General features: G+C 64.8%; 48 protein-coding genes and 2 pseudogenes. 19 read left to right on the top strand and 31 right to left on the bottom strand.

The window, feature by feature from the left end; translation table 11 throughout:
* Together F0Q45_RS04085 and F0Q45_RS04080 are read right to left on the bottom strand one after the other, a co-directional pair.
* Positions 1–809 (bottom strand): enoyl-CoA hydratase/isomerase family protein (locus tag F0Q45_RS04085; protein WP_149652706.1); only part of this gene is annotated, 809 nt, incomplete at its 3' end.
* 4 nt (positions 810–813) lie between these two features.
* Entirely contained in the window at positions 814–2,025 is a 1,212-nt protein-coding gene (locus F0Q45_RS04080) for an acetyl-CoA C-acetyltransferase (RefSeq protein WP_149652705.1), read from the bottom strand.
* A gap of 217 nt (positions 2,026–2,242) precedes the next feature.
* On the opposite strand from F0Q45_RS04080, the gene F0Q45_RS04075 reads away from it, so the two are divergent.
* Positions 2,243–3,436, top strand: a complete 1,194-nt coding sequence (locus F0Q45_RS04075) for a pyridoxal phosphate-dependent aminotransferase (protein WP_149652704.1) — start codon at positions 2,243–2,245, stop codon at positions 3,434–3,436.
* Positions 3,437–3,453: 17 nt separating this feature from the next.
* Here F0Q45_RS04075 and F0Q45_RS04070 read toward each other — a convergent pair whose 3' ends face one another.
* The 4 genes from F0Q45_RS04070 to F0Q45_RS04055 all read right to left on the bottom strand — a co-directional run bounded on the left by F0Q45_RS04070 (position 3,454) and on the right by F0Q45_RS04055 (position 5,995).
* Positions 3,454–3,894, bottom strand: coding sequence for an SRPBCC family protein (locus F0Q45_RS04070; protein ID WP_188112777.1), 441 nt, complete (start codon positions 3,892–3,894; stop codon positions 3,454–3,456).
* A 51-nt stretch (positions 3,895–3,945) separates the two neighbouring features.
* A complete protein-coding gene (locus tag F0Q45_RS04065) occupies positions 3,946–4,401 on the bottom strand; it encodes an SRPBCC family protein (RefSeq protein ID WP_149652702.1) in 456 nt (151 codons plus the stop codon).
* Positions 4,402–4,466: 65 nt separating this feature from the next.
* On the bottom strand, positions 4,467–5,546 hold the full coding sequence (locus F0Q45_RS04060; protein ID WP_149652701.1) for a CaiB/BaiF CoA transferase family protein: 1,080 nt from the start codon (positions 5,544–5,546) through the stop codon (positions 4,467–4,469).
* Between the two features lie 5 nt (positions 5,547–5,551).
* Positions 5,552–5,995: an SRPBCC family protein gene (locus tag F0Q45_RS04055; RefSeq protein WP_149652700.1), complete on the bottom strand. Its 444-nt coding sequence runs from the start codon at positions 5,993–5,995 to the stop codon at positions 5,552–5,554.
* Here F0Q45_RS04055 and F0Q45_RS04050 point away from each other — a divergent pair.
* Positions 5,994–7,745, top strand: coding sequence for an alpha-keto acid decarboxylase family protein (locus F0Q45_RS04050; RefSeq protein ID WP_149652714.1), 1,752 nt, complete (start codon positions 5,994–5,996; stop codon positions 7,743–7,745). The two genes, F0Q45_RS04055 and F0Q45_RS04050, sit on opposite strands and share 2 nt — an antisense overlap.
* Positions 7,746–7,834: 89 nt before the next feature.
* Here the strand turns inward: F0Q45_RS04050 and F0Q45_RS04045 are convergent, their stop codons facing one another.
* Positions 7,835–8,458: a fatty-acid--CoA ligase gene (locus tag F0Q45_RS04045; RefSeq protein WP_149652699.1), complete on the bottom strand. Its 624-nt coding sequence runs from the start codon at positions 8,456–8,458 to the stop codon at positions 7,835–7,837.
* The gene (locus tag F0Q45_RS04040; RefSeq protein WP_149652698.1) at positions 8,455–8,745 is read right to left on the bottom strand and encodes a hypothetical protein; all 291 of its coding nucleotides are present in this window, start codon (positions 8,743–8,745) and stop codon (positions 8,455–8,457) included. The genes F0Q45_RS04045 and F0Q45_RS04040 overlap by 4 nt, the downstream gene beginning before the upstream one ends.
* Before the next feature lie 33 nt (positions 8,746–8,778).
* Here F0Q45_RS04040 and F0Q45_RS29010 point away from each other — a divergent pair.
* Positions 8,779–9,182: pseudogene (locus F0Q45_RS29010) on the top strand (cytochrome P450); the annotation flags it as partial.
* A 423-nt stretch (positions 9,183–9,605) separates the two neighbouring features.
* Positions 9,606–11,249 (top strand): PE family protein, encoded by a 1,644-nt coding sequence (locus F0Q45_RS04035; RefSeq protein ID WP_149652697.1) that lies wholly within the window; start codon positions 9,606–9,608, stop codon positions 11,247–11,249.
* 265 nt (positions 11,250–11,514) lie between these two features.
* Here F0Q45_RS04035 and F0Q45_RS04030 read toward each other — a convergent pair whose 3' ends face one another.
* On the bottom strand, positions 11,515–12,672 hold the full coding sequence (locus F0Q45_RS04030) for a thiolase family protein (RefSeq protein WP_149652696.1): 1,158 nt from the start codon (positions 12,670–12,672) through the stop codon (positions 11,515–11,517).
* 232 nt (positions 12,673–12,904) lie between these two features.
* Between F0Q45_RS04030 and F0Q45_RS04025 the strand changes: the two genes are divergently transcribed.
* Positions 12,905–13,735, top strand: coding sequence for an SDR family NAD(P)-dependent oxidoreductase (locus F0Q45_RS04025; protein ID WP_149652695.1), 831 nt, complete (start codon positions 12,905–12,907; stop codon positions 13,733–13,735).
* 55 nt (positions 13,736–13,790) lie between these two features.
* Here the strand turns inward: F0Q45_RS04025 and F0Q45_RS04020 are convergent, their stop codons facing one another.
* Positions 13,791–14,237: a DUF5994 family protein gene (locus tag F0Q45_RS04020; RefSeq protein WP_188112779.1), complete on the bottom strand. Its 447-nt coding sequence runs from the start codon at positions 14,235–14,237 to the stop codon at positions 13,791–13,793.
* 621 nt (positions 14,238–14,858) lie between these two features.
* Between F0Q45_RS04020 and F0Q45_RS04015 the strand changes: the two genes are divergently transcribed.
* Positions 14,859–15,092 carry a hypothetical protein gene (locus F0Q45_RS04015; RefSeq protein WP_149652694.1) on the top strand — a complete coding sequence of 78 codons (234 nt, stop codon included), beginning with the start codon at positions 14,859–14,861 and terminating at the stop codon, positions 15,090–15,092.
* A 125-nt stretch (positions 15,093–15,217) separates the two neighbouring features.
* On the opposite strand, the gene F0Q45_RS04010 is transcribed toward F0Q45_RS04015, so the two are convergent.
* The 3 genes from F0Q45_RS04010 to F0Q45_RS04000 all read right to left on the bottom strand — a co-directional run bounded on the left by F0Q45_RS04010 (position 15,218) and on the right by F0Q45_RS04000 (position 18,154).
* Positions 15,218–16,474, bottom strand: coding sequence for an MFS transporter (locus tag F0Q45_RS04010; protein WP_149652693.1), 1,257 nt, complete (start codon positions 16,472–16,474; stop codon positions 15,218–15,220).
* Positions 16,474–17,616 (bottom strand): PLP-dependent cysteine synthase family protein, encoded by a 1,143-nt coding sequence (locus tag F0Q45_RS04005; protein ID WP_149652712.1) that lies wholly within the window; start codon positions 17,614–17,616, stop codon positions 16,474–16,476. Before F0Q45_RS04005 ends, F0Q45_RS04010 begins: the two co-directional genes overlap by 1 nt.
* 130 nt (positions 17,617–17,746) lie before the next feature.
* The gene (locus F0Q45_RS04000) at positions 17,747–18,154 is read right to left on the bottom strand and encodes a hypothetical protein (protein WP_262490859.1); all 408 of its coding nucleotides are present in this window, start codon (positions 18,152–18,154) and stop codon (positions 17,747–17,749) included.
* 121 nt (positions 18,155–18,275) lie between these two features.
* Between F0Q45_RS04000 and F0Q45_RS03995 the strand changes: the two genes are divergently transcribed.
* Positions 18,276–19,868, top strand: coding sequence for a multicopper oxidase family protein (locus tag F0Q45_RS03995; RefSeq protein WP_149652692.1), 1,593 nt, complete (start codon positions 18,276–18,278; stop codon positions 19,866–19,868).
* Positions 19,869–19,902: 34 nt separating this feature from the next.
* On the opposite strand, the gene F0Q45_RS03990 is transcribed toward F0Q45_RS03995, so the two are convergent.
* Entirely contained in the window at positions 19,903–21,126 is a 1,224-nt protein-coding gene (locus F0Q45_RS03990) for a sensor histidine kinase (protein ID WP_149652691.1), read from the bottom strand.
* Between the two features lie 146 nt (positions 21,127–21,272).
* On the opposite strand from F0Q45_RS03990, the gene narL reads away from it, so the two are divergent.
* Positions 21,273–21,926, top strand: coding sequence for a two-component system response regulator NarL (gene narL / locus F0Q45_RS03985; protein ID WP_149652690.1), 654 nt, complete (start codon positions 21,273–21,275; stop codon positions 21,924–21,926).
* A gap of 19 nt (positions 21,927–21,945) precedes the next feature.
* Here the strand turns inward: narL and F0Q45_RS03980 are convergent, their stop codons facing one another.
* The 7 genes and pseudogenes from F0Q45_RS03980 to F0Q45_RS03950 form a co-directional block, all read right to left on the bottom strand.
* Positions 21,946–23,166 carry a sensor histidine kinase gene (locus F0Q45_RS03980; RefSeq protein WP_149652689.1) on the bottom strand — a complete coding sequence of 407 codons (1,221 nt, stop codon included), beginning with the start codon at positions 23,164–23,166 and terminating at the stop codon, positions 21,946–21,948.
* Positions 23,167–23,274: 108 nt separating this feature from the next.
* Positions 23,275–24,264, bottom strand: coding sequence for a thiamine pyrophosphate-dependent dehydrogenase E1 component subunit alpha (locus tag F0Q45_RS03975; protein ID WP_149652688.1), 990 nt, complete (start codon positions 24,262–24,264; stop codon positions 23,275–23,277).
* Positions 24,257–24,751 (bottom strand): MFS transporter, encoded by a 495-nt coding sequence (locus tag F0Q45_RS30090; protein ID WP_149652687.1) that lies wholly within the window; start codon positions 24,749–24,751, stop codon positions 24,257–24,259. Before F0Q45_RS30090 ends, F0Q45_RS03975 begins: the two co-directional genes overlap by 8 nt.
* 149 nt (positions 24,752–24,900) lie before the next feature.
* Positions 24,901–25,140, bottom strand: a complete 240-nt coding sequence (locus tag F0Q45_RS03965) for a hypothetical protein (protein ID WP_149652686.1) — start codon at positions 25,138–25,140, stop codon at positions 24,901–24,903.
* Between the two features lie 800 nt (positions 25,141–25,940).
* A complete protein-coding gene (locus F0Q45_RS03960) occupies positions 25,941–27,323 on the bottom strand; it encodes an MFS transporter (protein WP_262490858.1) in 1,383 nt (460 codons plus the stop codon).
* Positions 27,324–27,501: 178 nt separating this feature from the next.
* A pseudogene (locus F0Q45_RS03955) lies at positions 27,502–27,609 on the bottom strand (PPE domain-containing protein); the annotation flags it as partial.
* 18 nt (positions 27,610–27,627) lie between these two features.
* On the bottom strand, positions 27,628–27,927 hold the full coding sequence (locus F0Q45_RS03950) for a PE family protein (RefSeq protein WP_149652684.1): 300 nt from the start codon (positions 27,925–27,927) through the stop codon (positions 27,628–27,630).
* 185 nt (positions 27,928–28,112) lie between these two features.
* Between F0Q45_RS03950 and F0Q45_RS03945 the strand changes: the two genes are divergently transcribed.
* Positions 28,113–28,979 carry a proline iminopeptidase-family hydrolase gene (locus tag F0Q45_RS03945; protein WP_149652683.1) on the top strand — a complete coding sequence of 289 codons (867 nt, stop codon included), beginning with the start codon at positions 28,113–28,115 and terminating at the stop codon, positions 28,977–28,979.
* A 58-nt stretch (positions 28,980–29,037) separates the two neighbouring features.
* On the opposite strand, the gene F0Q45_RS03940 is transcribed toward F0Q45_RS03945, so the two are convergent.
* Both F0Q45_RS03940 and F0Q45_RS03935 read right to left on the bottom strand, forming a co-directional pair.
* The gene (locus F0Q45_RS03940; protein WP_149652709.1) at positions 29,038–29,790 is read right to left on the bottom strand and encodes a M15 family metallopeptidase; all 753 of its coding nucleotides are present in this window, start codon (positions 29,788–29,790) and stop codon (positions 29,038–29,040) included.
* A 56-nt stretch (positions 29,791–29,846) separates the two neighbouring features.
* Positions 29,847–30,446, bottom strand: a complete 600-nt coding sequence (locus tag F0Q45_RS03935) for a TetR/AcrR family transcriptional regulator (RefSeq protein ID WP_149652682.1) — start codon at positions 30,444–30,446, stop codon at positions 29,847–29,849.
* A gap of 61 nt (positions 30,447–30,507) precedes the next feature.
* On the opposite strand from F0Q45_RS03935, the gene F0Q45_RS03930 reads away from it, so the two are divergent.
* The 10 genes from F0Q45_RS03930 to F0Q45_RS03890 all read left to right on the top strand — a co-directional run bounded on the left by F0Q45_RS03930 (position 30,508) and on the right by F0Q45_RS03890 (position 40,238).
* A complete protein-coding gene (locus F0Q45_RS03930; protein WP_149652681.1) occupies positions 30,508–32,226 on the top strand; it encodes a CocE/NonD family hydrolase in 1,719 nt (572 codons plus the stop codon).
* Between the two features lie 135 nt (positions 32,227–32,361).
* Positions 32,362–32,571 (top strand): cellulose binding domain-containing protein, encoded by a 210-nt coding sequence (locus F0Q45_RS30085; protein ID WP_373424917.1) that lies wholly within the window; start codon positions 32,362–32,364, stop codon positions 32,569–32,571.
* Complete coding sequence (locus F0Q45_RS30080) at positions 32,493–32,783, top strand: GH12 family glycosyl hydrolase domain-containing protein (protein WP_373424916.1); 291 nt, start codon at positions 32,493–32,495, stop codon at positions 32,781–32,783. Before F0Q45_RS30085 ends, F0Q45_RS30080 begins: the two co-directional genes overlap by 79 nt.
* A 211-nt stretch (positions 32,784–32,994) precedes the next feature.
* Positions 32,995–34,140, top strand: a complete 1,146-nt coding sequence (locus tag F0Q45_RS03920; RefSeq protein WP_149652708.1) for a polyprenyl synthetase family protein — start codon at positions 32,995–32,997, stop codon at positions 34,138–34,140.
* Positions 34,141–34,153: 13 nt separating this feature from the next.
* Entirely contained in the window at positions 34,154–35,683 is a 1,530-nt protein-coding gene (crtI, locus tag F0Q45_RS03915) for a phytoene desaturase family protein (RefSeq protein ID WP_188112774.1), read from the top strand.
* Complete coding sequence (locus F0Q45_RS03910) at positions 35,680–36,639, top strand: phytoene/squalene synthase family protein (RefSeq protein WP_149652679.1); 960 nt, start codon at positions 35,680–35,682, stop codon at positions 36,637–36,639. Before crtI ends, F0Q45_RS03910 begins: the two co-directional genes overlap by 4 nt.
* Positions 36,636–36,959, top strand: a complete 324-nt coding sequence (locus tag F0Q45_RS03905; RefSeq protein ID WP_149652678.1) for a lycopene cyclase domain-containing protein — start codon at positions 36,636–36,638, stop codon at positions 36,957–36,959. Before F0Q45_RS03910 ends, F0Q45_RS03905 begins: the two co-directional genes overlap by 4 nt.
* Entirely contained in the window at positions 36,956–37,318 is a 363-nt protein-coding gene (locus F0Q45_RS03900) for a lycopene cyclase domain-containing protein (RefSeq protein ID WP_149652677.1), read from the top strand. Before F0Q45_RS03905 ends, F0Q45_RS03900 begins: the two co-directional genes overlap by 4 nt.
* 27 nt (positions 37,319–37,345) lie before the next feature.
* Positions 37,346–39,619 carry an MMPL family transporter gene (locus F0Q45_RS03895; protein WP_149652676.1) on the top strand — a complete coding sequence of 758 codons (2,274 nt, stop codon included), beginning with the start codon at positions 37,346–37,348 and terminating at the stop codon, positions 39,617–39,619.
* 34 nt (positions 39,620–39,653) lie between these two features.
* Positions 39,654–40,238: a MarR family winged helix-turn-helix transcriptional regulator gene (locus tag F0Q45_RS03890; protein WP_149652675.1), complete on the top strand. Its 585-nt coding sequence runs from the start codon at positions 39,654–39,656 to the stop codon at positions 40,236–40,238.
* A gap of 9 nt (positions 40,239–40,247) precedes the next feature.
* On the opposite strand, the gene fni is transcribed toward F0Q45_RS03890, so the two are convergent.
* From fni to F0Q45_RS29005, 8 genes are all read right to left on the bottom strand, one after another.
* Positions 40,248–41,285 carry a type 2 isopentenyl-diphosphate Delta-isomerase gene (gene fni / locus F0Q45_RS03885; RefSeq protein ID WP_149652674.1) on the bottom strand — a complete coding sequence of 346 codons (1,038 nt, stop codon included), beginning with the start codon at positions 41,283–41,285 and terminating at the stop codon, positions 40,248–40,250.
* Positions 41,286–41,551: 266 nt separating this feature from the next.
* Positions 41,552–42,523, bottom strand: coding sequence for a hypothetical protein (locus F0Q45_RS03880; protein ID WP_149652673.1), 972 nt, complete (start codon positions 42,521–42,523; stop codon positions 41,552–41,554).
* 141 nt (positions 42,524–42,664) lie between these two features.
* Positions 42,665–44,146, bottom strand: coding sequence for a long-chain-fatty-acid--CoA ligase (locus F0Q45_RS03875; protein ID WP_149652672.1), 1,482 nt, complete (start codon positions 44,144–44,146; stop codon positions 42,665–42,667).
* Positions 44,147–44,183: 37 nt separating this feature from the next.
* A complete protein-coding gene (locus F0Q45_RS03870) occupies positions 44,184–44,420 on the bottom strand; it encodes a hypothetical protein (RefSeq protein ID WP_223163869.1) in 237 nt (78 codons plus the stop codon).
* A 2-nt stretch (positions 44,421–44,422) separates the two neighbouring features.
* Entirely contained in the window at positions 44,423–46,693 is a 2,271-nt protein-coding gene (locus F0Q45_RS03865) for a molybdopterin-containing oxidoreductase family protein (RefSeq protein ID WP_149652671.1), read from the bottom strand.
* Between the two features lie 163 nt (positions 46,694–46,856).
* Positions 46,857–48,350 (bottom strand): aldehyde dehydrogenase family protein, encoded by a 1,494-nt coding sequence (locus tag F0Q45_RS03860; protein ID WP_149652670.1) that lies wholly within the window; start codon positions 48,348–48,350, stop codon positions 46,857–46,859.
* Positions 48,351–48,483: 133 nt separating this feature from the next.
* On the bottom strand, positions 48,484–49,677 hold the full coding sequence (locus F0Q45_RS03855; RefSeq protein WP_149652669.1) for a transcriptional regulator: 1,194 nt from the start codon (positions 49,675–49,677) through the stop codon (positions 48,484–48,486).
* A gap of 326 nt (positions 49,678–50,003) precedes the next feature.
* A partial coding sequence (locus F0Q45_RS29005; RefSeq protein WP_262490861.1) for a hypothetical protein occupies positions 50,004–50,093 on the bottom strand: 90 nt, incomplete at its 5' end.

Raw genomic sequence — 50,093 nt, 5'->3', positions numbered from 1 at the left:
TCGACCTGCGCGCCCTCGACCGCGGCAGCCAGGATGGCCCGCGGCGCCGGCATCGGCGCGCCCTTGAGCTGCTTGCGCAGGTTCGACGGGAACGACGGCAGTATGGCCGCCAACCCGGGCGACGACGGGGTACCGCCGGGCATCTTGTAACCCTTCTTGTCCCACGGCTGCTCGTGCGCATCCGGGTTCGCCTTGATCCACGCCTTGGCGGTCGGGACCAGCTCCTCCACCGTGGGCACCACCTCGTCGACCAGCCCGATCTCCTTGGCCTTGGCCGGCTTGAACCGGGTGCCTTGCGCCAGCACGGACACAAACGCGTTCTGAATGCCCAGCATCCGCACCGTGCGGGTCACCCCGCCGCCACCGGGCAGCAGCCCCAACGTCACTTCGGGCAGCCCGATCTGGCTGCCCTTGACGTCGGCCGCGATGCGGTGATGACAGGCCAGCGCGATCTCCAGACCACCGCCCAGCGCTGCCCCATTGATGGCGGCGGCCACCGGCTTGCCCAGCGTCTCCAGCGCGCGCAGCTGCCTCTTGACCGTCTCGACAGTGTCGAACACGTCGCCGGCATCCTCCGGCTTGGCTTGGATCATGGTCTTCACGTCGCCACCGGCGAAGAAGGTCTTCTTGCCACTGGTGATCACCACACCGGTGATCGAATCCTTTTCGGCGACCAGTCGATCCACGGCCTTGCCCATCGACTCGATGTAGGCCTCGTTCATGACGTTGGCCGAACCCGACGGGTCGTCCATGGTCAGCGTGACAATGCCGTCGGCATCCTTGTCCCACTGAATTGTGTTGTCGGGCATACTGTTAGACCCTCTCGATAACCGTAGCGACACCCATGCCGCCGCCAATACATAGCGTGACGAGCGCCCGCCGGGCGTTGCGGCGCTCCAGTTCGTCGACCATAGTGCCTAAGATCATCGCGCCGGTAGCGCCCAGCGGGTGGCCCATCGCGATGGCGCCGCCGTTGACGTTGAGCTTCTCGTCGGGGATGTTCAGGTCCTTCTGGAACTTGAGTACCACCGACGCGAACGCCTCGTTGAGCTCGAAGAGGTCGATGTCGTCGACGGTTAACCCGGCCCGGTCGAGCACCTTAAGCGTGGCCGGAGTGGGGCCGGTCAGCATGATCACCGGGTCGGCGCCGCTGGTGGCGGTGGCCAGAATGCGGGCCCGCGGGGTCAAATTGGCGGCCTGCCCCGCCTTTTCTGAGCCGATCATCACCAGCGCGGCACCGTCGACAATCCCGGAGCTGTTGCCGCCAGTGTGGACGTGGTTGATCTTCTCGATCCAGTGGTACTTCTGCAGCGCGACATCGTCGAAGCCGCCCAACGCCGCAAGCCCCTCGAAGGCCGGCTTCAACTTGGCCAGACCTTCCATGGTGGTGTCGGGCCGCATGTGCTCGTCGTGGTCGAGAATCAGCAGGCCATTCTGGTCACGGACCGGTACCACCGACTTGGCGAAGTAGCCGCCCGACCACGCGTCGGCGGCTCTCTCCTGGCTGCGCAACGCGTAAGCGTCGACGTCTTCGCGGGAGAAGCCCTCGATGGTGGCGATCAAGTCGGCGCCGATGCCCTGCGGAACAAACATCACGTCGTAGTTGGTGGCAGGGTCCAGCCCCAGGGCGCCGCCGTCGGATCCCATCGGCACGCGGCTCATCGACTCCACACCACCGGCCAGCACCAGGTCGTCCCAGCCGGAACGTACCTTCTGCGCGGCGGTGTTGACAGCCTCCAGGCCCGATGCGCAGAACCGGTTGAGCTGCACGCCGCCCGAGGTGACCGGCATGCCCGCGGCCAGCACCGCGGCGCGGGCGATATCGCCGCCCTGGTCACCCACGGGTGAGACACAACCCAGAATGACGTCGCTGATCAGGTTCTCGTCCAGGTCGGGGTGACGCTTGCGCAGCTCCTCGATCAGGCCGACGACCAGGCTCACTGGCTTGACTTCGTGCAACGATCCGTTTTTTTGCTTGCCGCGCGGGGTGCGGATGGCCTCGTAGATGAAGGCTTCTTCGGACATGTCGACTTCCTGTTCGCGAAAAGGGGGTTTGGGATGGTTCTTGCCGGCACTTCAAGACTAGGTCCAGTAGACGCACACTAACAGGGCCGTCGGCCAACCTGTTGGTTGGGACGGCGTTGCTGGCCGCCATGGAACGTGAAGCTGGCTTCACGTTCGAGACCGAGCGTGAAGCTGGGCTCACGCTCGGCTCAGGCCAGGCGCCCTAAGCTCGTCTGCCATGACAGTGTCGCGACTGCAGCCCTATGCGACGACGGTGTTCGCCGAGATGTCGGCGCTGGCCGCGCGGATTGGCGCGGTCAACCTTGGGCAGGGCTTTCCTGACGAGGACGGGCCGTCGGCGATGCTGAGGGCTGCGCAAGACGCCATCGCGTCGGGAGCCAACCAATATCCGCCGGGGATAGGCGTCGCGGCCCTGCGGCAGGCTGTCGCCGCCCAACGCCGGCGACATTTCGGGGTCCAGTACAACCCCGACACCGAAATACTGGTGACCGTCGGTGCCACCGAGGCGATCGCGGCGGCGGTGTTGGGCCTGGTCGAACCCGGATCGGAAGTGCTTCTGATCGAGCCGTTCTACGACTCCTATTCGCCGGTGGTGGCGATGGCCGGCGCCCGCCGGGTGACCGTGCCGCTGGTGCCCGATGGCGGCGGGTTTGCGCTAGACGTCGACGCATTGCAGCGTGCCGTGACATCCCACACGCGGGCGCTGATCGTCAACTCGCCGCACAATCCGACCGGAACAGTGCTCAATGCAGACGAACTGGCAGCTATTGCGGAGATCGCGGTAGCTGCGGACCTGTTGGTGATCACCGACGAGGTCTACGAGCACCTGGTGTACCCCTCCCCCGACGGCCACGCGCACATGCCGCTGGCCGGCTTCGACGGCATGGCCGAGCGCACGGTGACGATCTCCAGCGCGGCCAAGATGTTCAACTGCACCGGCTGGAAGATCGGATGGGCTTGCGGCCCAGCCCAACTCATCTCAGGGGTGCGCGCGGCCAAACAGTATCTGAGCTACGTCGGCGGCGCGCCCTTCCAGCCCGCGGTGGCCCTTGCCCTGGACACCGAGGACGCCTGGGTAGCGGCGCTGCGGAGGTCTTTGCAGACCAGACGCGATCGGTTGGCCGCTGGACTGCGCGAGATCGGCTTTGCCGTGCATGACAGTCATGGGACCTATTTCTTGTGCGCCGATCCGCGTCCACTCGGCTACCAGGACAGCACGGCGTTCTGCGCGGCCCTGCCGGAAAAGGTCGGGGTGGCCGCTATCCCCATGTCGGCGTTCTGCGACCGGGCGGCCCAGCACGCCGACCTGTGGAATCACCTGGTGCGTTTCGCCTTCTGCAAACGCGAGGACACCCTGGCCGATGCGATCCGGCGACTGGCCGTGCTGCGCGACGGGGCTATTTTGGGCTAGCTGCCGGGCTAGCTGGCCTAATCGGCGGCGCGCATAACGCGCTCGCGCAGACCCTCCAGGGCGGCATTGAGGATCTTCTTGCGGGCACGTTTGATTAAGAACTCCGGCAGCGGCGCCGAGGGTTCGACGGTCAAAGTGAAGTGAACCCGTGTCTTGTCTTCGCCCTCACGACGCAGGTTGTACTCCCCGTGCTGGCCGTGTTGCTGGGCGGTTTTGCGCGCATCCCAGACCATCCAGTCTGGCCCCCAATGGTATTCGAGCAGTTGGGTGTCCACGAACCCCACCACTTTGACGGTGACTTTCACGTGGTGCGGTCGACCGTCGGGATGAGTGTCGACAACTTCAACCCGTTTATGAACCGACGACCAGGACGGCACCGCATCCATGTCAGCGAGCGCCCCCATGATCACGTCAGGGGGCGCGCTAATGACAATTTCCTGCGACGCTTGGACAGCCACCGACACCAAACTAGCAACCACGAACCACGGTACGGAGCCCAGAAAATCGAACTACGTCGGCTGGTCCACGCCGCCGCGACCCATGATAAGTTCTTTGAGCCCCTTGGCCGCGGCATCAAGTACCTGCTCGCTGGCTCGCTTGACGACGAAACCGGGAATCGGCCCGGCCGGCTCCACGGTGATGTCGAACCGCACGCGTGACGTATCGACCCCTTCAGGTTTGACGGTGGTCTCAATGTGCTGCCCGTGCTGCTGGTAGGTCTGGTTCGCGTCCCAGCACATCCAGTCCGGGCCCCAGTGGTATTCCAGGATCTCCTTATCCACCAAGCCCAGAATCTTGACGGTGGCTTTCACATGGTGGGGACGACCGTCCGGGTAGTAGTCGATCACTTCCACCCGCTTGTGCAGTGGTGACCAGGAAGTTAGAACACTTACGTCGGCCAGCACCTCCATGACCACGTCCGGAGGCGCATCGATGACTATTTCCCGTGATGCTTTGACGGCCACTAAGTTCACGCTAGCAACGCAGCCGCGGCGGCGGACCGACTTCGGCGCAAATATCCCAAAGATCGTCACCAATTGATTTCGTCAATCGGGGTGGTCACCGCCGGCGGCGGCCCGACCGATCCGGCCGACGTTCGGGAGAAGCGCGGTGCGGGCGCGGCCTGGTCCACGCCGTGGGCGGTGATCAGCGTCGACCGTGCTCGCAAATGATCGTTGCCGGCCGCCTCGCTCCACGTCAGCACCGGGGTCACGCAGGCATCGGTGCCGGCGAAAACATCAGTCCATTCGTCGCGGGTTCGGCCGGCGAATCGTGCGGCGAAGATCTCCCCCATCTGCGGATACGAGCCGATATCGAGCTGGTTCGGCACGTCATTCGCCGTCAGGCCGAGCCCGGCCAGCAGCGCCGCGAAAAACTGCGGCTCGATAGCGCCCACCGCCATGTACTTGCCGTCAGCGGTTTCGTAACAACGGTAGAACGGGGCGCCGCCGTCGAGCAGAAACGATTCGCGCCGGTCGCGCAAGCTGCCGATAGCCTTCATGGTCCACATCATCTGCGCGAGCACGCTGACGCCGTCGACCATCGCGGCGTCGATAACCTGCCCCTGGCCGGAGCGTTCCCGCTCATAGAGTGCGGCCACAATGCCGAGCAGCACCAGCATGGAGCCCCCGCCGAAGTCGGCAACCAGGTTCAACGGTGGCATCGGCGGGCGGTCGGCGTAACCCAACGCCGACAGCGCTCCGGTCTGCGACAAATAGTTGATGTCATGGCCTGCCGTGGCGGCCAATGGCCCGTCCTGTCCCCACCCGGTGATGCGGGCAAAGATCAGCCGTGAGTTCACCGCTGCACAGTCCGCGGGCCCGATGCCCAGTCGCTCGCAGGTTCCCGGCCGAAAGCAGTCCAGCAGCACATCAGCCTTGGCGACCAGCTCGAGCAATACACCCGGCTGCGTCTTGACGTCCAGGTCGACGATCCGCTTACCCCGGTGCAGCAGATCGCGATCTTCGGACGGCATGGTCAAGCCGCCAGGGCGACGCACCCGTACCACGTCGGCCCCTAAGTCGGCGAGCACCATCCCCGCATGCGGGCCTGGTCCGATGCCGCCGAGCTCGATGACCTTCACTCCGGCCAGCGGCCCCCCGCCAATCACAGTGATTATTTGCCTTTCTTCACCTTGAGCACCTGATCGCGTAGCGCTTTTGTCGCACTGTCGATCGTCCCTTTGACGGCGCGCTTGAGCACAAAGCCCGGCAACGGCACGTTCGGGTCGAGGGCGATCTCAAACTTCACCAACGTGTTGTCACCCTGGGGAACCAAGGTGTATTTACCGTCCTGCGACTTCTGCTGAGGGGAGCTGACCAGCGTCCAGCTCACCTCGTTATCGGCCCAGGTGTAGGCCACCACCTGCTCGTCGGTAACGCCCGCCGTCTTGACCCTCATCTTCACTTGGCTGGGCCGCCCGTCATCTCCGGTCTCGAGGACTTCAGCGCTCTGATGGGGTTCCGACCACTCAGGCAGCGCTTCGAAGTCGGCGATGACGTCCAGAATCTCCTCCGGGCTAGCTTCGATGACGATGTCGCGGAACTCTTTGATTGCCATGGCCCGCACCTTAGCGAAGCGCCGTCCGAGCGGGAAGAACTTCGTCCAGCGTACCGTCGTGTTCGTGACTGATCGCGCGAATGACGCCGGGTACACCGTCGGTGACTATCTGCTTGACCGCCTCGCCGAACTCGGGGTCTCGGAGATCTTCGGTGTTCCGGGGGACTACAACCTGGAATTTCTCGACCACATCGTGGCCCATCCGGCCATACGGTGGGTGGGCAACGCCAACGAGCTCAACGCCGGATATGCCGCCGACGGTTACGGACGGCTGCGTGGAATGGCAGCGGTGGTAACGACATTCGGGGTGGGCGAACTCTCGGCGACCAACGCGATTGCAGGTAGCTACGCCGAGCACGTGCCGGTAGTTCATGTCGTCGGTGGCCCCTCCAAAGATGCCCAGGGCACCCGGCGCGCGCTGCACCATTCGCTTGGCGATGGCGACTTCGAGCACTTCTTCCGAATCAGCCGTGAAATCACCTGCGCCCAAGCCAGTCTCATGCCGGCAACGGCTTGCCGAGAGATCGACCGGGTGCTGTGTGAGGTGCGGGAACACAAGCGACCCGGATACATTTTGCTGTCCACTGACGTGGCGCGGTTCCCCACCGAACCACCCGGTGCCCCGCTGCCCCCCGTTGGCGGCGGCACCAGCCCCCGCGCGCTGTCGCTGTTCATCGAAACCGCCCGTTCACTGATCGGCGAACATCAGCTGACCGTTCTCGCTGACTTGCTGGTTCACCGCTTGCGGGCTGTCGATGCGCTGGAGAAATTGCTGGCCGCCGACGTCGTGCCGCATGCCACGTTGATGTGGGGAAAAAGTCTGCTCGACGAGAGTTCACCCAATTTTATGGGCATCTACGCCGGAGCGGCCAGCGCAGAACGGGTACGCGCCGCGATCGAAGACGCACCCGTGCTGGTGACGGCCGGAGTGGTGTTCACTGACATGGTCAGCGGATTCTTCAGTCAGCGCATTGACCCGGCGCGCACCATCGACGTCGGGCAATATCAAAGCACGGTGGCGGGGCAGGTATTCGCGCCGCTGGAAATGAATGCCGCATTGAATGCGCTGGCGCAAATCCTGGCCGAGCGCGGGATAAACTCACCACCCGTGCCGGCCCCGGCCAACCACCCACCAACGCCTACACCAACGCACGACGAGCCGCTGACCCAAAAGGTGCTGTGGGACCGGCTCAACGACGCGCTCACGCCCGGCAACGTAGTACTGGCCGAGCAGGGCACCTCGTTCTACGGCATGGCCGACCACCGGTTGCCACATGGCGTCACCTTCATCGGTCAACCCCTTTGGGGCTCAATCGGTTACACGTTACCTGCGGCGCTCGGGGCCGCGGTGGCACATCGTGACCGCAGGACGGTGTTGCTGATCGGAGATGGGGCCGCCCAACTGACCGTGCAGGAGCTCGGCACCTTCTCCCGCGAGGGCCTGTGCCCGGTCATCGTGGTGGTCAACAACGACGGTTACACCATCGAACGCGCGATTCACGGACCAACGGCTCCCTACAACGACATTGTCAGCTGGAGCTGGCCTGACATCCCGGATGCGCTGGGAGTGAAGAACCACTTGGTGTTTCGGGCGCACACGTATGGCGAACTCGATCATGCGCTGACCGCGGCTGCACAGCAACAGGATCGCATGGTGCTCGTGGAAGCGGTGCTGCCGCGGCTAGAAATCCCACACCTGCTGCACGAACTGGTTCGGCCGGTGTCGCCCGACGGCAGTGTGCGACGCTGAGGGACCGGGTGCGGGTGTTGGCCCGTGGCTCGATGCGGTGCGGATCGCCCGAACGGTGTGGCGCACGCACAGAGACATCGTTTGACTGCTCACTGCGTCTCGATCCGCATCACCTCGAAGAGCCGGCCCACGAACAGCGGCGGGTAGGCACCCACTCCGGCTCTATCCATCCACTGGGCCACGGCGTCAGGATGGCCGATCCACTCCAGGGCAGCGGCCTCGTGGGGGAACTCCTGCAAGATCAGTACCTCGTGATCGTCGTCGAACGCCTGAAAAACCCATGTCTTTCGCACCCCGGCCGCGGTAAATCGATCCTTGGCAAGGCCGATCTCGGCGGTTAACGTCACCAGGTTGTCCACCGAGGCAATCGCGGCCACCACAACACCGGGCGCTTTCGGGCGATCCCGCGGCGCGGCAACAATTCTGTCGACAATTTCGCCGGCGAATACCGCGGGGATGTCCTGGACGCCCGCCGCCTCGAACCAGTCGAAAAAGACCTGCGAGCGTAGTAATTCCACGACGGGTTCGCGGCTGTGCACGCCGATCAGCACCAAAACGCGGCCGTAGTCGTGCGTTGACGCGTAGACGAGAACGTGATGGGCGCCGATGTCAGCCAGTGCCGACTTGTTGCGCTCAAGTAGTGCGCACACCGTTTTCGGATCCGGGACGCGATAGTCGGAGGCGATCACCATCGAATGGATGTCATTCGTCATCGTCGGACTCCGGTCGCCGGCAGCCGCCGAGTGAGCTGGTCAACGGTTACGCCGACCACCAGGATGGTTCGGAACGCTTTGGTGCACAATTCAATTGCCGTGTCCTTTGCCGCTACTGCCCGATTGCGGTCGATGAGCGGCTCGACCTCCCGACCGAGGGCTTTCTCAACCATGTCGGGGCTCATTTCGTCAACTGACCCGATGAGAGCAGCCATGCCCTCACGTAGCCGCGAAAAGGAACGCACACCCGTCGGGTCGACCTTGACCCGCAGCACCGCAGCCCGCATGCGGGCAAGCGTAACTCCGACGATGGCGGGCTGAGGGCCGGCAGCCAAGTGCGGCACTGGATCGACGAGTCATTTCATCGCGAACCCGGGCAGGTCGAGCCTGGCGAGCATGCCGGGCAAGCCAACACCGACACCGCGATGCTGTAGTACGACCTGGTCAGACAACGCCGCGTGCACCATGTTGTTGAAAGCCGCGGTCGGAGGTGAGGACGGAGCTAAGACCAAGCTCGACGACATCGAAATCGTCTCATTTGCAACACTATTAGGCGGTGCCGGAGCTGAGACAGTGGCGAAGCGCGTCAGCAACGCACCGGTGGTGTTCGCCGGGTTTTCCCGAGCAATGGCAGCAGTTGCTCGACGATCCCGGGAAAATCCCCGCCGCGGTAGAAGAACTACTGCGCTACGTGCAGCCGTCGCGGTATCAGATCCGGCGTTCGTGGAGGATATCGAACTGCACACAGTGGAATGCGCGCTCGCGCTGGAGCAGCTGCTCGATTTCATGTCGCGCTATGACGCTATGCTGGCGGTCCCACTGCCAGAGGTCACATCCCAAACGACGAGGCGGTGCGGCAGTGACCTCGCCAGACGTTGTCGGTCACCAAGTACCGATCTATATTGCTGCCCGCAGCTTACGTCGCGATAGGGCCGACGGCTGTCGGCCCGCACTGGCTGGCTTAAGTGGTGACGAGGCAGCACGGTACGTCCGTGGCGATGACCTATCTGAGCGAGCTGAGCGAGCTGAGCCGCTGCGCCACCGGCGCGGCAAAGGCAGGCCGCAAGTACTGCCAAATACGCTCAATACCGATTCCGATTGCGATAGGCTCTGGCGATAGTCGGCTTGTCAGGTAAGGACGCAGCTCATGGCGTTTGTCACCGCAATACCCGAAGTGTTAGCTGCGGCGGCAGCGGATTTGACGGGTATCGGATCGACCATTAGCGCGGCTAATGCCGCGGCGGCGGCACAAACCACGACGGTGCTGGCCGCCGGCGCAGATGAGGTCTCGGCGGCGATCGCAGCGCTATTTTCCGGGCACGCCCAGGCCTACCAAGCAATCAGCACCCAAGCTGCGGCTTTTCAGGACCAGTTCGTGCGCGCCGTATCGGCGGCCGCGGGCTCGTACGCGGTCGCCGAGGCTGCCAGCGCCTCGCCGTTGCAGGCGCTAGAACAAGGTTTGCTCGGCGTGATCAATGCGCCAACGCAGGCGCTGCTGGGCCGCCCGTTGATCGGCAACGGCGCCGACGGTGCGCCCGGGACCGGACAAAACGGCGGGGCCGGCGGGCTGTTGCTTGGAAATGGCGGCAACGGCGGCTCAGGCGGGGTTGCCAATCCTCGCGGCGGCAATGGCGGGGCTGCCGGGCTGTTCGGCACCGGCGGCGCCGGCGGGCTCGGCGCGCCTGGTGCCCCCGGCGGTAACGGTGGTGGCGGTGGGCTGATCTACGGCCCCGGTGGGGCCGGCGGCAACGGCGGCAACGGCGTCCTGCCGGGCGGCAACGGCGGCAGCGGCGGCAACGGCGGAGCCGCCGGTCTCATCGGCCAGGGCGGAGCCGGCGGCATCGGGGGCCTCGGGGCACATGGGGCCACCGGCGTCAACCCCACCCCTCTGCCGCCAGGAGCCCCGGCGAATCCCGGGTCCGCCGCGGGCCCCGGAAACCCCGCCGGCTTTACCGGCTTCCCCGGCGACAACGGAGTCAGTACCTCTACCACCGGCCAGCAGGGCGGAACCGGCGGTCAAGGCGGCGACGGCGCCTTACAGGGAGGCACGGGTGGCACGGGAGGTATCGGCGGCGTCGGTGCCCCAGGCGGCGCCGGTGGTCAGGGCGGCAGCTCGGATGGATTGGATAGCATCGGCGGGGTCGGCGGCACAGGCGGCGTGGGCGGACCTGGCGCCCCCGGGGGAACCGGCGGTACCGGCGGCACTGGCACATCAGGTGCCCTGGGCGGCGCCGGCGGTACCGGCGGTACCGGCGGACTCGGCGCCGCGGGCGGCACCGGCGGCGACGGCGGCGACAGCAGCACCGGCCTCGGGGGCGCTGGTGGTGCCGGCGGGTCGGGTGGCGTAGGCGCCGCTGGCGGCGCCGGAGGGAGCGGCGGCGCTGGGGGTGCGGGCGGTAACGGCGGTTTGCTATTTGGAAACGGCGGGTTAGGCGGCATCGGGGGTAACGCTGGGATGGGCGGCGCCGGCGCTAGCGGCGGTCCCGGCGGCAACGGCGGCAATGGCGGGCCGGGTGTCGTCGGCCAAGGTGTCGGTGGCACCGGAGGCGCGGGCGGCAACGGCGGAGACGGCGGCGACGGCGGCAATGGCGGCAACGGCGGCAGCGGCGGCAGCGGCGGACTGTTCGGTGTTGCCGGCGGCGCTGGCCTCGGCGGCATAGGCGCAGCGGGCGGGGCCGGCGGCAGCGCCGGGACCGGTGGCTTTGCCGGAGGATCGCCGATCGGCCTCCCCGGTGGCCCCGGACAACCTGGCGCCGTCGGGGCGGCCGGCCTCAACGGTCTGCCTGGCTAAACCGGTCAGGTCTGCCGAATCGCTTGCTCAGCTGGGCATTCGACAGTCCGCTCACCTTCGCGTCCGTTGCGACGTGATGAAAGTGGTTTGGTGCCAACGCGTTGTCGTCGTCGGTCTGGCTGAATAGTTCCAGCCACAGCGTCAATATCACCATGACCACGACGACCGCTAACGCCAGTAGTCCCTAATCGGCGTCGCCAGATTCGCGGTCGGCGTATCTTGCAATGCTTGGCGACGCTGTCAATTGCCTCTCGCCGGCCACTACTTAGCCCACCAGTTCCACCAAGGTCGCGTTGGCCGTGCCACCGCCTTCGCACATGGTCTGCAAACCGTAGCGAATTCCTCTGTCGCGCATGTGATGGACCATGCGCGTCATCAGCACGGCGCCGGAGGCACCCAGCGGGTGGCCCAGCGCGATGGCGCCACCGAGCGGATTCAGCCGATTTGGGTCGGCACCGGTTTCGGCGAGCCAGGCCAGCGGCACCGGCGCAAAGGCCTCGTTGACTTCGAAGACGCCGACCTCCGACAATGCAACGCCGGCCTTGCGCAGTACCTTTTCGGTCGCCGGAATCGGGCCGGTGAGCATCAGCACCGGGTCAGCTCCGGTGACCGCGCCGGCGCGGTATCGCACGATCGGTGTCAAGCCCAGCTCCAACGCCATCTGCGACGTCGTCACCAGCAATGCCGCTGCCCCATCGGATATCTGAGAGGAGTTGCCGGCGTGAATCAGTCCGTCTTCGACGAACGCGGGTTTGAGCGCGGCGAGCTTCTCCACGGTGGTTTCCCGGCGTACACCCTCATCGGCGTTGACCACGGTTGCCTTGTCGCCCTGGTCCGGGAACACCGGGACAATTTGATCGATGAAGGCGCCACCGTCCTGGGCCGCGGCCGCGCGCTCATGCGACAACGCAGCATATTCGTCCAGTCCGCGGCGGGTGAACCCCCACTTCTTGGCGATCATTTCGGCCGACAAACCTTGGTTGAACGAGAAATTGTTATACCGGGCAAGCACTTTCGGGCCGTATGGCATCCCCGTTGCCCTGGCCGCGCCGAGCGGAACCCGGCTCATCATCTCGACGCCGCCGGCTACTACGACATCCTGCTGGCCTGACATCACTGCCTGCACCGCGAAGTCCAGGGCCTGCTGGCTGGATCCGCATGCCCGGTTGACGGTGGTTCCCGGGATGCTTTCCGGCCAACCGGCGGCGAGCGCCGCGTAGCGGCCGATATTGCTGGACTGGTCCCCAACCTGGGACACGCAGCCCCAGATCACATCGTCGATAACTTCCGGCCTGAGCGCGGTGCGTTGCAGCAACTCGTTGAGGACAAGCGCAGACAGGTCGACCGGATGCGTACCGGATAACCCGCCGTTGCGCTTGCCCACCGCGGTACGAACAGCCTCGACGATGACTATTTCACGCATACTGTGCTCTCCGATCGCTTCGGCATTCGCTACCGCCCACCATTAGTAAACGACGTCGCCCGCCGCGGCCTGGAGTCGCATCGGTTATGCAACCAAAGTCGCATCTTTGTCGGCAGCACAATGCGATTCTGCGGCTGCTCGCCGGGCATTGTGCCGCCGCAGCCGGCCCCAGGGCTTCACCTTGTGCGCCACCCGTCGACGCAGCAGGCCGCCTGCAATAGGGTTTCGTCCTATGGACGGGTTTGGCGGGCGCGGGGCGGTCATCACTGGCGGTGCGAATGGGATAGGCCTGGCCACTGCAACGGAATTCGCCCGCCGCGGGGCCGGTGTCGTGCTTGCCGACGTCGACCAGCCGGGGCTCGAGCAGGCCGTCGCACACTTGCGCGCGAACGGGTTCGAGGCGCACGGCGTGCCGTGCGATGTCCGCCATCTACGCGAGGTCACCCATCTCGCCACGCAAGCGTCCCGACTGCTGGGCCGAATCGACATCGTCTTCAGCAACGCCGGCATTGTTGTGGCCGGTCCGATCGCGGACATGACGCACGACGACTGGCGCTGGGTGATCGATATCGACCTGTGGGGATCGATTCATGCCGTCGAAGCGTTCCTGCCCAAGTTGCTTGAGCGAGGCGGCCACATCGCCTTCACCGCATCTTTTGCCGGACTGGTACCCAATGCCGGCCTCGGAGCATATGGCGTTGCCAAATACGGCGTTGTCGGCCTGGCAGAAACCCTGGCGCGCGAAGTCAAGGACCGCGGCATCGGAGTTTCGGTGCTGTGTCCAATGGTTGTTGAGACCAAGCTGGTTTCCAACTCCGAACGAATCCGAGGCGCGGACTACGGACTGGCTTCCTCACCCGATGTGGCGGGATCGGTTGGGCCACTTCCGGCACAGGACGCCGGCCTTAGTGTCGACGACGTGGCACGGCTAACGGCGGACGCGATCGTCGCCAACCGCCTCTACGTCCTTCCGCACCAAGCTTCCCGCGCCTCTATCCGGCGCAGGTTCGAGCGCATCGATCGCAGCTTCGACGAGCAGGCCGCCGACGGCTGGCCCCATTGACGACCTATCGAACTCTCGCGTTGACCGTTCGACACCGCTGCGCTGACTCCCCCCGTCAACAGCTACCAGCCGCCTGCTGTTGCTGTTGGGCCGCTCGCACAATCGATCCCGCGGTCAAAAACGCGGATTTTCCATGGTGCGCAACGTCCACGGGCAAATCGGCAGCGCAGCGCAGCACCATCCGTGCCAGAGCACTGTAGGTCGAGTAAGGAATGATCAGTAGGTTGGCGCGAGCATCACCGCCAGTGACGGTAATGATGTGCTGGCGTTTTCGTTCCCACCCTGGCCAGTTGAAGTCGGGTGGTCGTTGCAAAACAGGCCAGTTGACGTTAATGGACGTGATGTCTCCCAGCGCAGGAGTCAGCACCGCAACAAGCTCCGGCAATTCACGCGTGATGCGGTCCGCACGCGGCCACCACGCACCATCGATATCGCGGCCAAACTCGCGGGCCAACGACACCCGGATGGGATTCGGCCGGCGCCAACCGCCAGTAGGATAGATCACCGGAAGTGTCGCTGTTTGCGGCCGAGGCAACCGATGCTCGCGGTCACCGGCCTGTCTTGCGCGCAGGCTCGACCTGAGAGGTCGAGTGGTTGCGCCACCGTTTCGGTTGCACTGTGCACGGGCAGTTCCTTCTCTTGGGCATCGGCTGCCCCACACGCCTGGGACAACCGGAGAATCACACTGCCTGTGGGTATCATCCGCGCCGAGGAGCAGACCATCGCTGACAATGAAACTAGCTCACCTCTACGCTACGCCAACAACAGCGCTTTGGCGGCACGATGTGCCGCGTCAGGTGCTCCCTGACAGGTGCAACAGTTCACGGCAGTCTGTAGCCCGGACTGCCATGGCATCGGCGCGACCCACTTACCACCAGATCGAGTCTCCCTGCTTTCGGCGACACGTTGGCGATAGTTTCCTAACGGACACTCATGCCGGTAGCACTAGTGGGTATTGCGTTGTGCCACAAAGGTGAACGGTGTTCCCAGACATGGCAGCCTTGACCCGCCGGGCGGTTGAACGCCCTGGTCTACTGGCGCCTTTCGTCGGATCGATAAGGCGTATCCAACGTCCGCACGAATTCGGGGTAGTGTGGCGGTAACCGAATCGAGGATGGATAGTATGGAGATACACGACTGGCGCGACGCGCCTCAGATACATCCCGCTGAGATCCGGGTTGGTGACGTCATCGGCACCGTGGATCCCACCCATCGGCGTTACACGGTCAAGCTGATCAGCGGTCCGCAGAAAAGCCCAAAGCTGTGGACATTTTTCGGGCGCGACGACGAGGGTCTGCAGCATTCGAGCACCTTCCAAGAGGATCAATTGGTCCGCCGGTACGCCAAGGCGGGGTAACGGGCCTAGTGGCCCAATGGTCGCCGGTAGCCGACACCCGCTATCGGATAGTACATTCAATCATGTTGGCGCCCTTTGCATCCGCACGCTGCCCGGTGCGGGGCGCCGCAACGCAGACGACGTCGTCAGCTGGCCAATGCCGCAGATCTGGGCTCCGACGGGAGCAGGGCCAATCCGAGCACTGCGACAAGTCCCACCAGAATCAGAGCAACCCACACCAATTCTTCGGCATTCAACCGGTGCGCCACACCCCATAGCGACCCCACTCCGAGGTTTCCAACCAGTATTCCGACTCCCGCAATGGAGCTGTAGAAACCGTAATGCGTCGCCACCAAGCGGTCGCCGGATAGTGTGGCCACGGTGCGCATTTCGAACGGAAACAAGGCCGCCGAAGCAACGGCGACCAGACTAGCCGACAGCAGCAATGCGCCCATCGCTATGCCAGTGCCGAACCGCTGGTTGTTTGGCGCCAACGCCACTGGCACGAACGATGCAGCCAGGATGGCGGCGCCGACGACCAGACTGCGGCTCGTCGGCCAGCGCGCAGCAAACCAACGGGTGATGCGCAGCTGGCCAGCGATCGTGACCAAAGCCGAAACCGCGAAGAGGGCCGCCACCAAGACAGATCGGCGCCGTGGCGCCAGGACTGATGCCTGCATGGGAAGGGCCAGATAGATCTGGAATGACAGTACGTAGCATCCGGTCATGGCGGCGGCGAACCACAGGAAGGATCGGTTGCGAATAATCGTCCACCAGCCGCACAGGATCGAGGTCGCGTCCGGCCCGAGCCGCCCTTGCATACCGTGATCGTGTCGGTGCTCTGGTAGCGCAAACAGCTGCGTGACGGTCAATGCCGCGAAGACAAAGGCTGCGCCCAGGGCGGTGGTCCGCAAGTCCAGCGCCAACAGCGCCAGGCCCACCAACGGTCCCAGCAGGATCCCCGCCTGGTAGCAGATGTTAAACATCGCAAATGCTTCGATCTTGCGGTCACCGGATTCCGCCGCGAGGTAGGCGCGCACCGCGGGATTGAACAGTGCGCCGGCGAAACCTGTTGCAGCAGCAGCTATCAGCAGACTCGGCAGCGAATTCGCGACCACCAGCAGCCCGAACCCGGCGGTGCGAATTAGGCATCCGGTTACGATCATCGGCTTGTAACCGAACCGATCGGCAAGCGTGCCGCCGATGAAGAACATGCCCTGCTGAGAAAAGTTGCGCACGCCCAGCACCAGACCTACGGCCCAGGTGGCCAGTCCGAGTGGACCGGCCAGGTAGTCGGCCAGGTACGGCATCAGCATGTAGAAGCCGACGTTGATGCCGAATTGGTTGATCATCAGCACGCGACTGGAACGGTTGAAGGCACGAAACTGAGCCAGGACCCCCATCACGCCACCACCTGGGACAGGTCAAGCACCGTCGTGGTGCGCGTCCATCGAGTGACGACGGCGGCCGCCGGCGAGGCGATTTCTTCGGGCTGGGTAGGAGGCTCGCCGCCGAGCAGCCCGTGCCGGTTGCAGAACTCGTCGTTGTAGATGGTATCGAAATAGCGTTGCGGGCCATCGGGAAATACCGCGGCGATGGTGGTCCCCGCAGGCAGAGTGCGTGCGGCCCATTCGGCGACCAGAGCAACCGCGCCCACGCTCCATCCGCCGCTGGCGTAGTGCGTGGCGGCCAGGTTGCGGCAGGCCCAGACGGCTTCTGCCGGCGCGACCCAGTGCACCTCGTTGAACGCGGCGTAGTCGACATTGGCCGGATAGATGCTAGAACCCAGACCGCGCATCAGCCTGCTGGTGGCAGGCTGGCCGAAGATCGTCGACCCCACAGTGTCGACGCCGATCAACTGCATGCCCGGGTTGAACTCCCGCAGTACCTTCGCCGTGCCGGCTGAATGGCCCCCGGTTCCGACCGAGCAGACCAGCACATCAACGCGCCCGAGCTGGGCAATCAACTCCCGCGCCAGTGACCGGTAGGCATCGACGTTGTCGGGGTTGCCGTACTGGTTGGGATTCCATGCGGTGAGGTCAGCGGCCAGCAACTGGGCGACGCGGTCTTTACGCGCCTGCTGCCACCCGCCGAGCGGATGGGGCGCGGCGACCATGTCGACGCGCGCACCATAGGCGACCAGCATGCGGGCGACGATGGGTTCCAGGCCGGGGTCAGTGACCAGGGTGACTGGGTGGCGGTACACATTGCCCGCCAGCGCAAGTCCCAGTCCCATTGTGCCGCTGGTTGATTCGATGATGGGCGCAGCAGGCACGAGGTCGCCCCGGGCGCGAGCCCGCGCGACCATGTGCATTGCGGGGCGGTCTTTCATGCCGCCGGGATTGAATCCTTCAAGCTTGGCCCAAAATCCACGATCGCCCGGCTTTGCGGTTGCCGGTATCCAGAGCACCGGCGTGTTGCCAATTATGTTGCCGGGTTGACGGTTTGGGACGGGAGCCAGATGATAGTTCTGGAGGACCCGACGGTGACGATCCCCCTTATGCCGCAGGCGCAACGAGGTTACGGGTGAGCGGTTGGCAAGCATTGTGCGCGGGTTGTGCTTGTTCATGGTGTCATCGCTTCTGCATCAGGGCCGCAGATCACCGGCGGCACAGTGATTAAGGGTCAGCGGTCACCGGCCATGGGAATAGTCGCCCCGGCCTGGCGCTGACCAATCAGCGGCGAACCAGGCGGAACCGAATCACCAGATCTGTCGCACAACCACCAGCAACCGGCCCGGGCGGCGGGCCGCGGCCCTCCGGTACGGCCATACAGCTCGGCACAGCGGCGGTGCCCGCACTCGACGCCACCGCGGCCACTTCCAACAATGGGGTGTCCGTCCGCGGCAACACCGCGTCCGCGTGCTGCGGTGGGCACGGTAGTGTCGAATCGTCGGCGAGGTGCGAGTGGCCGCTATTCACCGCAAATTCACTACCCACAACCGACAACAGCGGATGGCTGGGATGCGCCGCCTGACGATCAACCCGTGGGAGCCAGCATTGAGCAACCACCGCGGCGATCATCCCGACCACGCCGACGGCGACCACCGCGGACCGACTCCACACCACGCGTCGAGCATTCACGATCGTCACTATATACCCCCTCTGGGTATATAGTGACCGAGTGCGCACTGGGTTGCGCAACTCCCCGCGTCCTAGCAGGGTTAGTGCGCAGGGCCGCATGAACCAAGACGAGGAGCAACCGATGCCGCAACTGCCAACGAGCGGTCATCCCTTGGTCGGAGTACAGCTCAGCAGGCGCGGCTTTATCGGTGCCGGAATCTCCAGTGGATTAGCGCTGGCGGGTTGCAGCCAGTCGACCACTCAGCCAGCTGGCGATGCCGCCATGGCCGCCGCGATTGCTGCGGCCGAGCAGGTCCGGCCGCACAGCGGGAGAACCGTCACTGTCAGCTTGACCCCGCAACAGGCAGAGGTCGACCTGGGCGGGCCGGTTGTTCAGACGCTGGCCTACGGCAACACGGTCCCGGGACCGCTGATTCGCGCCACAGTCGGTGATGAGCTTGTCGTGGCGGTGACGAACCGGCTCGACCACGCCACGTCGGTGCACTGGCACGGCATCGCCCTGCGCAACGATATGGACGGGGCCGCCCCTGCCACCCCCAACATCGCGGCCGGCCAGGACTTCACCTACCGGTTCTCCGTCCCCGATCCCGGCACCTACTGGGCCCATCCGCATACCGGCCTTGACGCCGATAAAGGGCTTTACCTGCCGCTCATCGTCGACGATCCGACCGAGGCAGCCAGCTACGACGCCGAATGGATTGTCGTTATTGATGATTGGACTGACGGTGCCGGGAAGAGCCCGCAACAGCTCTACGACGCGCTGGTTGACCCGAACAAGAACCCAACACCACCTATGCCGACCACGCCCACGACAACTAGCCCCAGTCCGCCAACAACGTCAGCGACCGAGACAACGACGACAACAACGACCGCCGAGATGCCCAGCCGTGGAGTCGGCGACAGTGATCTGCTCGGCGGGGACGCCGGCGATATCGATTACCCCTACTATCTGATCAACGGGCGCATCCCCGCAGCCCCTGTGTCCTTCAACGCAAAACCGGGTCAGCGTATCCGGATAAGGATCATCAATGCCGCCGCCGACACCGCGTTCCGTGTCGCGCTGGCAGGCCATTCGATGACGGTCACCCACACCGACGGGTACCCGGTGCTTCCCATCCCAGTCGACGCAGTGTTGGTGGGCATGGGCGAACGCTACGACGTCATGGTCACCGCGGCATCCGGCGTCTTCCCGCTGGTCGCCCTCGCTGAAGGCAAGAACGCTGTGGCTCGCGCACTGCTATCCACCGGGACGGGCAGCCCGCCCGACGCGCAGTTCCGGCCCAGCGAACTCAACAAGATGGTGGGCACCATCGAGATGTTCACTGCCACAACACCAGTCAATCTGGGCCGACCGGAACCCGGCCTTGAACTCCCGGTTGTCCTGGGGGGCAGCATGGCGAAATACGACTGGACTATCAACGGCGAGCCGTACAGCAAGACCAATCCGCTGCATATCCGCCAAGGCCAACGCCCGACTCTCTTATTCGACAACACCACCATGATGTGGCACCCCATGCACCTACACGGCCACACCTATCAGGTAATCAAGTCCGACGGTACCCTCGGCGCCCGCAAGGACACCGTGATCGTGCTGCCGAGGCGAAAAGTCCGGGCGGTACTTGTCGCCGAAAACCCTGGTACGTGGGTTATGCACTGCCACAACGCTTATCATCTAGCCGCCGGAATGATGACGCGCCTGGACTACATCTTTTGACGGCGGCACCACCGGTCCGGCTGGAAGATGAGGTTCAGAATTTCAGCGGAACTTCCACGCAGACGTGGGTGCCGATCGGGGTGTCCAAGAAGACGAACGTCCCCCCAGCGGCGTCGACTCGGGCCCGATGCGACGCCAATCCGATGTGGCCCTCACCGAGGCTGCGCTCCATCGTGGCACCGGTAACGCCCACACCGTCGTCGGCGACGTCCAACACACAGGTGCCGTCGGTGATCCCCAGTCTTACCGAAGCGGTGGTGGCTCGCGCATGTCGCACCACGTTGGAGAGCAGCTCGCGAGCCACACCGAACACGATGGGGTCGATCTCGCTGCGGATCGGGTAGTCGATGTCGGTACTTATCGTGATGCCCGAACGCTGTGCGGTAAAAGCGGCAAGCTGGCCGACGGCCGCGCCTAACCCCACCTGCTCGAGAACTGCCGGATGCAGCTCGAAGGTGGCCTGTCGCAAGAGTTCTGATGCGCTCTGCAGACCCGCCAAAGCCCGGTTGACGTGCTCGTCGTCAGGTGCCGCCATCCGTAACTCGATGAGCTCCTGGCGGGCGGCCAGCACGTCCTGGAGCGGCCCATCATGTATGGATTCCGAAATCCGGCGCTGCAGCACTTCCGAGGCCGTCATCGTCTGGGCCAACAACTCCTCCCGCAGCGCGCTCAAACCGGCGACCGAATGGGTGTGCCGTTCCTCGATGCGCACCACCACCAACGCAGTACCGCACAAGAACGCATAGAGCACGAAGCGGAAGACCGCTTCCGGCCATCCGATGGCATCCACCATCACCGGGTCTTGGATCACCGCAAGGGCGAATCCGACGAGCGTAAACGCCAGCACCACCGCCGCCCGTCGGGACGACACATCCAGGCCCACCAGCACCGGCAACAGCGTCATGATCAGCAAGGGGTAAATTCCGTCGGTGGACAGCAACTGAAAGCCGGTCAACGCGCATACATCGATGGCGGTAAAGACAAACGGCTCGTATCTGGCGATGCTCGCCAATCGGGGCAACAAAATGAACCGCCGTCGGGACGGCGAGTACGCCAGTACCAGGGCCCACAGCGCAGCGAACGCATAGACGGTGATCAATACGATCTGCTGGGGCCATTCCGACCTTCGCGTGCCGACCAGCATGGCAGCAACCATGAACCCGACTACTCCGACCCGAAGGACCGCACCGATCCGGTATGAGCGCAATTGGTGCAGTCGGCGTACCCGAATAAGTTCCGCGTCGCTGGTCATCGCCACAGGAACACCGTACTCATGCCGGGCATGCGACGACTCGTCGTATGTCGCCGGCCGGAGCGATCATGCGGAGCAAACTGTTGGTACCACGTTCAGATGGTCCGGCGTCGGTGAGTGGATATCGCGGAAGACCAGCTAGACTCATCGCCATGGCCGGCGCTACGACCCCGGAAAAGGTACGTGTAGTGGTCGGCGATGATCACCCGCTATTTCGCGAAGGCGTCGTGCGAGCGCTTTCGTTGAGTGGCTCGGTGAACGTTGTCGGGGAGGCAGATGATGGGCCAACGGCGTTGGAGTTGATCAAAGCTCACCTGCCTGACGTTGCGTTGCTTGACTACCGGATGCCGGGTATGGACGGCGCGCAGGTGGCGGCGGCGGTGCGCAGCTACGATTTGCCTACTCGAGTGCTGCTGATTTCGGCCCACGACGAATCGGCGATCGTATACCAGGCCCTGCAGCAAGGAGCCGCCGGATTTCTGCTGAAGGATTCGACCCGCACCGAGATCGTGAAGGCCGTCCTCGATTGCGCAAAGGGTCGCGACGTGGTCGCACCCTCCCTGGTTGGCGGCCTTGCCGGCCAGATTCGCCAGCGAGCGGCACCGATGGCTCCGGTGCTCAGCGCCCGGGAGCGTGAGGTCCTCAATCGCATTGCCCGCGGCCAAAGCATTCCGGCGATCGCAGGTGAACTCTACGTGGCACCGTCGACGGTCAAGACTCATGTGCAACGGCTATACGAGAAGCTCGGCGTCAGTGACCGCGCGGCCGCCGTCGCCGAAGCGATGCGCCAGGGACTGCTTGACTGAGCAGTCGTTCAGCTCCGCTCTAGCGCTGCAACGGTAGTTTCACCCGAACGTGCGTGCCGGCTGGGGTGTCCAGAAAGACGAACGTTCCGCCGGCAGCGTCGACCCGCGCCCGGTGCGAAGCCAAGCCGATGTGTCCCTCCCCCAGGCGGCGCGCCATGGTGTCACCGGTAATCCCCAGGCCGTCGTCGGAAACCTCCAATACGCACACCTGATCGGTGATTCGCAGTGTGACCGACGCATGCCGCGCCCGCGAATGTTGCGCCACGTTGGACAGCAGTTCACGGGCCACACCAAAGACGATCGGGTCGATCTCACTACGGATGGGGTAGTCGATGTCGGTGCTGATCTCGATGCCGGACCGGCGCGCGGTGAGAGCAGCCAGTTGTTCAACGGCAGCACCCAAGCCGACCTGCTCGAGGACGGCCGGATGCAGCTCAAAGGTGGCCTGCCGCAGACGTTCCGAGGCAGTGTGCAAACCGGCCAACGCGCGCTGCACCCGGTCATCTTCCGGCCAAGCGGTTTTCAGCTCGACGACTTCCTGGCGGGCGGCCAGCACGTCTTGCAACGGCCCATCGTGAATCGCCTCTGCGATCCGGCGCTGCAGCACCTCTGAGGCCGTCATTGTCTGAGCCAGCAGTTCCTCGCGCAACGCGCTCAACCCGGCGACCGAGCGAACGTGCCGCTCTTCGGTGCGGACCACCACCAACGCGGTAGCGCACAGGAACGCGTAGAGCGAGAAGAGAAAAACGGTGTCATCCCATCCCGACGCGCCGAGGAGGACGCCGTCGTGAACACCGGCGATGGCGAACCCTGCGAGTGCGAAGATCAGCACCACCACTGCCCGTCGCGATGAAACGTCGATACCCGCCAGCAGCGGCAGCAATGTCATGATCAGCAGCGGGTAGAACCCGTGGGCGGACAGCAGCTGCAATCCGGTCAGCGCCACCAGGTCGATGGCGGTGAATGTCAGGGGTTCACATCGTCCCACGCCGACTGTTTCTCTTGCCCCGAGCCGTCGCGGAGCCGGAGAGAAAGCCAGTGCCAGGGCCAACAACGAGGCAAGTGCGTACCCAGCGACCAAGACGGTTTGCTGCGTCCATTCGTGCTGGGGAGTGCCGACAATCATCGCGGCGACTACGAATGCCAGCACACCGATGCGAAGCACCGACACGATTCGGTAGGAGCGCAACTGGTGCAGTTTGCGCACTCGCTGCAGTTCCACATCGCTGGTGATCGCCACCGGGACACCGTACTAACAGCGACGTCTGACCGCCGGAGCCGGAGTCGGTTGGCGACTCAGGGCGGTGGGCCGGTGGTGCTCGCAACCAACCAGCGCTGGCAGCTGGGTCTAGCCGCGGCTTTCACTGGGCCCGTCCGGTCTGCTGGCCGCGCGGCCCAGCCCGCGATTCCCGAGCCGCGGCCCGGCCTTGACGACTGCCACCGCGTCGCCGACCAGATGGCGCGCCGCCCGCTCCAGGTCGTCGAGCTGCGTACGTCGAGCGCCGCAGGCAAGTAAACGCTTCCTGGCGAAGATGAGCGGATCCAGAAACTGTTCCGAGCCGACCAGGTCGCGGTATCCACCACGGTCCGATCCCGAAAAATCGGTGGTCCGGTAGGTGATGGCCTGGACTAGTGTGGGACCACCGCCGTCGCGTGCGCGCGCCAACGCTTTGCCGACCGCGTCTCGAACCGCTGCGACGTCGTTGCCGTCGACCGAAACCCCGGGCATCCCGTAGGCCGCAGCTTTGCGATATAGCTGAGTATCTCGCGCCTGATTGCGCAGGCACACGCTGAGCGCGCAACGAATGTTCTCGACCAGAATCACCACCGGAAGCTGCCACACCACGGCTAGATTCGCGGTCTCGTTGAAGGCACCGGTATCCACATCGCCGTCTTCGGTGATGCACAGGGTGGCTTGATCGCTGTCCTCTACCCACTGCCGATAGGCGTGCCCTATCGCCAGCAACGGCGACTGCTCCACCACGCACGAGGGGGCCGACATCCCTGCGATGGGATGGGCAACCAGCGGAGGTTCGTCAGCGGCGATGAGCTCGTTACCGGCGCGCGCCAGCAACGCCGCAATGATCGAGCCAACTGGACCGCCGACGCCGACATGTTGCGCATGCGCACGGTGGGTGGTAATCACGATGTCGCCTTCGCACAACGCCCCTGCCGCACCGATGCCGACGGCTTCTTGCCCGAACGCGGCTGTCACCGGGGTTTTCATCAGGCCCTCGATACGCAGTTCTTGTAATGCCATGTCGAGCAGCCGCAACACCCACATTCGGCGGTACAGTTCCAGGTGATCGAGCAAGAGCCGGTCCGACCGTTCACTCATTCGTCGGCTCCTTAGTCGTTGGCGGGAATTTCGGCTCAGCACAAGGGCTCGGGCCGCCACCGGGCAGCACACGGGCCAGTGGTGCGCACAGCGCGGTGCCGAGCAGTCCAACCGCCACCGTGGTGGCAGCCGTTAGTATCAGTGCCACCGCGGCCACGGACATGGTGGACATCAGCGTCGTCCGAGCCCCGTACTGGTCCACCAGCCACCCGCACCGCAGCTGACCCGTTGCCCAGCCCACGCAATAGATCGCCAACACCGCGCCGGCGGCTCCGGCCGCGTGGCTACGTCCTGTCGAACGGACCAGCAAGCTGCCGGCCAGCAAAAGCCAGATCGCTGCTGGATAGCGATGCCGGGCTGGCCCAACCATCCGGCAAGATCCAGCGGCCCGGGCGGCCTTTTCGACCCCGCCGCGCACATCGCCGGGGGTTCCGGGATGGCGAGTGCACACCGGCTGTTCTGCTGCGCCGGCCGCCGCTGCGATCACAAGCCCAAGGTAAGGAAGCGATCCATGGGAGGGTACCGCCGATCGGCCGGATTGGGTGACGGACGCCGCTTCCTCCGATTGGGGGACGAGTGCGGCGATGCGCCGTCCTCTCCCACAGCAATGGTGCGGTCACCGGTTGGTACAGCGCGCTAGGCCGCAATCCAGTGCGCCAGCCAGTAGAACGGGAGCGCGGCAACCGCACGCGGATGGCTCCAGCGTTGTGCGGTGTAGACCAGATACGTGGCCACCAACCAGGTCAGTGTGCTTGCGAACTGGACCACCGCGGCCATGCCGGGGTCGACATCTAGCCTGCTCAGCCCGCCATAGCCGAGCGCGCCGCCGATGCTGGGTACAAAAATGATGGTCTGAGAAAGAAATTGGACCGGCATCCCGAGTACCAAGACAGCCAGGCTCAGCAGGCCGCGGAGACTTGACCAGCGCATTGCATCCCGGGGAGATCGGGTGTGGAGGAGGGCGGTCAGCAATAAACCCTTGTGCCAGCGGGTGCGTTGAGAGATCCAATCGCGAAGCCGGTCTGGCGCGTCGCCAGGGCTGACGGAGTCGAGTACATGCGACCGATAACCGATGCGTACAGGCGCATCCCTAGATCCGCGTCCTCCGAGACGTTCTAGCGGAGCTGTTCCGGCGGATAGTCCATCGCGGATAGGCGGCGCACCAAGCCACCGATGACCTCCCTCTTCGCGATAGGCCGGGACTAGCACGCTTTAGGTGGGCGGCTGCTCGTCTGACAACGCCGAAGCAGGGCGGCGTCGGTTCCGTCTGTGATGGCGCAGACCTGACATCGCCACTGCGAAAGACACCAGCACGATGGCCGTGGGTAAGCGCCAGCAAGAAGAGTAAGAGCACCCACGGCGCTACCACCGCGGTGATTACGCAGGCCGTCGCTGCACTCTGGGCGACGCGCCGCTGCCACAGCCGGATACCGTGCCGAGCAGACATCGCCGGATTGCGGTCAGCGAAGTCGTGCGATATCGCGTGCGCGACGTCGTCTTCGGACTGGACAAAGAACCGCTCCTGCGCCAGCGCAGGCAGCGAATGCAGCTGAGCTAAAACACCTTTCACACCGGAGTCCGGGTATGGCAGTGGCGCAGCCGATTGGTGCCCAATGTCTTCAGCGCTCACTGCGTGCTGCTCCGCTTCGTCTCCTCGTTGACCAGTGGACTTCTGGTCATGCGGCATAGCGCCGAGACCGCAGGGCTTGCGCCAGCGGAACACACAACGCGGCGCCGATGAAGCCGACCGCTACGGTGGCGACCGCGACCAGACGATGACCGCCGTGAGTCAAGCTGCAGGAGGCCATGATCGGCGCGAACACTGAGGCGATCGCTAAGGTCATCGACCATATTCCGTGGTAGCGACCGCCGTTGGCGGGCGGGGCGATCCGGTGCACGACGCCGGCGCCGATCACGAACCAGGCGATCTCACCCGGGGTACAAATGGCGGTGGCCACGGTAAAGCCAAGTGTCGTGTGAGCCAGTGCGGCTGCTGCCATGCTCACCGCCGACCACGCGCCGGCAACGGCTAGGATGTCGAGCCTGGGGTGGATGCGTTGGGCGACCTTCCGGCCCAGCCAGGGTGACATCACCGGGGTCAGTCCGATACCCGTAACAGCATTGGCCAGTTGCGCCCAGCCGAATTCACTTGCGCTCAAACCACTGTCGGACATGAGCATAGGAACGGCGGCATACAGGCCGCGGACCGCAGTCAGCGTCGCAAGGCTGGACGCCACGAGCAGCACCAGCCGGCGGTCGGACAACGCTTGACGGTAGCTGACGGGGGCCGCTTCGACCACCGCCGCGGTGGCGGCCGGCCACCGGCGATGCGCCTTGGCTGGGATGCAGCCGGCTGCCACCACTGCTAGCAGCGCGCACGCGACGGCGTTGATACCAAACAGCACGGGTACGCCCGACCAGCCGGCGAGTAGACCGCCGGCACCGCCGGTAATTGCACGACCGATGCTGACGATCCAGCCGAAGCGCCAGGCGTCCAGCTTGGCGCGTCGCCGGGGATCTGGCACCAACTGCATGATGGCGGCGCCCAGCATCGGCCGGGGCGCGTCATAAACCAGGCCGGTGACGCTGGCTCCGATCAGTAATGCCGGCACCGAGCGCGCCTCGGCCATCAGCACCAGCACCGTGGCCGCCACCAACATGGTGGACGTCAGCGTCGCGCGCGGTCCCATCCGGTCAACCAGCCAGCCGCAAGCCAACTGCCCCGCAGCCCAGCCCACGCCGAAGGCGGCCAGGACCGCGCTAACTGCTCCCGCGGCATGCCCGCGCTCAGCCACATCAAACGCCAGGAACGGATAAGCGAAACCCGCTGCGCGCACCACCAGACTGCCGCCTAGAAGGAACCAAATGACACCGGGATACCCATTGCGGCCGGCCGGGCTCAAGGATTTTGCTCTGCTACCGGCCCGCACACCGCTGACGCGCCTGACCGAACGGATGGCGACCCGTGCTTGTAGCCGGCGGAATGCAACGACGTAATCGGCCTCGGCGGCGCGAGCCAGCATCGGATCGTCGCTTGCCATGGCCGCCGCTGTCGTCACCAGTTGAACGCTAGCGACCACAACGTTTCGGTAACTCCACCAATCAGCCCAAACAGCAGCGGGTCGCGGATCCGCTGATCGGAGGACATGAGCTAACCCGAGACGGTGGCCGAGGCCGCGGCTAGCCGATTAGCTGCGGCAGCACCCGCAACGGCACGATGCCGTCCTGTACGGCATTGCTGGCCGTGGTGGCCCAGCCGGCAGCCGCCGCCAGCATCGACGCTGTCCCCGGCCCGGCGTACATGCGCCCAGAGTTGACCTCGGGCGGCAACGCCCCATGCACCATCGCTGTGAGGTCTGGCTGTTAGCGCGCTGCTATCGCGTTTGCCGCTTCGGTTGCTGCATAGGAGCCGCCGCTGGCACCGAGAGTGGTCACGAACAGTTCGTGAATCGCCGCGGCCTGCGCGCTCACCGCTTGATAGAGCGCACCGTGGGCAGCAAAGTGCGCTGCGGTCAGTGCCGACACCTCGTCGGCGGCGGCCGGCACGACGCCGGTGATGGGCGCAATCGCGGCCGCATTACTCGCGTTCATCGCGGTACCGATCGAATGTAGGTTTCCGGCTGCCGCGATCAGCGCCTCGGGTTCACTGGTCACGAAGGACATAGGACAAGAGTGCCGCCGTAACGCGCCGATGTCTGTCGGCTGAGCGGTCACAGTGCGGGATGAAAGGCGCTGTCCCCCGATCGACGGACGTAACGTCCCCCTTCCTGGCGCGTGACCTGGCGGTCGCGCCGCAACCACAGTTCGAGTTGCCGGAAGCCCTCGCTGGCGCCCCCTACACTGTTGCGGTGGCGCAACCGGTGCCGAGCATCGCAGTCCCAGGCGGCAAGGTCTGGTTCAAACGGGTTGGTGGCGGATCCGGCCTCCCGCTGCTTGTGGTCCATGGCGGCCCCGGTCTGCCGCATTACTACTTGGCTTCGCTGGAACGCCTGGCCGACACACGTGAGGTCATTTTCTGGGATCAGCTCGGCTGCGGAAATTCCGATCGTCCTGCAAACGTGAACCTTTGGACTATGCAGCGCTCGGTGGCCGAAATGGACGCAGTGGTACAAGCGCTCGGCCTCAACGCCTTTCATATCTTCGGCAACTCCTGGGGCGGCATGCTCGCCCAGCAGTACGTCCTCGACGTGGCATCGCCAGCCGTGAGCCTAGTCATTTCAAACAGCACCGCATCCATACCGCAGTTTGCCGACAACGTGACCCGGTTGAAGTCCGGATTGGACTTGGCAACCCAAACCGCCATCGACCGCCACGAATCGGCCGGGACAACGTCTTCCGCCGAGTACCAGGCGGCGATCAACACCTGGAACGAGAACTATCTGTGCCGCACCCACCCCTGGCCCGACGAGCTACACCAGGCGTTCGCGAACATGGGCACCGAAATCTTCGAAACGCTGTTCGGGCCGAGCGACTTTCACATCGTCGGAGCCCTGCACGACTGGGATGTCTTCGATCGGTTGGGCGAGATCGCGCTGCCAACATTGCTCATGGCAGGCAGGTATGACGAATGTTCGCCCGAACACATGCGGGAGATGCACCAGCGCATTGCCGGTTCGCGGTTCGAATTCTTCGAGCGCAGCTCCCACCTGCCGTTCATCGAAGAACCAGACCGGTTCGATCAAGTAATGCGGCAGTTTCTAGGGGAATACGACTGATTGCGGGCTTTCGCGAGGTAAGTGCCGCGCGTCAATCGGCTCTCCTATTGTGAGACGGCTAATCGATCGGCGCGTTGAGGATCGCTCGGTCGACGCCGGCACCTGGGCCGTCGAAGTGCCACCACTCGCCGGAGTACACGCTCAACCCGCCGTAGTTCATCACATCCCGCAGCCGTTTGCGATTGACTTGGGCAACGTCACTCACCCCTTGGGTCGCGAAGGCCTCTGCGCGTGAAGAGAAATCGTCGAAGTCGGTGCCCATGTCAGCCAGGCAGGGCCCGTTCAGCTGGCGTTCGGGCGGGCACTGCGCTTGCGCACTTGCGAATGTCACGTCAACTGAGCGCCCTGCTTCGTGGCTGTGCGCGTACGGCCCGGGTCGCGCCACCCAGGCCGGATTCGGGACTACCTGGAACAACTTGATTTGGACATCGTGGGGACGGTAGCAATCCCAGAACACCAGCAGCTGTCCCTGTGGGCGCAGCGCCGAGGCGGCCGCCGCCAGGCCCTGCGCCATAGATTGGTGCACGAGGCACCGCGCGCCAGCGGGATACAGCTGCGTGTGGGTGAAATTGTTGGCCGTTGCGTAGCGCAGCTCAACGATGGCATCGGGAACCACGCTTCGCACATCGACAAGACCGGCCGCGGCGGCTGCCGCGCTGACCGGCGGCACGCCGGGAACGCTAGTGCTAGTGGTCGTCGCGATGGCGCGGACTGCCGAGCGGCTCGAAGCGCTAGGCGCGGCCGAAAAACGGCAGCTGGCCGCGCATGCCAGGACAAGAATGCCGGCACCAAGCCGGCCCAGCACACCCATCCGTCGTTGGGTAGCGGCGGTGATCACCGCAATGAGTTTACGACACGTCACCAGCACTAGCCGATATCGCCGTCGACGTAACGCTGCAGGTTGGGCGCGATCGCGGCCAGCAGCTGCTCCTCGGACATGGACGCGATCGGCTCGATCTTCCAGACGTAGCGCAGCAACGCGAACCCGATCAGTTGGCTGGCGATGAGGCTGCTGCGGCGCAGCCGTTCCGCCTCGGTGGCTCCCAACGTGGATTCGCCGATCAACCCGCGTTCGACAATGAGCCGTAGCTTCTCGCGGGTCTTGGTTTCATGCGCGGCGGTGAGCACCACCGCCCGCAGAACCGGTCCGATCTCGTCGTCAGTCCAGTTGTCCATCACGTTACGCAGCAGCTGCTTGCCCATGTCGGCGTGCGGCGCGGCCCACGTCGCAGCCACCGAGTCGAGCCACTTCTGCGGGGGAACAGTGGCCGCGTCGAGCAAGCCCGCCTTGGAGCCGAAGTAGTGGTAGATGAGCGCTGGGTCCACGTCGGCCGCGCGGGCGACGGCACGCACCGCCGTGCCTGCCCAGCCGTGCTCGGCGAACTCGTCTCGGGCCGCGTCCAGGATGCGCGCCGCCAGCACGCCACGTTCGTCGCGCGGACCCGGAGCGCCTGATCGCATGGCCATGCGGTCACTTTACGGTGAAATTCATCTTGCGTTGAAACTAGTTTCAACATACCGTGAAACTATGCCCGCGCGGAAGACACTCAACGGTCCCCAAACCACCGGGCGGCAATATCGCAACCTCAGCGAGCCGCAGTACCCGACCCGCACCGACACCAACACCGCGATCACCGTGCGCGATGGCACCACCTTGTTGGCCGACATTCACCGGCCCGATTCCGACGGCAGATTCCCTGCACTGCTGGCCGCCTCGCCCTACCCGCGCCAGATGCAGGATTTTGGCGCACCCGCCGGATTTATCGAGGCCGGAGCGACCGACTTTTGGGTTCGGCGCGGCTATGTGCACGTCATCGCCAACCTGCGCGGCACCTGCGGATCGGGTGGGACATTCAGCTTCTTCGACGCCCAGGAGCGCCGAGACCTCTACGACCTGGTCGAGTGGGCCGCCGCCCAACCTTGGTGCGACGGGAACGTCGGCATGATCGGTATCAGCTACTTCGCCATGAGCCAACTCGAGGCCGCCGTGGAGCGCCCGCCGCACCTCAAGGCCATCTTTCCGCTCGCGGTGACCACGGACCTCTACGAAGGAGCCAACCACCACGGCTTGTTGAGTTCGTCTTTCGTCACACCGTTCCTCGCGATGACTGGCCTGACCTCCGACCGCAGCGACAAACTCTGGCGCAGCAAGCCGGTTGACCTGGTCCGTCGCGTACTGAATAGCCCAGGGGTGCATAAGAGATTCGAAACCTTGAACGGCGAGTCGGCGCTTACCATGCTGCGGCAGCTGCTTCGGCTCCCGCACAACCCGCACCCATGGGACGAGCTGTGGCTGGACGCCGCGGTCAAGCATCCGACCCGCGATCAGTGGTGGCAGGAACGAAACCTGTTGCCGCTGATCAAGGAAATCGACATTCCGGTATATCTGGGGTGCGACTGGGAGAATGTCCCGCTACACCTTCCGTCGACCTTCTCGGCCTGGAAAGGCTTGTGCGACAACACATGCGTCCGCATGGGCATGCTAGGAAAATTCGGTCTAACCTGGCCGTGGGAGAGCATGCACGTCGAAGCGCTGGCCTGGTACGACCATTGGCTGAAGGGCCGCGACACCGGAATTACCGACGGGCCGCCGATCCGCTATTTCCTGCCCGGCGCCGAGGAGTGGCGGACCGCCGAGTCCTGGCCGCCGTCGACAACTCCGCACCGCGAACTCGCCCTGCGCGCCGACGCAACATTGAGCGACAACGAGGGCAACCCGGGTAGCCGCGAATTCATGGCGCTGGGCGCCGGCTTGGCCCGTGCCAAGCCGAGCGCCATCGATCCTCCGTCCATGCTGGCCTGGATCAGCTCGGTGTTAGCCGAGGATCTCGATGTCGTCGGCGACATTGAGCTACGGCTCGTCGCCTCGGCGACAGCAATCGACACCGCATGGATCGCTACGTTGCAGGACGTCGCACCGCACGGCGAAAGCACTGACGTGACAGCGGGCTGGTTACGCGCCAGCCTGCGCGAAGTCGACGAGCAGGCCAGCCGTCCCGGGGCACCGGAGTTACCCTGCCGGAATCCGAAAGCCGTACCACTGGGACAGGATGTCGTGTACCGAATCCCGTTGGTCCCCAATGCTCGCCGCTTCAAGAAAGGCCACCGCATTCAGCTGGTACTCACCAGCGACGACCAGGATCGGGCAGCGCCGGCCATCATGGGCTTCCGCCACGCCAGTGTCGGTACCAGCAGCCTCAACACGGTCCACTCATCGTCGCGTCTACTGCTGCCGGTTCTGCGCTGATCACTTGAGTCGCTGCAGCAGAACAGCGCGTTAATCAAACCGCAAGCACAGCAGATTTCCTGACGGTTTCGGTTGGGCGAAGATACGGCAGCGTGGAAAGCCCAATAGGACATATTCGATAGGTTCAGCTATACCGTGGCCCGATGCCCCAATCCAACCATTACGAGCGGCCCTGGCTCCCAGCACTTTACGCTATGGTGTCGGCATTCGTTTTGGCATTGTAAGCTTGAATTCGAGCTGCCGGCCAGCGAATCCGTCACAAACGCGTGGAGCAGCAAACTGGCCCGAACCGGAACACACTACGTTCTGACTCCCGAGTCCTACAGCAGCGCGCGAACAACCTGATTTCCTATGTCGCGCCGGCGCCGATCAGCACTTGGGACTTCAGCGTGCTCGATTTCACCAACGACGTAGGCAGCCGCGGCCTGATAACCACCGCGTGGTACCTCACCAGCATCCAAGCCGGCTTCGAACCCTGGAACAGGCGTGGGCCTGGCGCTGAACTCGTTCTCGGCGAACGTCAACCGCGGCTGAGGCGCACCGGGCACTGCCGATAGCCGACGGTAGCGCGGCGCTAGTCTATCTCACAATAACTTCATAGAATTAATGTTTAATTATCTTAAGTGCATCGGGTAATCTCACCGTTGCAGCCCCTTAGGGCAGCGACAGGGTCGTCAAACAGGGGCTAACCCGTTTCTCTACAACGAGAGAGGGTGTGCGCGGGTGTGTGCTAGCTATTCGTGCCAACCGTTGGCGAGCGCGGCGGAGGTGCCGGCGGCAGCTGAGAGACCTGCCTTGTCGCTGACGCCCGCTACGCGCTCACCGCTGATAGCGGCGGGCTGTTACGCGGTACCTGTCGGCGACCCGGATTGGCCCTCCGACTTTCGGCAGCAGGTACTGGCCACTGTTGCCGATTTCGTCGCGACCCGTAGCGCCGCCGAGCTCGCCGGCGCGGGTTTGACGGCAGCAGGCGAGGTGTTGCTGCGATTTGTCTCGGGCGGCAAATGTCTACGCTCCGCCTTCATGTACACGGGGTGGTTGTGCGGCGCCGCCCCGAGCACCGCGGCCGTGTCGGCCGCTGCCAGTTTGGAGTTGCTGCACGCGTTTGCCCTGTTGCAGGACGATGTGATGGACCAATCGGCAGACCGTCGAGGCCGCCCGGCAGTCCATGTCCAGCTGGCCCGGTGGTACCGAAAACGGGGTTTGTCCGGCTTGGCAGGGCGCTTCGGCGAATCAGCGGCCATTCTGCTGGGCGATCTCTGCCTCATCTGGGCCGAACAGATGTTGCGCGAAAGCGGTGTCGAGGCGCGCCGACTTCGGCAGGTCTGGCCGCGCTACGACGCAATGCGCGTCGAGCTGGCGGTGGGCCAATTCGCGGACTTGACAAACGATATTCGTGACCTGCCGTCGCTGCAGGCCGTTCTCGACATCGCACGGCGTAAGTCGGGCAACTACACGGTGCGCCGGCCGTTGGAGATCGGCGCGGCAATGGCCGGTTGTGATGGTCGCACCCTGACACAACTCGGACGCTACGGTGGCGATGTCGGTGAGGCTTTCCAGCTGCGCGACGACATACTGGGCGTCTTCGGTTCGCCGGCGACCACAGGCAAGCCCAACGGCGGAGACCTACTCGAGCGTAAAGCCACCAGCGTGGTGGTGGCCGCCCATGAGATGGCCGACCCGCCGGCCCGCCGCGAGCTTGCCGAGCTGATACACGCCGATCATCTCGACGATGCCGCCCTGGAGCGCTTCAGAACTTTGATCACCGCAACAGGTGCCGCGCAGCGGATCGAGGACATGATCAGGAGCCGTGTTCAGCGATCCCGAAAAATATTGGACGACATGGCGATTGACGATTGCACCCGTACGGCGCTCGGCAACTTAGCGGACGCCTGCGTGGAGCGCTCCGCGTGAGAGGAGCCCGATAATGCGCATCATCGAAGGACCAACCGATCACGTGGTGGTGATCGGCGCGGGGCTGGCGGGGCTTTCCACCGCGCTTCATCTGGCCGGCCGCGGTCGCAGCGTCACAGTGCTCGAGCGCGCACCATGGCCGGGCGGGCGGGCCGGGCGGCTCGACCTCCACGGCTACCGAATCGACACTGGGCCAACGGTAATCACCATGCCAGACATCATCGACGAGGTGTTCGCCGCTGTCGGCGAAACCAGCTCTGGCCGCTTGGAGCTGCTGCCGGTCGACCCGGCGTACCGCGCCGTCTTTGCCGACGGTAGCTCCGTGGATGTGCACACCGACGCGGATCGGATGGCAGCCGCTGTCGAGGCGTTTGCCGGTAGCCAACAGGCCGCCGGGTACCGTCGGTTGCGCGACTGGTTGACCCGCTTGTATCGCATCGAGTTCGACGGTTTTATCGCCGCCAATTTCGATTCGCTAGTTTCGCTGCTGACCCCACAGCTGGCCCGCCTTGCGGCCATCGGCGGATTCCGCAACTGGGACGCCATGGTCAAGCGCTACATCAGCGACGAGCGGCTGCGCCGGGTTTTCACCTTCCAATCGCTGTACGCCGGGGTGACCCCGCAAAACGCTTTGGCAGCGTACGCCGTTATCGCCTATATGGACACCGTCTCCGGTGTCTTCTTTCCGCGCGGCGGCGTCCGGGCGCTACCCGATGCGCTGGCAGCCGCGGCCGCCTACGCCGGTGTGCGGTTTCACTACCGCGCCCGCGTCACCGAGCTCGAACGCAGCGGCGACCGCATCACCGCCGTGCGCACCGAACGCGGACAGCGCATACCATGCGACGCGGTGGTGCTCACCACCGAACTACCTACCAGCTACCAGCTGCTGGGCCATACCCCCCGGCGCATCCGCAAGCTGCGGGCTTCACCGTCGGCCGTCGTCGTGCACGCCGGCTGCCGCAGTGTCTCGCCGGCCGACCGCCCGGCAGCGCATCACACGATTCTGTTTGGGGCGGCGTGGCAGCAGACGTTCACCGACATCATCCGCGACGGCCGGCTCATGCGCGACCCGTCGCTATTGGTCACCCGGCCGACAGCAGGCGATCCAAGCCTCGCCCCACCCGGCCGGGACCTGCTCTACCTGCTTGCTCCGGCACCCAATCTGGCCGGCGGCGCGGTCGACTGGCTCAGCGCCGGCAAAGGATATACCGAATCGATCATCGAGACGGTGGCCAAGCGGCTACTGCCGGAGCTTCGCGACAGTGTCGATGTGCTCGACGTCGTCACCCCGCTGGATTGGGCGCGGCAGGGCATGGCGGCCGGCACACCGTTCGCGCTTGCGCACACGTTCAGCCAAACCGGGCCATTCCGACCGGCGAACACCGTGCGCGGCATCGACAATGCGGTATTGGCCGGATCATCGACCACACCGGGGGTAGGCGTTCCCACCACCCTGGTTTCGGGTCGGCTGGCCGCCGATCGCATCACCGGCAGCATCAGCCGATCAACACGCCACTTCGACATGAAAGCGCCGTCGTCATGATCCGCAGCGAATTAGACGCCGCCGGCATCTACGATCCGCGGCTGCGCCACGCGTACCGCCGCTGCCGCCAGCTCAATGCCGCCCATGGCCGGACCTTCTTTCTCGCCACCCGACTGCTGGCGCCCGACCAACGACCGCCGGTGCACGCACTCTACGGTTTCGCCCGTTATGCCGACGACATCCTCGACTCGCTAAATCCTGGCCTAGGCAAAGATATTCGCGCCAAGCGGCTCCAGCAGCTGTCCGACCAGTTCTTTGCCGGAGGTGACCACCTCGGCGAGCCCATACTGGCGGCGGTCAGCCACACCGCGCGTCGGTACGACATCGGCGCGGAGCTGTTCGAAGATTTCTTAACGTCCATGCGCATGGACCTCACCGTGAGTGAGTACCCTAACCGCGACGCGCTGAACACCTACATGCGGGGATCAGCGGAAGCGATTGGGTTGCAGGTACTCCCGATATTGGGCACCGTGGTGCCGGTTGCGGAGGCAGTCCCCTATGCCGCTGCGCTAGGACGTGCCTTTCAGCTCACCAACTTCTTTCGTGACGTCGACGAAGACTTGGCCAGGGACCGGGTGTATTTGCCCGCAGACGAACTCGCCGCCGATGGGGTGGACCGGGATCTGCTGATGTGGTGCCATCGGCATCGGCGCACCGACAACCGGGTGCGAAACGCGTTGGCGGCCCAGCAGGGAATTATCAGGAGTACCTACCGGTTCGCGGCGGACGGGATACCCATGCTGGCGCCTCGCTCTCGGCCTTGTGTGGCAACGGCATTGACGCTGTACTCGGAAATCCTGGATTGTGTCGAAGACAAAGATTTCGAGGTATTTGGTCAGCGTGCCACGGTCGGGCAAGCACGGCGACTCCGGGTCGCCGGCGCCGGACTGATCCAAGCCTGGCGAGCCCGCAGCGCCGCTTCGGACGTTTCCGAGTTCGAGTCGGGTGCCGCATGAGCGATCACTGGCAGTACCTGTTGGTGTTAGCCGCCTGCCTGGCGATCACCGCACCGCTGGAAGTGTTCGGCAAGGGCGTCTACCGGCAGCCGCGGCGGCTGCTCAAGGCAATCCTGCCGGCGGCGGCGGTCTTCCTGGTCTGGGACGAGGTGGCCGTCGCGGCCGGGGTGTGGAGCTACGACGCGCGCTATATCACTGGGCTGAGCATCCCGTTTCGGGTGCCGATCGAAGAAGTGCTCTTCTTCCTGGTGATCCCACTGTGCGCGCTGCTGACCTATAACGCCGTCAGCACTATCCTTGATCGGCTACGGCGCCGATGAGCGGGCTGGGATACACCCTGCCGGCCGCGCTGGCCGTGCTGGCCGTGTGCGCACTGGAACTCGCGCGACTGCGCACTGGCTTGTTTCGGCGCCCGGCGTACTGGCTGTCGATGGTGATCGTGCTGGGTTTCCAGGTCCCGGTCGACGGCTGGCTGACCAAACTCAGCGCTCCGATCGTCAGCTATGACGAGGATCAGACCAGCGGCCTGCGGTTCCCGTTCGATATCCCGATCGAGGATTTCCTGTTTGGGTTTGCGCTGGTGACCGCCGTGTTGCTGCTGTGGGAGCGCCAGCGGTTGCATGTCGGTGAAGGCAGCGCGTTACGGACCCGGGGGGTCTTGAGACGAAGCACCAGCTAGTAGCAGATCACCCCAAAGGACGGTCACATGTTGGCGACAATGGCCCGGATCTGCATCCGCGCGCCACGACGGGTCATCGCAGCCACGATCCTGGTGATGCTCGGCACCGCCATCTTCGGCATTCCCGCCGCGACTAGTCTGGCGCCGGGCGGATTCGTCGATCCGACATCCGAATCCGCCCGCGCCGCAGCAGTGCTCGCCGAGAAGTTCCACCGGGGCGACCTGGACCTGGTGCTGCTGGTGAGCTCAGAAGGCGGCGCGCAAAGCGGTCCGGCCCGCATCGTCGGCACCGATGTGGCCCGACAGCTTGCCGCATCGCCGTTCGTGGCACAGGTCGTCTCGCCCTGGGACACACCGCAACCCGCCCCCGGCATGATCAGCACCGACGGAAAGTCCGCGATAATTCTGGCGGCGCTGCACGGGGATGAAAGCAGCGCACCCAAGCACGCTCAGGCCCTCGCCGATCGGCTCGCCCGCGACCGCGACGGCGTCACGGTGCTGGCCGGCGGGTCGGCGATGGTCTACACCCAGGTCAACCAGCAAACCGAAAAAGACTTGCTGCGAATGGAACTCATCGCGATTCCGCTAAGTTTCGTTGCGCTGGTGTGGGTGTTCGGCGGGTTGCTGGCCGCGGCATTGCCGGTAGCCGTAGGCGGTTTCGCGATCCTGGGCTCGCTTGCGGTGCTGCGTGGGATTGCTTTGGTCACCGACGTGTCGATCTTTGCGCTAAACGTGACGGTCGCGTTGGGGATGGCTTTGGCTATCGACTACACCTTGTTGATCATCAGTCGTTACCGCGACGAGCTTGCCGACGGATGCGACCGCGACGAAGCGTTGGTCCGCACCATGACAACTGCCGGGCGCACCGTGCTGTTTTCTGCGATGACGGTGGCCTTGTCGCTGGTCGCGATGGTGGCGTTTCCGATGTATTTCCTGAAGTCTTTCGCCTATGCCGGCGTTGCCGTTGTGGTGTTCTCCGCGTTGGCGGCGGTGGTGGTGGCACCGACCGTGTTGGTGCTGCTGGGCCACCGGCTCGATGCGCTCAACGTCTGGCAGCTGGGTCGGCGGCTACTGCGCCGCCCGCAGCCAACGCCGCTGCCTGTCGAGCAGACCTTCTGGTACCGAACGGCCAAACTCGTGATGCGTCAGGCTATTCCGGTAGGCCTGGTGATCATCACCGTGTTGGTCACGTTGGGGCTGCCGTTCCTCGGCATCAAGTGGGGGTATCCCGACGACCGGGTATTGCCGTCGTCCGCGTCGGCGCGCATGGTCAGCGACCGCATCCGCAGCGACTTCAGTTCGAATTCTGCGACCCGCGTGACGATCGTCATTCCCGACACCATCGGCCTGACCAAGCCGGACCTTGACACCTACGCCGCACAGCTGTCCGAGGTCACCGCTGTGGCAGCGGTGTCCGCGCCGACGGGCACGTTCGTCACCGGCCAGCTCAAAGGACCGCCGTCAGCCCCAGCCGCACTGGCAGACGGCAGCGCCTACCTCACCGTGGACAGCGTCGCACCGCTGTATACGCAGGCCTCGGAGACTCAGCTGGACCTGCTTCACGCGGTCACGCCGCCGGGCGGGCGCGACGTCCACATGACCGGCATTGCCCAGTTGAATCGCGACTCCATCCACGGCATCACGTCACGATTGCCGCTGGTGTTCAGTTTCATCGCGGTCGTGACATTGGTGCTGCTCTTTCTCATGACGGGCAGTGTGGTGCTGCCAATCAAAGCGGTGCTGCTCAACGTGCTCTCGCTCACCGCGGCCTTCGGCGCCCTGGTATGGATCTTTCAGGACGGGCATCTGGGCGCGCTGGGCACCACGCCGACCGGCACGCTGGTGGCGAACATACCGGTGCTGATGTTCTGTATCGCATTCGGATTGTCGATGGATTACGAGGTTTTCCTCTTAGCGCGCATCCGCGAATACTGGCTCGAGTCGTCGCAGACAAGCGCCGCCAACAACGAAAGCATCGCATTGGGCCTGGCCCACACGGGACGGGTGATCACCGCCGCTGCGCTGTTGATGTCGATCTCATTCGCTGGGCTGATCTCCGCCGAAGTCTCCTTCATGCGTATGTTCGGGGTGGGCCTGACGATTGCGGTACTGGTGGACGCGACGTTGGTGCGAGTGCTGCTGGTCCCGGCTTTCATGCAGGTGTTCGGCAGCTTGAACTGGTGGGCGCCTAGAGCACTGGCCCGAATACACCAGCGGGCCTTTGCTGGAAAATCGGCAGTTCCGAGCGAACACCCAAAGAAAAGGCCGCGTCGGCGACCACGTTGGGAGCCGCAGCGATAAGCTGGCGGCCTATCGCCAAGAAGGATGCAGGCAAGTGACCAAGCGCGTCGCTGCGAGTGGACAACCGAGTCGACCCGAGCTGGAAAGACTGCTCGCCGCTGATCTGCGGGCGATCAATGCCCACTCTGACCGGGTCGGCCGCTACTACGCTCGACAGAACGATTTGAGTCACGGCGACTTTCACGCATTGCTGCACCTGATGGTCGCCGAAACCGTCGGAACACCGTTGACGCCCGCCCAGCTAAGCCAGCGCCTGGACGTCTCGGCCGCGGCGATCACCTACCTTGCCGATCGCATGATCGACGCCGGGCATATCCGTCGCGAGCCGGATCCCGGAGATCGTCGCAAGTCGCTGCTGCGCTTGCAGCAAGGCAGTATGGGACTGGCTCACGAGTTCTTCCGGCCGCTCGGCGAGCACCTCCGCTCGGCCATGGCCGAGCTGCCCGACCGAGACCTGCGTATCGCTCACGAGGTATTTTCGGCGATGATCCAAGGGATGTCGACGTTCGAAAGCGAGCTCTACGCGCCGCCGGCGGAATCGTCGGCCGGCGCGGAGAAACCGTCGAAAGCGACAACCGGTCGGCGGCGGAAGCCAGCGGTCAAACCGAGCAGGCCCTGACTGGCTCGGCTAGGAAATCGGTGTCACGCCGACCGCACGCAGCGCGTTGAGATCCGTTGCGCCGCAGCAGTGCAGACAAATCCGAAGCTCGTCGATGAAATGCTGCAGCGACTCTTCGACGGCAGCCGCCGACTCGATCGCAGGCGCCAACAAGGGGCGAGCCATCGCAACCACATCAGCACCTAAGGCAAGCGCTTTGGCCGCGTCCATTCCGGTGCGGATACCGCCGGAGGCGACCAGCGGGATGCTCGGCAACGCTTGGCGCACCTCGACGAGGGCCTGAGCGGTAGGTATGCCCCAGTCAGCCAGCTCCGGGTAGCGCAGCTCGCCGTAGCGAACCAATTGCTCGACCCTTGACCACGACGTGCCTCCGGCGCCCGCCACGTCGATGCCCGCCACCGGCAGCCCGCCGGGCAGCTGTTGCAATTGGGCAACCGCTGAGCCGCCGATGCCGTGCCCAACTTCCTTGAGCAGCAACGGGTAGCCCAAGGCGGCGGCGGCGTGACAAAGCCGCCCCAGCGAATCGGAAAAGTCGGTATCGCCGTTGTGCTGCATCGCCTCTTGCAACGAGTTAGTATGCACTGCAAGCGCATTGGCGCCCACTCGATCCAGCGCTTGGCCGATGTCAGGCACGGCGGCCTTGGTCAGTTGGGCCAGGCCGATGTTGCCGATCAGCAACACGTCTGGGGCGACGTCGCGTACCGCAAAACTCGCCGCGACCCGGTGATTGCCGAGCATGATCCGCTGGGAGCCGAGCATCATCCCGATGCCGAGCCGCTGCGCCGCTGTCGCCAAATTGCGGTTGATCGTCGCCGACAGCTCAGCGCCGCCGGTCATGGCGCCGATCAGAATCGGTGCGCGCAGATTGGCACCAAAAAATCGGGCCGACACGTCGATGTCGGCCAGACTGGTCTGGGTTAGCGCGTTGAAGGGGAGACGGTAGCGCTCCAGCCCGGTCGTCACGCCAACGTAGTTGACCTCGCCGTTGAGACACACGTCGATGTGGCGCCGCTTGCGACGCCCCAGTTCGGCCGGATCAGTGCTCACGGTTGGCCAGCGAAGGTGGCTGTCATCGCGATCCTTGTCGACTGGTAGCGTGCCGTCACTAAGCAGCTTAGCGGTCCGCAGGTTTTGTTAAGCAAATGAATTGTTTAGTGATTGAAGCTTAATTCTCCGCGCTCCAGCTTAGGAGCTGGCGCGCTCTTGCGCCGAGATCCACGTTAGCCTCACTCCTTCTCGTACTTTTCCGCGCTGGCGTCAATCTCGACGCATATCGGTTAACAGCCGGCTGACAGGTCATCCATCACCCGAACTCAGGGGCGAATCGGATGGAGCGCGACGAGGCCGACCAACAACGCGATGGCCATCACGGAGTGAATCAGGGTGAAAAAGTGGGCCCAAAGCGGGTGCGTAGCGCTGTATTCGTTCACCGACACCGGCAGCGGCAGCCGGCTTCGACTCCATCCCTTGCGGTACAACACCTGGTTGAAGAAGATCGCGAACACAAGGCAGGCCCCGATCCACAGCGGGAACGCCAGCACCGGGGCCGCAGCACGACCGGTCGCCCAGGCGAGTGGTGCTCCGATCAACACGGTGGCGAAGCCGATGAGTATTCCAACGTTCTTGCTCTGCTCGAACATCTGCACGTAGTACCGGGAGCACTCGGCCAGGCGGGCCGGTGAGGTGGTGCCGGGCCACACGTCCTGGGCCAGGTCGATCCCAATCACGCCGAGCGAAAGCCAGAAGCCACCGACCAGGATTTCGAGGCCGAACGACGACGGATCCGCGACCAGCGCGACGCTGACGAAGAGCCCAGCACACCCGAGCAGCACGAGACCGAGTGTTCGCACAGCCCAATCGATCGGCAGCGCGGGAGTGCCTTCGCGAGTCCGACGACGAGCGACGAGCAGCCCGTCCCCGCTCACTGTGGTCACCGGGCCAGCGCGCAGTATTGCCTCGACCAACGGCGCAAGCATCCTGCGCAGCGACCCCGTCAACCAAAAGTGGAAGCCTGCCAGCACCACTGCCGTGGCTCCGGTCGCGACGGTCCAGCCCGGCGCACCGCCCTGCAGGCCGGCCCAACCGATCCACCCGCACCCGCCCAGCAGCCAAATTCGGTCGAAAAGCTTTATGCGCCCTAAGTACTCGTAGATAGCGACCATCGTCAGCGGGCTCGGCGCGCGCGCCAGGCACAGGACCGTGGAGAAGCCCATCATCGCGGGCACCAGCAACATGGCGCTCGCATTGACGAGAGACGTGAGGGCGCCGGCGGCGTCCGAAACCATGGCTTGACAGTATTCGGCCGAGCCGACCGCGACCACCGTCTCCGGCGCCTTCGGAGGTCAGCATGAGCGTGCTATTCGAGGCGCAGCCCGCCCGCCGTAGACTCCCCCAACGGTTCAGCGGTTAAGGCCATTTGGCCATGGTCATCGCACGCATCCGGAATAAGCCGGAACGACGATGTCTCGTTTTTGGACCTTGCCGGTAGGCCCCTTGGGCAGCTCGTCGACCAGCCAGACCAGCCGCGGGTACTTGTAGGCGGCTACGCGGTCCTTGAGGTAATCGCGCAGCTGCTCGGGGGTGACCGCCGCATCATTCTTCAGAGCCACCGCGGCGCCGACCTCCTCCCCGAGCCGGGCGTGCGGGATGCCGATGACGGCGGCTTCGGCCACGGCTGGATGCTGGTAGAGGACTTCTTCGATCTCGCGGGGATAGACGTTGTAGCCGGCGCGGATGATCATGTCTTTGGTCCGGTCGACGATGTAGAAGTAGCCGTCTTCGTCCACTCGTCCTACATCTCCGGTGGCCAGCCAACCTTCGGACGCAATGGTGGCCTCGGTGGCTTCGGGAAGGTTCCAATAGCCCTTCATCACGTTGTGGCCGCGGATCTGAATCTCGCCGGTTTGCCCTTGGCTGACCTCAGCGCCGCCGGGGTCCACCACGCGCATCTGCACGCCCTCTACCGGGGTGCCGACCGAGCCCGCCTTGCGCAGCCGGCGCGGGTGATTGAACGAAGCCACCGGCGAACTCTCCGAGAGGCCGTAGCCCTCGAGAATCGCGCAGCCGAAAGCCTGCTCGAAGTCGGTGAGGACTTGCACCGGCAGCGCCGCGCCACCCGAGACACAGACCCGCAGGCTGCGCGTGGAGTGCGGCGGGTATTCCGCCGCCACGCCCAGCAGTGCCGAATACATCGTCGGCACTCCTTGAAACACCGTGACGCCGTCACGCGCAATGATGTCGATGGCCTTGCGCGGATCGAACCGCGGCATCAGCGTCAACATCGCGCCGGCCAGGACCGACGCGTTGAGCCCGCACGTCAGCCCGAAGACGTGAAACAGTGGCAGGCAGCCGATCACCACGTCGCCGGGCCCGGCCTCGACCAGGGTACGGACCACCACGTCGGCATTGCGGCACAGATTGGCGTGGGTGAGCATGGCGCCCTTGGGCTTGCCGGTGGTGCCCGATGTGTGCAGGATGACCGCGACGTCGTCGGCGTCGCGCTCGACCGGTGAATCCTGGGCTGGCAAGCAAGATATCAGCTCGGCCAGTCCAGCATCGTCGATGACCCATCCCGGCGCACCCGTCGCCGCAGCGGCAAACAAGGCCCTGGCGCCGCTATTGGACAGGTAATAGGACACCTCCGCCGGCTTCAGCAACGGGTTTATCGGGACGGCGACGGCGCCCCGATACATGATCCCGTAGAACACGATCGCGAACGCGAGCGAGTTGGGCAGCATCAGCCCAACTCGATCCCCCGGCTGGATCCCGGCCCGCTCCAACAGCGTCGCCACCCGCGCGGCGGCGGCGTCGAATTCGGCGAAGCTGAACTGCAGCTGCTCGCAGCGCAGCGCAATCCGGTCGGGATTGCGGTCTTTCGCCGCGGTCAAATTGCGGCCCAGACTACTCATCGCATGCCCGTCGTGCGTTGACGACAACCGCGGCCGCCTACCCCGGCCTGTCCATGTATGCCTCGTGGTCCAGCTCGGGATCGTGCGGCGGACGCCCCGACACCCGCAGGATGAGCTGTTGGGCCAGCCGGTCGGTGAAGGACGGGTTGGGCTTGAGGGTGCGATTCACAATTCTGGTCAACACCCGCGCGCGCACCTCGGCGATCTTGCCCCGTGGCGGGGAGATCGCCAGGATCCGGTTCACGACCGCCGAGCGGCCCGTCCTGCGTGCCATCGCTATCCTTTCAGCGCCGCGGCCGCGTGCGGCGGCGCCTCGGCGAGTTTGACGATTCGGCCGGCGAAACCCTTGAAGTGCGGGATGCCCTGCTCGTGGTCGAGCATTTCGGGCTCATCTGCGCACAGCACGGCGTCACTGCTGATGAAGGCCCCGGCCAAGTGCTCTTTTCCGCGTAGCTCGGGGAACCACCAGCCGTGCGGGACGCGGATGTGGCCCTCCTTCATCGACTGCTGGACCGCAACCTGCGCGACGACGGCGCCGTGCTTGGTTTCCAGCCGCGCCCAGTCGCCGTCCACGATGCCCTCCCGGGCGGCGTCGACGGGGTGCAGGAACAGCTTGGGCGAGCGGGCGCGGTTGCGCAGCACGTCGACGTTGCGTTGCCCGGTCTGGAAGAACGGGTCCTCGCGGACGCCGGTGAACACCGAGTACGGGTAATCGGCGTCGGGCTGCGGTGCCTCGCGGTAGTACGGCAGCGGGTCGAAGCCCAATTGCTCCAGAATGCTTGACCTCAGCTCCACCTTGCCCGAGGGGGTCGCGAACCCCGTCTTCTCGTACTTCTTGAAGACCGGGACGTCGGCCTTCATGTAATGCTGTTCGGAGAACTGCTGAAACGTCATACCCGACGGCGAGAGCCGGTAGTTGAGGACGTCTTCGACTGTCTCCCACGGGAAGTACTCGCCGAAACCCATTCGGATCGCCAGGTCGCGCCAGAACTGGTAGGTGCTCGAGGCCTGCTCCGGCGGCTCAACCACCTTCTCCGACAACGTGAGACGGGCGACCCAGTTCCAGAAGTCATGGACGTTGTTGCGTTCGCTGAACACGTCGCCGGGCAGGATGTAGTCGGCCAGCATCGACGTCGGGGTCTGGAAGATCTCATGGACGACGATCAGGTCCTGGTTCATCATGCCCTGATAGATCTGCTGTTGGTTCGGGTAGCTCAGCAGCGCGTTGTTCCCCAACGCGAAGAACGCCTTGACCGGATACGGCTGCTCGGTGGCCATGGCACGGAACACCGCCGACGGATTGGCCATGTAGCAGCCCATGACCAGGTCGAGATACCGATAGCCCCACACCTTTTCGCTGTAGTCGCCCAGCATGTCCTGGGCGCGATAGGTGTAGACGGGGTGCAGGTCTGAGCCCAGCTGCTTGTCGCGCTGCTCCTGGGTGAGCAGCTCGTGCAGCGCCATCTGCGAATCGGAGATGAAGTCGGGGTTGAGCCCGGAAAACGTGTCGCCCCCGGGCACGTCGATATTGCCGGTGATCGCTCGCAGGATGCTTTGCAGGCGGATCGCCGACGTCGAGGACAGTTGCTGGTCGGTGATCGGGGTCCAGGGGATGACCGCCCCGCGTGCGGTGGCATACATCCGCGCGGCCGCGGCGATCTGCTGTCGATCCACGCCGGTGATCGCCTCGACGCGCTGCAGCGGATACTCCGCGGCGCGGGCTTTGAGGTCCTCCCAGCCGACCGTCCAGTCGCGCACGAAGTCGGCGTCGTAAAGCTTCTCCTCGATAATGACCGCCAGGAAGCCCAATAACAGTGCGGCGTCGGTGCCGGCCCGCAACCGCAGGTGCAGGTCGGCGTTTTCGGCCTGCTCGGAGACGCGGGGGTCGGCGACGATGAGCTTGGCTCCGTGCGCCCGCGCGTCGTTGATCATGTGGTGAATCGGCGACCAGGAGTGGCGCCGTGGATTGTGCCCGAGCAGCAGGATGCACTTGGTGTTGATCAGGTCCGGGAACGGATACCAGCCGTAGGTGAGCTTGTTCACGGCCGCGGTGTTGCCGGCGCATAGCGCGACGCCGCTGATCCAGTTCGGGCTGCCGAGCAGGTTCATGAAGCGGCGGTCGGCGCCGTTGGTGACCGAGGTGTTCCAGCCCGACGTCGACACGGCCAGTGTCTCCGGGCCGTAGCGCCGCACCAGCGCCGTCAGGCGCTCGGCGATCTCGTCCAGCGCCTGTGCGTAGGAAATCTCTTCCCACTGATCGGAGCCGCGCGGACCAATTCGCTTCAACGGCACGCGCAGCCGATCCGGGTGATTGTGGATGCGCGGCGCGGCGGTGCCTTTGTAGCAGATGTTCTTGGCCAGGAACGGGTTTTCGTGCGCCAACACCTTTGTGAACACGCCGTCCTCGACGACGGGCCGCAGCTGGCAGCCGATGTCGCAGACGGTGCAGATCACGTGTTTGATGCGGGTGCCGTCGGCGTTGAGCTGGACGCCGGACGGGTCGCCGGGCTGTGCGGTATTCAGCAGTGGTGTCGAGCCGAATGGCATCGGGGTACCTCCAAGGCGGGAACGACATCGCGGTCAGCGGTGCGCGTTACGGCCTATGCCTATAACTTCGCATTGTCCGCGGGCCAGTGCAATGGTGACGGGAGTGTTACGGCGGTGCGGGGAATTCCTTTCTGAAGAGTTGATGTTTGCCTTGATCTGCCGGTCAGATCAGGGTCACAACGGATTTGGTCTGGGTGTAGGCGTCGAGCACTTCCTGGCCCATCTCGCGACCCCAGCCGGACTGCTTGTAGCCGCCGAAGGGCAGCGCTGCGTCGAGAATGTTGAAGCAGTTGATCCACACGGTGCCGGCCTGCATGGCCTTGGCCATGCGGTGGGCTTTGGACACGTCCTTGGTCCAGATGCCCGCGGAGAGCCCGTAAACGGTGTCGTTGGCGCTCCGCACCACCTGGGCGGGGTCGTCGAACCGGTCCACGACCAGCACGGGGCCGAAGACTTCCTCGCGGACCACGGCCATGTCGGGACGGGTACCGGTCAGCACCGTCGGCCGGTAAAAGTAGCCGTCCTGGTTTGCGGCGGGCGCGCCGCCTGTCACGGCCACGGCGCCCTCGGCCAGGCCGCCGTCGACGTACCCGGACACCCGGTCGCGCTGCTCGGCCGACACCAGCGGTCCCATCGTGGTGTCGGGAGCGCGGCCGTCGCCGAGCTTCATCGCCGCGGCGATCTCGGAAACTTCGGCGACCACGTCGTCGTACACGCGGTTCTCGACGAACAGGCGGGACCCCGCACAGCACACCTGTCCTTGGTTGAAGAAGATGGCCTCGGCCGCGCCGCGGATGGCCGCCTCGACGTCGGCGTCGGCGAAAACGATGTTGGGTGCTTTGCCGCCCAGTTCCAGGGTGACCTTCTTCAGGTTTGCCCGCGCGGCGTCGACGATAAGCTTGCCGACCTCGGTGGAGCCGGTGAAAGCGATCTTGTCGACGCCCGGGTGCGCGGCCAACGCGGCGCCGGCGGTGTCGCCGAAGCCGGTGACGACGTTGACCACTCCCGCAGGCAGCCCGGCCTCGTCGATCAGATCGGCAAGGTAGAGCGCGGACAGGGGCGTCTGCTCGGCGGGTTTGAGCACGGCGGTGTTGCCGCAGGCCAGCGCGGGGGCAAGCTTCCACGCCGCCATCAACAGTGGGAAGTTCCACGGGATGATTTGACCGACCACACCGACGGGCTCCCGCACGGTGTAGGCGTGAAAGACCGCGCCGGGGGCATAGGGTGTCGACAACTGAACGGTCTTGCCGTCCAGCTTGGTGCACCAGCCCGCCATGTAGCGAAAAATTTCGGCAGCGGCCGCGATGTCGACGACCAGCGCCTGCGATTTCGGCTTGCCGTTGTCGAGGGATTCGATTTCGGCCAGCGTTTCGGCATGTTCTTCGATGAGGTCGCCGATCTTCCACAAGATCTTGGCCCGCTGCGCCGGGGTCATCGCGCTCCACGGCCCGTCGAAGGCGGCCCGGGCGGCCGCCACCGCGGCGTCGATGTCTTCAGCCTGTCCCTCGGCGACGGTGGCCAGCCGCGCGCCCGTCGCAGGATTAGGTGTGTCGAAAGTCTTGCCGCACAACGACATTTGCTGCTGCCCGCCAATGAACAGCTGCCGCTGCGCAGCGAGGAAGTCGTTGACGCGCTGGTCGGTGCTGATGGCTGTCATTGGCGCTCCTGAATCGACCGGTATTGGGTGCAGCGGGGAGCGCCCAGCGCGTACCCGCCGACCGCACAGGGAGCATCCACATTGGCGAAGTTAGGCGGCCAACGTTGGTCCCCGGTAGGTTGTGCTCGCCAGGTCAGTCGATGCTGGTCAGGTGGCCGCGCAGAATATGGCGGCGGCCGTCGCCGGGCGGCAGAATCCGCATGATGTGGTCGGCGAGCGCGGTGTCCTCTTCCATGTGGGGCACTAGCGCCAACGCCGACTCGTAATCGTTGCTGTTGAGGACGGCGTCGCGAACCGCAACCTCCACGGTTCGCGCCAGGCGCACGATGCGCGGTGACTCCGACCACGGCAGCAGCGGGCCGCCGAAGCGGATGACCGCGTCGGCGACCCTAGCCTTGCGCAGATCCTCGAGCAGGTCTAACGCGTCCACGCTGACCTTGCCGAGGAGCCGATACGGCGTACGCGACACCCGCCCGTCCAGAAGGTGGCGCAGGTGCGACACCTCCGCCTTGAGGGTGCCCAGCTGCACAGCCTCATCGCCGTACAGGTCGGCGTGCAACTCCGCCAGGCTGACCCCGGCCGGGTGCATCGCCAACAGCAGCATGATCTCGGTCTGGCGGCGAGTCAATCGCACCGGACGGCTCGCCACCGTGAGCAGATGCTCGCCAAGCACGCTCAGCCGGATGCCGTCACCACCCAGATCGGAGGCGGCGGCGCTGGCGGCGGTCTCCGCACCCAACCGCTGGGCCAACGCGGTCACTGCCATGCACATCGCCGGGTGAGCTCGGTCCCACGGCGTGGAGAAGTTCAGCACCCCAAACCGCCGCTGCGTCTTCGGGTCCCGGATCGGTGCCGCGTAGCACGACCAGTCATGCAAAGCCAAAGACCAGTGCTCCGCGGAGCAGATGGCCGATGGGCGATCACAGCTCAACGCCAACGACATGGCGTTGGTGCCGATGCTGGCTTCGTCCCATAACCCGCCCGGCGCGTAGTTGACTTTTTCGGCCACCCTCATCAGCCTCGGCTCACCGGTGGTCCACACGATCTGTCCCCGCAGATCGGCGATGGCCACGGCCACGTTCGACTCCCGCAGCGTGTCCCGCATGGTGTCGTCGAGCACCCGGGTCGATGCCAGCAACGCCTCATGGTTCGCTTCGGCGTGTCCGAGCGGGGCTATGGCTATGTCGGGAGCGAGCAGCCGGCGGGTGCGACACCATGATGACAACACTTCCGGACGGATGTCGGCCGGTGTTTGGCCCGACATGAACTGCGACCAGGATCGATAGGTCGCCGACCGTCTGGCGCGAAGTCCCCGATCGCCCGTCACCGCTACTCCCGCCATCTCTGCTCGCCTGCAGGCTCCACTAATGCTCTTCTAAGGCATCGGACGCGCCGGTGCCGGCTTTCCGATGTCGCCTACCAAAGCGGCCCACCCTACCGGCGTAGGGCGGATGTGAGCCAGCTCTCAATTATGTGTCTCAGGATATGCCGGAGCTGTCCGAGACGTCACGCACTTGCTCGGGTATCGGCTCGCTCCGGTGGCCGGCTTGGTTGGGCGATCTTGAATATCAAAAGTCGGAGGGCAGCGGGTGGCGCAACGAAATGCTCTATGCTGCAATCCGTTTCGGCGTCGATACGCTGCTTGCGACCAGCCTAGTTGGTTGACGGTGGCGGCTGGGGTTGGAAGGGGTCGTACCACCACCATTGGGCGCGTTCGCCGGTGGGTCCGGGATACGGCGCGAC

The organism is Mycobacterium simiae (assembly GCF_008370645.1).
In the GTDB taxonomy this organism is placed as follows: domain Bacteria; phylum Actinomycetota; class Actinomycetes; order Mycobacteriales; family Mycobacteriaceae; genus Mycobacterium; species Mycobacterium simiae_A.
Note: the sequence above shows the minus strand (reverse complement) of the source record. Positions and strands in the feature narration are given on the sequence as shown.

Bases quoted from the DNA above. Each gene is read 5' to 3' on its own strand.
- F0Q45_RS04080 (WP_149652705.1), bottom strand. From the start codon at position 2,025: ATGTCCGAAGAAGCCTTCATCTACGAGGCCATCCGCACCCCGCGCGGC.
- F0Q45_RS04075 (WP_149652704.1), top strand. From the start codon at position 2,243: ATGACAGTGTCGCGACTGCAGCCCTATGCGACGACGGTGTTCGCCGAG.
- F0Q45_RS04050 (WP_149652714.1), top strand. From the start codon at position 5,994: ATGGCCCGCACCTTAGCGAAGCGCCGTCCGAGCGGGAAGAACTTCGTC.
- F0Q45_RS04055 (WP_149652700.1), bottom strand. From the start codon at position 5,995: ATGGCAATCAAAGAGTTCCGCGACATCGTCATCGAAGCTAGCCCGGAG.
- F0Q45_RS04045 (WP_149652699.1), bottom strand. From the start codon at position 8,458: ATGACGAATGACATCCATTCGATGGTGATCGCCTCCGACTATCGCGTC.
- F0Q45_RS04040 (WP_149652698.1), bottom strand. From the start codon at position 8,745: ATGCGGGCTGCGGTGCTGCGGGTCAAGGTCGACCCGACGGGTGTGCGT.
- F0Q45_RS04035 (WP_149652697.1), top strand. From the start codon at position 9,606: ATGGCGTTTGTCACCGCAATACCCGAAGTGTTAGCTGCGGCGGCAGCG.
- F0Q45_RS04030 (WP_149652696.1), bottom strand. From the start codon at position 12,672: ATGCGTGAAATAGTCATCGTCGAGGCTGTTCGTACCGCGGTGGGCAAG.
- F0Q45_RS04025 (WP_149652695.1), top strand. From the start codon at position 12,905: ATGGACGGGTTTGGCGGGCGCGGGGCGGTCATCACTGGCGGTGCGAAT.
- F0Q45_RS04015 (WP_149652694.1), top strand. From the start codon at position 14,859: ATGGAGATACACGACTGGCGCGACGCGCCTCAGATACATCCCGCTGAG.
- F0Q45_RS04010 (WP_149652693.1), bottom strand. From the start codon at position 16,474: ATGGGGGTCCTGGCTCAGTTTCGTGCCTTCAACCGTTCCAGTCGCGTG.
- F0Q45_RS04005 (WP_149652712.1), bottom strand. From the start codon at position 17,616: ATGCTTGCCAACCGCTCACCCGTAACCTCGTTGCGCCTGCGGCATAAG.
- F0Q45_RS03995 (WP_149652692.1), top strand. From the start codon at position 18,276: ATGCCGCAACTGCCAACGAGCGGTCATCCCTTGGTCGGAGTACAGCTC.
- narL (WP_149652690.1), top strand. From the start codon at position 21,273: ATGGCCGGCGCTACGACCCCGGAAAAGGTACGTGTAGTGGTCGGCGAT.
- F0Q45_RS03975 (WP_149652688.1), bottom strand. From the start codon at position 24,264: ATGAGTGAACGGTCGGACCGGCTCTTGCTCGATCACCTGGAACTGTAC.
- F0Q45_RS03965 (WP_149652686.1), bottom strand. From the start codon at position 25,140: ATGCCGGTCCAATTTCTTTCTCAGACCATCATTTTTGTACCCAGCATC.
- F0Q45_RS03950 (WP_149652684.1), bottom strand. From the start codon at position 27,927: ATGTCCTTCGTGACCAGTGAACCCGAGGCGCTGATCGCGGCAGCCGGA.
- F0Q45_RS03940 (WP_149652709.1), bottom strand. From the start codon at position 29,790: ATGGGTGTGCTGGGCCGGCTTGGTGCCGGCATTCTTGTCCTGGCATGC.
- F0Q45_RS03935 (WP_149652682.1), bottom strand. From the start codon at position 30,446: ATGGCCATGCGATCAGGCGCTCCGGGTCCGCGCGACGAACGTGGCGTG.
- F0Q45_RS03930 (WP_149652681.1), top strand. From the start codon at position 30,508: ATGCCCGCGCGGAAGACACTCAACGGTCCCCAAACCACCGGGCGGCAA.
- crtI (WP_188112774.1), top strand. From the start codon at position 34,154: ATGCGCATCATCGAAGGACCAACCGATCACGTGGTGGTGATCGGCGCG.
- F0Q45_RS03910 (WP_149652679.1), top strand. From the start codon at position 35,680: ATGATCCGCAGCGAATTAGACGCCGCCGGCATCTACGATCCGCGGCTG.
- F0Q45_RS03905 (WP_149652678.1), top strand. From the start codon at position 36,636: ATGAGCGATCACTGGCAGTACCTGTTGGTGTTAGCCGCCTGCCTGGCG.
- F0Q45_RS03900 (WP_149652677.1), top strand. From the start codon at position 36,956: ATGAGCGGGCTGGGATACACCCTGCCGGCCGCGCTGGCCGTGCTGGCC.
- F0Q45_RS03895 (WP_149652676.1), top strand. From the start codon at position 37,346: ATGTTGGCGACAATGGCCCGGATCTGCATCCGCGCGCCACGACGGGTC.
- F0Q45_RS03880 (WP_149652673.1), bottom strand. From the start codon at position 42,523: ATGGTTTCGGACGCCGCCGGCGCCCTCACGTCTCTCGTCAATGCGAGC.
- F0Q45_RS03875 (WP_149652672.1), bottom strand. From the start codon at position 44,146: ATGAGTAGTCTGGGCCGCAATTTGACCGCGGCGAAAGACCGCAATCCC.
- F0Q45_RS03870 (WP_223163869.1), bottom strand. From the start codon at position 44,420: ATGGCACGCAGGACGGGCCGCTCGGCGGTCGTGAACCGGATCCTGGCG.
- F0Q45_RS03865 (WP_149652671.1), bottom strand. From the start codon at position 46,693: ATGCCATTCGGCTCGACACCACTGCTGAATACCGCACAGCCCGGCGAC.
- F0Q45_RS03860 (WP_149652670.1), bottom strand. From the start codon at position 48,350: ATGACAGCCATCAGCACCGACCAGCGCGTCAACGACTTCCTCGCTGCG.